At 68.8% G+C, this 55,904-nt stretch carries 57 protein-coding genes (1 of these 57 running past the window's edge); 17 read left to right on the forward strand and 40 right to left on the reverse strand.

The features are described 5' to 3' along the window. From ACWCPQ_RS23985 to pgsA, 4 genes are all read right to left on the reverse strand, one after another. Positions 1-367, reverse strand: the beginning of a protein-coding gene (locus tag ACWCPQ_RS23985; protein WP_449902548.1) for a PspA/IM30 family protein. The gene continues 467 nt to the left of window position 1, outside the view; the window shows 367 of its 834 coding nt (coding positions 1-367); it begins with the start codon at positions 365-367; the stop codon falls past the left edge of the window. A 224-nt stretch (positions 368-591) separates the two neighbouring features. Further along, a complete protein-coding gene (locus tag ACWCPQ_RS23990; RefSeq protein ID WP_449902550.1) occupies positions 592-1,035 on the reverse strand; it encodes a helix-turn-helix domain-containing protein in 444 nt (147 codons plus the stop codon). 126 nt (positions 1,036-1,161) lie between these two features. Beyond that, on the reverse strand, positions 1,162-1,677 hold the full coding sequence (locus tag ACWCPQ_RS23995) for a CinA family protein (RefSeq protein ID WP_449902552.1): 516 nt from the start codon (positions 1,675-1,677) through the stop codon (positions 1,162-1,164). Then, on the reverse strand, positions 1,674-2,306 hold the full coding sequence (gene pgsA / locus ACWCPQ_RS24000; protein ID WP_449902662.1) for a CDP-diacylglycerol--glycerol-3-phosphate 3-phosphatidyltransferase: 633 nt from the start codon (positions 2,304-2,306) through the stop codon (positions 1,674-1,676). The genes ACWCPQ_RS23995 and pgsA overlap by 4 nt, the downstream gene beginning before the upstream one ends. A 131-nt stretch (positions 2,307-2,437) precedes the next feature. Here pgsA and ACWCPQ_RS24005 point away from each other — a divergent pair, with 131 nt between their 5' ends. Both ACWCPQ_RS24005 and ACWCPQ_RS24010 read left to right on the forward strand, forming a co-directional pair. Further along, entirely contained in the window at positions 2,438-2,989 is a 552-nt protein-coding gene (locus ACWCPQ_RS24005; protein ID WP_449902555.1) for an amino-acid N-acetyltransferase, read from the forward strand. An 83-nt stretch (positions 2,990-3,072) separates the two neighbouring features. Beyond that, positions 3,073-3,357, forward strand: a complete 285-nt coding sequence (locus ACWCPQ_RS24010) for a YciI family protein (protein WP_449902557.1) — start codon at positions 3,073-3,075, stop codon at positions 3,355-3,357. Positions 3,358-3,407: 50 nt separating this feature from the next. Here ACWCPQ_RS24010 and ACWCPQ_RS24015 read toward each other — a convergent pair whose 3' ends face one another. The 3 genes from ACWCPQ_RS24015 to ACWCPQ_RS24025 form a co-directional block, all read right to left on the reverse strand. Continuing rightward, positions 3,408-4,412, reverse strand: a complete 1,005-nt coding sequence (locus ACWCPQ_RS24015; RefSeq protein WP_449902559.1) for a TerC family protein — start codon at positions 4,410-4,412, stop codon at positions 3,408-3,410. Between the two features lie 131 nt (positions 4,413-4,543). Then, complete coding sequence (locus ACWCPQ_RS24020; RefSeq protein WP_449902562.1) at positions 4,544-7,168, reverse strand: DNA translocase FtsK; 2,625 nt, start codon at positions 7,166-7,168, stop codon at positions 4,544-4,546. Positions 7,169-7,396: 228 nt separating this feature from the next. Beyond that, positions 7,397-8,020 carry a TIGR03085 family metal-binding protein gene (locus ACWCPQ_RS24025; RefSeq protein WP_449902564.1) on the reverse strand — a complete coding sequence of 208 codons (624 nt, stop codon included), beginning with the start codon at positions 8,018-8,020 and terminating at the stop codon, positions 7,397-7,399. A 124-nt stretch (positions 8,021-8,144) separates the two neighbouring features. Between ACWCPQ_RS24025 and ACWCPQ_RS24030 the strand changes: the two genes are divergently transcribed. After that, positions 8,145-8,540 (forward strand): DUF4189 domain-containing protein, encoded by a 396-nt coding sequence (locus tag ACWCPQ_RS24030; protein WP_449902566.1) that lies wholly within the window; start codon positions 8,145-8,147, stop codon positions 8,538-8,540. Positions 8,541-8,607: 67 nt separating this feature from the next. Beyond that, on the forward strand, positions 8,608-9,168 hold the full coding sequence (locus ACWCPQ_RS24035; RefSeq protein WP_449902568.1) for a hypothetical protein: 561 nt from the start codon (positions 8,608-8,610) through the stop codon (positions 9,166-9,168). A 97-nt stretch (positions 9,169-9,265) separates the two neighbouring features. On the opposite strand, the gene ACWCPQ_RS24040 is transcribed toward ACWCPQ_RS24035, so the two are convergent. Next, entirely contained in the window at positions 9,266-11,239 is a 1,974-nt protein-coding gene (locus tag ACWCPQ_RS24040; RefSeq protein WP_449902570.1) for a ribonuclease J, read from the reverse strand. Next, entirely contained in the window at positions 11,236-12,144 is a 909-nt protein-coding gene (dapA, locus tag ACWCPQ_RS24045) for a 4-hydroxy-tetrahydrodipicolinate synthase (RefSeq protein WP_449902572.1), read from the reverse strand. The genes ACWCPQ_RS24040 and dapA overlap by 4 nt, the downstream gene beginning before the upstream one ends. Before the next feature lie 149 nt (positions 12,145-12,293). Between dapA and ACWCPQ_RS24050 the strand changes: the two genes are divergently transcribed. Then, positions 12,294-12,746 carry a hypothetical protein gene (locus ACWCPQ_RS24050; RefSeq protein WP_449902574.1) on the forward strand — a complete coding sequence of 151 codons (453 nt, stop codon included), beginning with the start codon at positions 12,294-12,296 and terminating at the stop codon, positions 12,744-12,746. 24 nt (positions 12,747-12,770) lie between these two features. On the opposite strand, the gene ACWCPQ_RS24055 is transcribed toward ACWCPQ_RS24050, so the two are convergent. The 7 genes from ACWCPQ_RS24055 to ACWCPQ_RS24085 all read right to left on the reverse strand — a co-directional run bounded on the left by ACWCPQ_RS24055 (position 12,771) and on the right by ACWCPQ_RS24085 (position 19,184). Next, complete coding sequence (locus tag ACWCPQ_RS24055) at positions 12,771-13,790, reverse strand: hypothetical protein (protein WP_449902576.1); 1,020 nt, start codon at positions 13,788-13,790, stop codon at positions 12,771-12,773. Further along, the gene (locus ACWCPQ_RS24060) at positions 13,783-15,078 is read right to left on the reverse strand and encodes a sensor histidine kinase (protein ID WP_449902578.1); all 1,296 of its coding nucleotides are present in this window, start codon (positions 15,076-15,078) and stop codon (positions 13,783-13,785) included. Before ACWCPQ_RS24060 ends, ACWCPQ_RS24055 begins: the two co-directional genes overlap by 8 nt. After that, positions 15,078-15,773 carry a helix-turn-helix transcriptional regulator gene (locus ACWCPQ_RS24065; RefSeq protein WP_449902580.1) on the reverse strand — a complete coding sequence of 232 codons (696 nt, stop codon included), beginning with the start codon at positions 15,771-15,773 and terminating at the stop codon, positions 15,078-15,080. Before ACWCPQ_RS24065 ends, ACWCPQ_RS24060 begins: the two co-directional genes overlap by 1 nt. A gap of 109 nt (positions 15,774-15,882) precedes the next feature. After that, the gene (locus tag ACWCPQ_RS24070) at positions 15,883-16,335 is read right to left on the reverse strand and encodes a flavodoxin family protein (RefSeq protein ID WP_449902582.1); all 453 of its coding nucleotides are present in this window, start codon (positions 16,333-16,335) and stop codon (positions 15,883-15,885) included. A 20-nt stretch (positions 16,336-16,355) separates the two neighbouring features. After that, entirely contained in the window at positions 16,356-16,856 is a 501-nt protein-coding gene (locus ACWCPQ_RS24075) for a hypothetical protein (RefSeq protein ID WP_449902584.1), read from the reverse strand. Further along, positions 16,853-17,605: a 4-hydroxy-tetrahydrodipicolinate reductase gene (dapB, locus tag ACWCPQ_RS24080; RefSeq protein WP_449902586.1), complete on the reverse strand. Its 753-nt coding sequence runs from the start codon at positions 17,603-17,605 to the stop codon at positions 16,853-16,855. The genes ACWCPQ_RS24075 and dapB overlap by 4 nt, the downstream gene beginning before the upstream one ends. Before the next feature lie 478 nt (positions 17,606-18,083). Further along, positions 18,084-19,184: an alcohol dehydrogenase catalytic domain-containing protein gene (locus tag ACWCPQ_RS24085; RefSeq protein WP_449902589.1), complete on the reverse strand. Its 1,101-nt coding sequence runs from the start codon at positions 19,182-19,184 to the stop codon at positions 18,084-18,086. A 137-nt stretch (positions 19,185-19,321) separates the two neighbouring features. Here ACWCPQ_RS24085 and ACWCPQ_RS24090 point away from each other — a divergent pair, with 137 nt between their 5' ends. Next, positions 19,322-19,717 carry a VOC family protein gene (locus ACWCPQ_RS24090; protein ID WP_449902591.1) on the forward strand — a complete coding sequence of 132 codons (396 nt, stop codon included), beginning with the start codon at positions 19,322-19,324 and terminating at the stop codon, positions 19,715-19,717. 2 nt (positions 19,718-19,719) lie between these two features. On the opposite strand, the gene ACWCPQ_RS24095 is transcribed toward ACWCPQ_RS24090, so the two are convergent. Then, positions 19,720-20,919, reverse strand: coding sequence for an MFS transporter (locus tag ACWCPQ_RS24095; protein WP_449902592.1), 1,200 nt, complete (start codon positions 20,917-20,919; stop codon positions 19,720-19,722). A gap of 90 nt (positions 20,920-21,009) precedes the next feature. Here ACWCPQ_RS24095 and ACWCPQ_RS24100 point away from each other — a divergent pair, with 90 nt between their 5' ends. After that, positions 21,010-21,351, forward strand: coding sequence for an ArsR/SmtB family transcription factor (locus ACWCPQ_RS24100; protein ID WP_449902594.1), 342 nt, complete (start codon positions 21,010-21,012; stop codon positions 21,349-21,351). 108 nt (positions 21,352-21,459) lie between these two features. Here ACWCPQ_RS24100 and ACWCPQ_RS24105 read toward each other — a convergent pair whose 3' ends face one another. The 4 genes from ACWCPQ_RS24105 to ACWCPQ_RS24120 all read right to left on the reverse strand — a co-directional run bounded on the left by ACWCPQ_RS24105 (position 21,460) and on the right by ACWCPQ_RS24120 (position 26,968). Beyond that, positions 21,460-22,875, reverse strand: coding sequence for a M16 family metallopeptidase (locus ACWCPQ_RS24105; protein ID WP_449902595.1), 1,416 nt, complete (start codon positions 22,873-22,875; stop codon positions 21,460-21,462). Then, positions 22,850-25,147, reverse strand: a complete 2,298-nt coding sequence (locus tag ACWCPQ_RS24110) for a polyribonucleotide nucleotidyltransferase (protein ID WP_449902597.1) — start codon at positions 25,145-25,147, stop codon at positions 22,850-22,852. The genes ACWCPQ_RS24105 and ACWCPQ_RS24110 overlap by 26 nt, the downstream gene beginning before the upstream one ends. A 398-nt stretch (positions 25,148-25,545) precedes the next feature. Further along, a complete protein-coding gene (gene rpsO, locus ACWCPQ_RS24115; RefSeq protein ID WP_058854000.1) occupies positions 25,546-25,815 on the reverse strand; it encodes a 30S ribosomal protein S15 in 270 nt (89 codons plus the stop codon). A gap of 187 nt (positions 25,816-26,002) precedes the next feature. Further along, complete coding sequence (locus ACWCPQ_RS24120; protein ID WP_449902599.1) at positions 26,003-26,968, reverse strand: bifunctional riboflavin kinase/FAD synthetase; 966 nt, start codon at positions 26,966-26,968, stop codon at positions 26,003-26,005. 217 nt (positions 26,969-27,185) lie between these two features. On the opposite strand from ACWCPQ_RS24120, the gene ACWCPQ_RS24125 reads away from it, so the two are divergent. From ACWCPQ_RS24125 to ACWCPQ_RS24135, 3 genes are all read left to right on the forward strand, one after another. Then, positions 27,186-27,893 (forward strand): metal-dependent transcriptional regulator, encoded by a 708-nt coding sequence (locus ACWCPQ_RS24125; RefSeq protein WP_449902664.1) that lies wholly within the window; start codon positions 27,186-27,188, stop codon positions 27,891-27,893. Positions 27,894-28,160: 267 nt separating this feature from the next. Next, entirely contained in the window at positions 28,161-29,408 is a 1,248-nt protein-coding gene (locus ACWCPQ_RS24130) for an aspartate aminotransferase family protein (RefSeq protein WP_449902601.1), read from the forward strand. Beyond that, a complete protein-coding gene (locus tag ACWCPQ_RS24135; RefSeq protein WP_449902602.1) occupies positions 29,408-29,902 on the forward strand; it encodes a DUF3830 family protein in 495 nt (164 codons plus the stop codon). The genes ACWCPQ_RS24130 and ACWCPQ_RS24135 overlap by 1 nt, the downstream gene beginning before the upstream one ends. Before the next feature lie 49 nt (positions 29,903-29,951). Here ACWCPQ_RS24135 and ACWCPQ_RS24140 read toward each other — a convergent pair whose 3' ends face one another. The 3 genes from ACWCPQ_RS24140 to ACWCPQ_RS24150 form a co-directional block, all read right to left on the reverse strand. After that, the gene (locus ACWCPQ_RS24140) at positions 29,952-31,250 is read right to left on the reverse strand and encodes an APC family permease (RefSeq protein ID WP_449902666.1); all 1,299 of its coding nucleotides are present in this window, start codon (positions 31,248-31,250) and stop codon (positions 29,952-29,954) included. A 211-nt stretch (positions 31,251-31,461) separates the two neighbouring features. Then, the gene (locus ACWCPQ_RS24145; protein WP_449902603.1) at positions 31,462-32,865 is read right to left on the reverse strand and encodes an amidase; all 1,404 of its coding nucleotides are present in this window, start codon (positions 32,863-32,865) and stop codon (positions 31,462-31,464) included. Positions 32,866-32,879: 14 nt separating this feature from the next. Beyond that, entirely contained in the window at positions 32,880-33,845 is a 966-nt protein-coding gene (locus tag ACWCPQ_RS24150) for a D-2-hydroxyacid dehydrogenase (RefSeq protein WP_449902605.1), read from the reverse strand. A gap of 107 nt (positions 33,846-33,952) precedes the next feature. On the opposite strand from ACWCPQ_RS24150, the gene ACWCPQ_RS24155 reads away from it, so the two are divergent. Genes ACWCPQ_RS24155 through ACWCPQ_RS24165 form a run of 3 tightly spaced genes read left to right on the forward strand, consistent with a single transcriptional unit; the run spans position 33,953 to position 36,116 of the window. Then, entirely contained in the window at positions 33,953-34,672 is a 720-nt protein-coding gene (locus tag ACWCPQ_RS24155; RefSeq protein ID WP_449902667.1) for a maleate cis-trans isomerase family protein, read from the forward strand. A gap of 45 nt (positions 34,673-34,717) precedes the next feature. Beyond that, complete coding sequence (locus tag ACWCPQ_RS24160; protein ID WP_449902608.1) at positions 34,718-35,449, forward strand: maleate cis-trans isomerase family protein; 732 nt, start codon at positions 34,718-34,720, stop codon at positions 35,447-35,449. Continuing rightward, positions 35,436-36,116: a GntR family transcriptional regulator gene (locus ACWCPQ_RS24165; protein ID WP_449902610.1), complete on the forward strand. Its 681-nt coding sequence runs from the start codon at positions 35,436-35,438 to the stop codon at positions 36,114-36,116. The genes ACWCPQ_RS24160 and ACWCPQ_RS24165 overlap by 14 nt, the downstream gene beginning before the upstream one ends. 9 nt (positions 36,117-36,125) lie before the next feature. On the opposite strand, the gene truB is transcribed toward ACWCPQ_RS24165, so the two are convergent. The 11 genes from truB to rimP all read right to left on the reverse strand — a co-directional run bounded on the left by truB (position 36,126) and on the right by rimP (position 47,501). Then, complete coding sequence (truB, locus tag ACWCPQ_RS24170; protein WP_449902613.1) at positions 36,126-37,025, reverse strand: tRNA pseudouridine(55) synthase TruB; 900 nt, start codon at positions 37,023-37,025, stop codon at positions 36,126-36,128. Then, positions 37,025-37,693 (reverse strand): 4'-phosphopantetheinyl transferase Npt, encoded by a 669-nt coding sequence (gene npt / locus ACWCPQ_RS24175; RefSeq protein WP_449902615.1) that lies wholly within the window; start codon positions 37,691-37,693, stop codon positions 37,025-37,027. The genes truB and npt overlap by 1 nt, the downstream gene beginning before the upstream one ends. A 159-nt stretch (positions 37,694-37,852) precedes the next feature. Continuing rightward, positions 37,853-38,812 (reverse strand): metallophosphoesterase family protein, encoded by a 960-nt coding sequence (locus ACWCPQ_RS24180; protein ID WP_449902618.1) that lies wholly within the window; start codon positions 38,810-38,812, stop codon positions 37,853-37,855. 69 nt (positions 38,813-38,881) lie between these two features. Then, positions 38,882-40,219 (reverse strand): MATE family efflux transporter, encoded by a 1,338-nt coding sequence (locus ACWCPQ_RS24185; RefSeq protein WP_449902620.1) that lies wholly within the window; start codon positions 40,217-40,219, stop codon positions 38,882-38,884. Between the two features lie 99 nt (positions 40,220-40,318). Continuing rightward, on the reverse strand, positions 40,319-41,326 hold the full coding sequence (locus ACWCPQ_RS24190; RefSeq protein ID WP_449902623.1) for a DHH family phosphoesterase: 1,008 nt from the start codon (positions 41,324-41,326) through the stop codon (positions 40,319-40,321). Positions 41,327-41,337: 11 nt separating this feature from the next. Further along, a complete protein-coding gene (rbfA, locus tag ACWCPQ_RS24195; protein WP_449902625.1) occupies positions 41,338-41,778 on the reverse strand; it encodes a 30S ribosome-binding factor RbfA in 441 nt (146 codons plus the stop codon). A 94-nt stretch (positions 41,779-41,872) separates the two neighbouring features. After that, entirely contained in the window at positions 41,873-42,163 is a 291-nt protein-coding gene (locus ACWCPQ_RS24200) for a DUF503 domain-containing protein (RefSeq protein WP_030521718.1), read from the reverse strand. Positions 42,164-42,280: 117 nt separating this feature from the next. Then, positions 42,281-45,256, reverse strand: coding sequence for a translation initiation factor IF-2 (gene infB, locus ACWCPQ_RS24205; RefSeq protein ID WP_449902627.1), 2,976 nt, complete (start codon positions 45,254-45,256; stop codon positions 42,281-42,283). A gap of 108 nt (positions 45,257-45,364) precedes the next feature. Beyond that, entirely contained in the window at positions 45,365-45,835 is a 471-nt protein-coding gene (locus tag ACWCPQ_RS24210) for a YlxR family protein (RefSeq protein ID WP_449902670.1), read from the reverse strand. Between the two features lie 17 nt (positions 45,836-45,852). After that, positions 45,853-46,881 (reverse strand): transcription termination factor NusA, encoded by a 1,029-nt coding sequence (nusA, locus tag ACWCPQ_RS24215; RefSeq protein ID WP_449902629.1) that lies wholly within the window; start codon positions 46,879-46,881, stop codon positions 45,853-45,855. Further along, positions 46,878-47,501: a ribosome maturation factor RimP gene (gene rimP, locus ACWCPQ_RS24220; RefSeq protein ID WP_449902631.1), complete on the reverse strand. Its 624-nt coding sequence runs from the start codon at positions 47,499-47,501 to the stop codon at positions 46,878-46,880. The genes nusA and rimP overlap by 4 nt, the downstream gene beginning before the upstream one ends. A gap of 158 nt (positions 47,502-47,659) precedes the next feature. On the opposite strand from rimP, the gene ACWCPQ_RS24225 reads away from it, so the two are divergent. Further along, positions 47,660-48,223, forward strand: coding sequence for a hypothetical protein (locus ACWCPQ_RS24225; RefSeq protein ID WP_449902634.1), 564 nt, complete (start codon positions 47,660-47,662; stop codon positions 48,221-48,223). Further along, positions 48,220-48,654 carry a ferritin-like domain-containing protein gene (locus ACWCPQ_RS24230; protein WP_449902636.1) on the forward strand — a complete coding sequence of 145 codons (435 nt, stop codon included), beginning with the start codon at positions 48,220-48,222 and terminating at the stop codon, positions 48,652-48,654. Before ACWCPQ_RS24225 ends, ACWCPQ_RS24230 begins: the two co-directional genes overlap by 4 nt. A 13-nt stretch (positions 48,655-48,667) precedes the next feature. On the opposite strand, the gene ACWCPQ_RS24235 is transcribed toward ACWCPQ_RS24230, so the two are convergent. The 4 genes from ACWCPQ_RS24235 to ACWCPQ_RS24250 form a co-directional block, all read right to left on the reverse strand. Continuing rightward, entirely contained in the window at positions 48,668-49,579 is a 912-nt protein-coding gene (locus ACWCPQ_RS24235) for a hypothetical protein (RefSeq protein ID WP_449902638.1), read from the reverse strand. A 224-nt stretch (positions 49,580-49,803) separates the two neighbouring features. Then, complete coding sequence (locus ACWCPQ_RS24240; RefSeq protein WP_449902640.1) at positions 49,804-51,576, reverse strand: hypothetical protein; 1,773 nt, start codon at positions 51,574-51,576, stop codon at positions 49,804-49,806. A 202-nt stretch (positions 51,577-51,778) separates the two neighbouring features. Next, positions 51,779-51,967, reverse strand: coding sequence for a hypothetical protein (locus ACWCPQ_RS24245; RefSeq protein WP_449902641.1), 189 nt, complete (start codon positions 51,965-51,967; stop codon positions 51,779-51,781). 114 nt (positions 51,968-52,081) lie between these two features. Beyond that, positions 52,082-53,158 carry an NAD(P)H-dependent amine dehydrogenase family protein gene (locus ACWCPQ_RS24250; RefSeq protein WP_449902643.1) on the reverse strand — a complete coding sequence of 359 codons (1,077 nt, stop codon included), beginning with the start codon at positions 53,156-53,158 and terminating at the stop codon, positions 52,082-52,084. Positions 53,159-53,282: 124 nt separating this feature from the next. Between ACWCPQ_RS24250 and ACWCPQ_RS24255 the strand changes: the two genes are divergently transcribed. Further along, on the forward strand, positions 53,283-54,017 hold the full coding sequence (locus ACWCPQ_RS24255; protein WP_449902644.1) for a glucose 1-dehydrogenase: 735 nt from the start codon (positions 53,283-53,285) through the stop codon (positions 54,015-54,017). A 216-nt stretch (positions 54,018-54,233) separates the two neighbouring features. On the opposite strand, the gene ACWCPQ_RS24260 is transcribed toward ACWCPQ_RS24255, so the two are convergent. Beyond that, positions 54,234-54,866, reverse strand: a complete 633-nt coding sequence (locus ACWCPQ_RS24260) for a TetR/AcrR family transcriptional regulator (RefSeq protein WP_449902646.1) — start codon at positions 54,864-54,866, stop codon at positions 54,234-54,236. Positions 54,867-54,996: 130 nt separating this feature from the next. Between ACWCPQ_RS24260 and ACWCPQ_RS24265 the strand changes: the two genes are divergently transcribed. After that, positions 54,997-55,836, forward strand: coding sequence for an SDR family NAD(P)-dependent oxidoreductase (locus ACWCPQ_RS24265; RefSeq protein ID WP_449902648.1), 840 nt, complete (start codon positions 54,997-54,999; stop codon positions 55,834-55,836). Positions 55,837-55,904 lie beyond the last annotated feature (68 nt).

Genomic DNA, 55,904 nt, shown 5'->3' on the forward strand with positions numbered 1-55,904 from the left:
GCAGCACTTTCAGATCCTCGACCGACTGTTCGGCGGTGACCAGCTGCGCGGCGAACGCTTCGGCGGCGTTGGTGTACTGGATCGCCTTCTCGGCGTCGCCCGCGGCATTGGCCTGGTCGGCGAGGACGACGGCCTGGCGGGCGTTGGCGTTGAGCTTCTCGACCTCGTCGAGCTGCCGGTTCAGTTTCATCTCCAGCTGACGCTGGTTTCCGATCACCGAGGCGGCCTGCTGGGACAGGGCCTGGTGCTGGCGCTGAGCCTCTTCGATAGCCTGCTGAATCTGGACCTTCGGATCCGCGTGCTCTTCGATCTTGGAGTCGAAGAGGGCCATCAGATATTTCCAGGCCTTCGTGAACGGATTAGCCATCGGTTGATCCCGCCTCCATCTGCTGTGCCGCCTGGGCGACTCGGAGTGCGCGACCGTCACGCACTCGATACATGCCTATCCTCCACCATGCGGTGCCGGGTACCGGCCACCGAACGACGCCGCGTCTCGCCGAGAGCGGCCCGCGCCGACGCATACATACGAATCTATCCGCTACCGTGCGCCGCGCGCATTGTCACGATCGGGTATACCGCCGCTATAACCGGTCAGGCGGCTTCGACCAGCACCAGCGGACCGTTGCTGGGCGCGGGGATGACGATCCGGGTTTCGCCGTCCACCTGCGTCCGGGTGCCGGTGGCGGCGGACGCCGTCGCGACTCCGGCCGCCGCGGGGACGGATTCGGCGGGCGGCTCGGCGGATTCCGCAACGGCGGCGGTCTCGGCCGGTGCGGTGGCCGGGGTGGCGCCCACGGGCAGGTCCTCGCCGGCGATCGCCGTACTCACATCCCACAGCACCCGCGACAGCGGGACGTCGAGCGCCTCGCAGATGGCGGCCAGCAATTCGCTGGACGCCTCTTTACGGCCACGCTCGACCTCGGAGAGGTAGCCCAGGCTCACCCGCGCCGAGGTGGATACTTCGCGCAGGGTCCGGCTCTGGGCGAGGCGCGCACGCCGCAGACTGTCCCCGATCGCTTCTCGCAGCAGCGTCATCGAGTTCTCCTTCTCCCGGTAGGCACTTCGCCCTCATATGCCGCAGCCCACGGCATGCACGCGGTTCTCTCTTCGCACAACGTCGGAACCGGCCCCGGGGGTTCCCGGGCCCGGCCGCGGAACTGCTCACCGGGTGGGTGATCCGCCCCGCACACACCGCAGCAGTTCCTCGATCGCTTCCAGTGTCGCTGTGAACCTGATATTCCACCGGTCGCCGGAGAGTTTCAACCGCATCACCTCGGTATGCCCCGGTCCGGCCAGTCCGAGGAAGACGGTGCCGACCTCGATTCCGTCCTGCGGATCGGGCCCGGCCACGCCGGTGAGCCCGATTCCCCAGTCGGCGCCGCAGCGGATCCGGGCACCGACCGCGAGTTGCTGGGCGGTGCTCGCGGCCACCGGCCCCTCGGCGGTGAGCACCTGTTCGTCCACCCCGGCGAGGCTGTGTTTGAGGTCCGTCGCGTACACCACCAGCCCGCCGCGCAGTACCGCACTGGCACCCGGGACCCCGGCGATCGTGGCCGATACCAGGCCCGCGGTGAGCGATTCGGCGGTGGCCACGGTCTGTCCGGCGGCGCGCAGGGTGGTGACCAGTTCGGTGGCGGTGCTCCCGGCGGTCAGTGGCCCGGTGTGCTCGGCAGTCATCCGCGGGTTCGGTGCGGTCCGGCCAGCCACAGCCGCGCAGCCTGGCCGACATAGTCGAGCCCCGTCACCACTGTCAGCACCAACGCGATCCACATCAGTGTCATTCCCGCGGTCGCGAAACCGCCGGACAGCGGCAGCAGCAGCACTCCGATGGCCACCGACTGGACGAGGGTTTTGAGTTTTCCGCCGCGTCCCGCCGGGATGACACCCCGCCGTACCACCGCCAGCCGCAGCAGGGTGACTCCGATCTCGCGCACGCAGATGACGATCGTCATCCACCACGGCAGATCGCCCAGTATCGAGAGTCCGATGAGCGCCGACCCGATGAGCGCCTTGTCGGCGATGGGGTCGGCAAGTTTGCCGAAATCGGTGACGAGACCGTATTTGCGGGCCAGCTGGCCGTCGAACCGGTCGGTGACCGCGGCCAGGGCGAACAGCACGGTCGCGGTGATCCGCCATCCGGTCTGGTGCCCGCCCGCGGCGAACAACGCCAGCACGAACAGCGGTACCAGCGCGATCCTGATCATGGTGAGAATATTGGCGATATTCAGCAGCGGGACCGCCGATTCGGCGGGTGCCGGAACCAGCCCGCCGCGCGGTGGCCCGGGCACAGCGAGGGGCCGGTCCATCTCCTCGGGGTGCACGCTCATGGCCGCCCTTGTGCCGCGGCGCCGGGACAGGCGCGCAGGGGCGAGCGGAAGGGCGGAGTCTGCGGCACACACTCAGACTATCGGTAGCCCGGCCGACTACTGTGCACCCCATGACCTCACGGGGACCACTGAGTGGTTCGACCAGCGACGCGCCCGGTACGCAGACCGCCACCGTGCGGGTGCGTCGCGCCCGCACCTCCGATGTCCCGGCGATCAAATCACTCGTCGATGTGTACGCGGGTCGCATTCTGCTGGAGAAGAACCTCGTCAACCTGTACGAATCGGTGCAGGAGTTCTGGGTGGCCGAACTCGGCGAGCGAGTGGTGGGCTGCGGCGCGCTGCACGTGCTGTGGGCCGATCTCGGTGAGGTGCGCACAGTGGCGGTACACCCGGAGGTCAAGGGTCAGGGTGTGGGCAAACTCATCGTGGAGCAACTGGTGGACGTGGCCCGGGAACTGGAGTTACGGCGGCTGTTCGTACTCACCTTCGAGGTCGACTTCTTCGCCCGGCACGGTTTCGCGGAGATCGAGGGCACCCCGGTGACCGCGGAGGTCTACGCGGAGATGTGCCGGTCCTACGACACCGGTGTGGCGGAGTTCCTGGACCTCAGCTATGTGAAACCGAACACGCTCGGCAACACCCGGATGCTGCTCACGCTGTGAGGTCACCCCACCGCCACTGCGGGCCGGCCTTTCCGCGACGGTTCCGCCGGCCTGGTGCGCGGGCCGCGCACTAGAGTCGACCGGTGCCTCTTTTCGCTGTTCACTACACCTATTCCGAAGCCACCGCCGCCGCCCGGGACGCCCATCGCCCGCGGCATCGCTCCTGGCTGGCCGAACGACTCGACGCGGGCGCCCTCGTCACCAGTGGTCCGTACCCGGACGGGTCCGGCGCCCTGCTGCTGTTCCGCGCGGACGACGCCGCGGCCCTGGCGGATCTGCTGGCGCAGGACCCGTTCGCTCAGGAGAAGCTGATCGACGACGTCCGGGCGGTCGAATGGCAGCCGGTGCTCGGCGTACTCGCCGACTGACGGCATCGCCGGGCCCGGGAGACCGGGCCCGGACGGGGCGCGCCTCGGCACTACTCGCCGGGCTCCGATACCGATTTCGGTCGCGTCTGCCCGCGGGTGCGCAGCAGACTGGCCACGGTCGCGACTACCAGGATGCCGAGGATCACCGAGAGCGACAGCACGGTGGATATCTCCGGGACGCTCACATGTTCGCCGCCGTTGATGAACGGCAGATTGTTCTCGTGCAGCGCGTGCAGCACCAGCTTGACGCCGATGAAGGCCAGGATGGCCGCGAGACCGTAGGACAGGTACACCAACCGGTCCAGCAGGCCGCCGATCAGGAAGAAGAGCTGGCGTAGCCCCATCAGCGCGAACGCGTTCGCGGTGAACACGATGTAGGGCTCTTCGGTGAGGCCGTAGATGGCCGGAATCGAATCGAGCGCGAACAACAGATCCGCGAATCCGATGGCCACCAGCGCGAGCAGCATCGGGGTGAGCGTACGTCGGCCGTCGATCCGGGTGACCAGCTTGTCACCGTCGTAGGTCTCGGTGGTCGGCACGAACCGCTTGATGAGCGCGACGATCCGGCTGTCGCGTTTCTGTTCCTCTTCGACCTCGTGGCCGCTCTCCTTCACGAGCTTGACCGCGGTGTAGACCAGGAAGAATCCGAACAGGTAGAAAACCCAGCTGAAGGCGCTGATGGCGGCGGCGCCGACCGCGATGAAGACACCGCGCATCACCAGGGCCACCACGATGCCGATGAGCAGCACCTTCTGCTGGTAGATCCGGGGCACCGCGAAGGTGGACATGATGATCAGGAAGATGAACAGGTTGTCCACCGAGAGTGCTTTCTCGGTGACGAAACCGGCGTAGTACTCGCCGGCGAAGGTCCCGCCCCATTTCCAGGCGATCACCCCGCCGAAGGCCAGTGCCAGGCCGATGTAGACCGCGGACCAGAAGCCGGATTCACGGAAGGTCGGTTCGTGCGGGGTACGCACATGGGCGAAGAAGTCGAAGACGAACAACCCGAGGATCACCACGATCGTGATGCCCCAGACGAGAGCGGTTACCTGCATACGGCGATCCGTTCAGCGGTACGAGTCATGGCATCAATAATGCCCGATATGACCGTTTCGGCCGACTTGCGGGGGGGTGGCTGCCCGTCATCGTCGCATATCGGTGGTCCGGCCGACCGGCAGCACGCCGATCACTCGTCCGCCGACTCCGGCGCCTCCTCGTCGCCACCACCGCGGATCGACCAGAGCAGCCCGTCCAGCTCATCGGGCTTGATCAGCACATCACGGGCCTTGGAACCTTCGCTCGGCCCGACCACCCCCCGGGTCTCCATCAGGTCCATCAACCGGCCCGCCTTCGCGAACCCGACGCGCAACTTGCGCTGCAGCATCGACGTGGACCCGAACTGGGAGGTGACCACCAGTTCCACCGCCTGCAGGAAGACATCGAGATCGTCGCCGATATCCGGATCGACATCCTTCTTCTCGCCGGCCTTGGCCGCGGTGACGCCCTCGGTGTACTCCGGTTCGGCCTGGTTCTTCGTGTACTCGACGACCCCGTGGATCTCCTCGTCGCTGATGAAGGCGCCCTGCAACCGGGTCGGTTTACCGGCGCCCATCGGCAGGAACAGGCCGTCACCCATACCGATGAGCTTCTCGGCGCCGGGCTGGTCGAGGATAACGCGGGAATCGGTGAGCGAGGAGGTCGCGAACGCGAGCCGCGACGGCACATTGGTCTTGATCAGCCCGGTCACCACGTCCACCGACGGCCGCTGGGTGGCCAGCACCAGATGGATACCGGCGGCACGCGCCTTCTGCGTGATCCGGACGATCGCATCCTCGACATCGCGGGGTGCGGTCATCATCAGATCCGCGAGTTCGTCGACGATGGCCAGGATGTAGGGGTAGGGCCGGTACACCCGTTCGCTGCCCAGCGGTGTGGTGATGGCACCTGATTTCACCTTGCGGTTGAAATCGTCGATATGGCGGACCTTGCTGGCCTGCATATCCTGATACCGCTGTTCCATCTCCTCCACCAGCCAGGCCAGTGCCGCGGCGGCCTTCTTCGGCTGGGTGATGATGGGCGTGATCAGATGCGGGATCCCCTCATAGGGGGTCAGCTCCACCATCTTCGGATCGATCAAAATCATCCGGACCTCGTCCGGTGTGGCGCGCTGCAACAGTGACACCAGCATCGAGTTCACGAAACTCGACTTACCGGAACCGGTGGAACCCGCTACCAGCAGATGCGGCATCTTGGCCAGATTGGCCGATACGAATTCGCCCTCGATATTCTTGCCGAGGCCGATGACCAGCGGATGATGATCGTTGCGGGTAGCCGGTGCGGTGAGCACATCGGCGAGCCGGACCAGTTCCCGGTCGGCATTGGGCACCTCGATACCGACAGCGGACTTCCCGGGGATCGGCGCGAGCAGACGCACGTTCTCGGTGGCCACCGCATAGGCGATATTGCGGGTGAGCGCGGTGATCTTCTCGACCTTGACACCCGGCCCCAGCTCCACCTCGTAGCGGGTGACGGTAGGGCCACGGACGAACCCGGTCACCGCGGCGTCGATCTTGAACTGCACCAGCACCTCGGTGATCGCCTCGATCATCGATTCGTTGGCGGCGCTGCGCTTACGGGGTGGATCGCCCTCGACGAGCAGGTTCATCGGCGGGAGGCTGTAATCGCCCTCGGTGACCCGGTCGGCGACGAATTCCGGCTCCGGAAGCGGTGGCGGAGTCTGATCCACCACCGCCGGTGCGGCGGGTTTCCGTTTCTTCCGGGTAGCGGGTTGTTCCGCTTCCGGAGCCGTGATCGGCTTGGCGTCGCGCAGCGGCGGTTCGCCCGCCTCGGGGCCCACGAAATCGTCGGCCGGATAGTTCTCGACGGGGGTACGGCCGCGGCGGCGCGATCGAGCCGGCTGTTCCGCGGATTCGTACTCGTATTCGTCGACCGGGTCGTAACCGTCCCGGTAGTCCGCCTCGCCGCCGTAGCCGGGCGCACCGAAGAACTCACGCAGCCGCTGCGGGGCCTCCCGTACCGTCGTGCCGGTCACCAACAGCACGCCGAACACCATGGCCAGGAGCAGGATAGGTACCGACAACCAGGCCGTGAGGCCGTCGGTCACCGGTCCGCCGATGACGAAACCCACGAACCCGGCCGCGTCGGCACGGCCGGCGGCGTCGGCGGGGGCACCGTCGGCGATATGCCACAGCCCGAGGAGCGGCAATCCGATCAACAGTCCGCCCAGTACGAGCCGGGGCCTGATCTCCGGACGGGGCTCGGTCCGCATGAGCACCACCGCGATACCGGAGGCGACGAACGGCAGCAGCGCCGAGGCCGAACCGGTGACCGCGCGGATCACCGCGTCCACCGCCCGCCCGATGGGCCCGCCCGCGGACAACCAGACAGCCGCCGCGATCACCGCGCTGAGCGCGATCAATCCGAGGGCGGCTCCGTCACGGCGATGACCGTGCTCGATCTCCCCCGCCCGGCTGATCGCCCGGGTGGTGGCCCCCAGCCCACGGGCCGCCATGGTCCAGCCACCGCTCACCATCCGGCCGAACACCGCCAGCGGCGCTGTCTCGGATCGTCGCGCGGCGGCCGGCCGCCGGGCCGCGGTACGGCGGGGGCGGGGACCGGTTGCCGGGCGCGCGGCAGCTTTGCGAGTGGTTCTGCGAGCCGGCCCCTGGGCCCCGGCCGCGCCGGCCGCGGCGCGCGAATTGCCCGAACGAGAACGCGCAGCGGTGGTCCGCCCCCGAGCCGATCCCGCCCGCGTACCAGGTGTGGTCGTGCCGCGGGACTTACCTGCCATGGCCTCAGGCTAGCCGCAACGACCCCATCCGGACCATCCGCAACACTGGTAACCGCCGCCTCCACGGTGCGAAATACCGCCTCCGGGCCGACGGGCGCGCCGGTCGTCGCGATGTGGGCACGGTCGGCGATTCGCCCTCGACCACCACCGATATCCGATACGAGATGCGCGCAGCGCGCTCCGGTGCGCCGTATTTCCGCATTCGCGCCCGGTCTACGGCGGCAGTGTTCAGATGGAGCGGTCGAGTTCGAGCACCTGCCGGACCGCCTCGGGTTCGCCGGAAGTTTCGATCCGGACCTGATCCCGCCCGAACGCGTGCAACAACAGTTCCGCCGGCTCCCCGATCAGGGTCACCGCCGGACCGGTTCGGTCCACGATCCGCACCGGCTCCCCGCCGGGGGTCGAGATCTCCACCGGTACCGGCGATTTCCGATAGGCCATCTTCCCCATCTTGCGCAGTGCCGACCACAACCGCTGCTGATCCGCGGCGGACAGCTCCCGCGGTTCCCAGTCCGGCCCCGCCCGGCGGACGTCCTCGTGATGTACGAACATCTCGCTCAGATTGGCGATCGCGTCCACCGGCCGCAACGGCGACCACCAGGGCGGGCCGGTACGAACCTGCTCGAGCAGTACGTCGAATTCTCGAGTGGCCGCTTTGTCCTGCACCTTCTGCAGGTATCCGGCGAAGGGCCGCAACATGATCCCCGGCGCGGCGTCGGGACGCCGCTCCCGCACGACCAGGTGAGCCGCGAGGTCGCGCACGGTCCACGCACCGCATAAGGTGGGCGCGTCCGGGCCGGTGCCCTTCATCGTTTCGACCAATGCACGGCGTTCACGCTGAGCCATGTTCACACGATGAATCTAGCCGAGACCCAGCCATCGGGGAGGGAATGCGTTGCCGATCCGGTTGCTCCGCGGCAGAGATGCTCTGTACTTTGTCATTCGGTCCATAAGGGTCGTGGATCGAAACGCACAGATGGGAACACCTTTGAAGAAGTTTCTCACCGTTGCCGCCGTTCTGGTGGCGACCGTCGGTTCCATGCTCGTCGCTTCGGTGACTCCGGCGCACGCTCAATCCGGCAGCTACTACGGCGCCATCGCGGTATCGCTGTCCACCGGCAACTACGGCTGGTCCTACGACTACGACAGCTACGCCGAAGCCGAGCAGGCCGCCGAGAGCAGCTGCGGCGCCGCCGACTGCGTCTCCAAGATCTCTTGGCGCAACGGCTGTGGTGCGCTGGCGGTTTCGGACAACTGGCTGAGCTACGGTTCCGGGGCCACCCGGTCCGCGGCACGCTCCGAGGCACTGGCCAACAACCCGGGCAATGCCACTATCGAGCACTGGAACTGCACTTCCGGCTACGGCCTGTGAGTTCGTACCGTCCATCTTTTCCGGCCGGCGCCGAACTCGCCGACAACTTCGTAGGGGAATCAGAACTGTGAAAATTCGACCGATCCGGGTCGTGGCCGCCGTAGCGATGGCCGCCGCCGCCCTCACTTTCACCGCGTGCTCGTCCACCGAGGACTCGTCCACCGGCGCCGCGGCCACCAGCACCGAGGCCGCCGCCGCGTTCGAATCGGGCAAAACCCAGGACGGCCGCGAGGAGGGTAAGGCGCCGACCACCACACCCGCGCCGAACCTGCCGAAGCCGACGGCCGAGGAACTCAACGACAAGATCAACCGGGCGCTCGACGGTTCGGTCGGTGAAGACGAGAAGCTGGCCTGGATCGAAGACGCCGAACAGGATCCGCAGCTGGTCGACAAGCTGGTCGAGGCCGCCAAGAAGAACGAAGTCACGGTCAAGATCACCAATGTCGGCGAGCCCGCCGCCGGCAAGGTGACCGCCGATGCCGATGTCACCATCGGTGGCAGCCCGGTGGAGAACGCCACCGTGGACTTCGTGGCCGAAGGCGATCAGTGGAAGATCGCGCACGGGTTCGCCTGCAACATCGTCAAATCCGCACAGCTGGATTCCGCGGCCTGCCAGGAAGATTCCTGATCCGCGGATAGCTCCGTAGCGCGAACGTGAACCGCCGGAGGGCCGAGGCCCTCCGGCGGTTTCTTCTGTTCAGGAGTCGGACACCGGGGTTCGGAAGTCAGACACCGAGCACAGTGGGCACGATCATCGGGCGGCGCCGGTAGGTATCGGCGACCCAGCGGCCCACGATCCGCCGCACCGCCTGGGCGATGCGGTGGGTATCGGTGACACCCTCACCTGCCAGGCGCAGCAGTTCGGCCTCCACCAGTTCGGCCGCTTCGGCCAGGGCGGTGGGATCGTCGGAGAATCCGCGGCCGCTCACCTCCGGCGGGCTCACCGCCTTACCGGTCGTCTCGTCCACGGCCACCGTGATCGCGATGAATCCGCCCTCACCGAGAACGAGCCGGTCCGACAACGTGGATTCGCCGACATCACCGACCGACAGCCCGTCCACGTAGACGTGCCCGACCGGGACCCGGCCGACGATGGAGGCGATCCCGTCCACGAGATCGACCACCACGCCGTCCTCGGCGAGCACCACTCGCTCCTCGGGCACCCCGGTGGCGACCGCGAGCGCGGCGTTGGCACGAAGATGTCGCCATTCACCGTGCACGGGCATAGCGTTGGTCGGCCGGACCGCGTTGTACAGGTACAGCAGTTCACCGGCCGAGGCATGTCCGGAGACGTGCACCTTCGCGTTCTGCTGGGTGATCACCGTGGCGCCCAGTCGCGCCAACCCGTTGACGACCGTGAACACCGAGTTCTCGTTACCCGGGATCAGCGAGGAGGCCAGCACGACCAGATCGTCGGCCCGGATGTGGATCTGCCGGTGCTCACCGCGGGCCATCCGGGACAGCGCCGAGAGCGGTTCACCCTGGGATCCCGTGGAGATGAGGACGAGTTTGTCGCCGGGCAGGGTGGCGGCCTGATCGAGATCGACCACGAGCCCGTCGGGCACGGTGAGATAGCCCAGATCCTGGGCTATCTGCATATTGCGCACCATGGACCGGCCCACGAAGCACACCCGGCGCCCGAACTTCTGCGCGACGTCCACCACCTGCTGGATCCGGTGCACGTGGCTGGCGAAGGACGCCACGATCACCCGGTTGCGCGCTTTGCCGATCACTGTGTCGAGGACGCCACCGATCTCCCGTTCGGGTGTGACGAATCCGGGTACCTCGGCGTTGGTGGAGTCGACCAGGAAGAGATCGACGCCCTCGTCACCGAGGCGGGAGAACCCGGCCAGATCGGTGAGCCGGCCGTCCAGCGGCAACTGGTCGAGTTTGATATCGCCGGTGTGCAGGACGGTTCCGGCCGGGGTGCGGATGGCGACGGCCAGGGCATCGGGGATGGAATGGTTGACCGCGAAGTACTCGCATTCGAACGGGCCGTGCTCGGTGCGCTGCCCCTCGGTGACCTCGAGCAGTTTCGGATGCAACCGGTGTTCCCGGCATTTCGCCGCCACGAGCGCGAGCGTGAACTTCGAACCGATCACCGGGATGTCGGGACGCAGGCGCAGCAGGAACGGCACGGCGCCGATATGGTCCTCGTGCCCGTGGGTCAGCACGACGGCGACCACATCGTCGATACGGTCCTCGATCGGCCGGAAATCGGGCAGGATCAGGTCCACACCGGGTTGCTGATCTTCGGGGAACAGCACCCCGCAGTCGACGATCAGCAGTTTGCCGCCGTATTCGAAGACGGTCATATTGCGGCCGATCTCGCCGATCCCGCCGAGCGCGAAAACCCGCAGCCCTTGTTTCGGCAGCTTCGGGGGTGGCGCGAGCCGGTCCTGCGCGGCGGCGGCCGGCGCGACCGGGGGCGCGGAACGAGGAGTTTCGCTACGTCCACGACCCGACTGCTTACCGCGGCCACCGCGACGCGACCGTTGGCTGCGGGCCTCCGGAGCGGATTCGGCCGCGGACGCGGATTCGGTTGCCACGGTCTCGGTTTCCCTTTCGACAGTGGACCCAGCGGGTTCGGCGACCGGCGTGGCGGGCGCGGGCTCGGGCTGCGGTTCCGGTGTGGGAGCGGGCGCTCCCGCATCGCGCCGTGCGGTACGGCGAGGACGGCGGGCTGTGGGGTCGCTCATTCGAGCACCCCGGCAGCACGTAGGTCCGCGGCCAGATCCTCGAGCTGTTCCGGGCTGGGCATGATCTGCGGCAGCCGCGGTTCACCCGCGTCGACACCGAGCAACCGGAGCCCGCCCTTCGTCATCGCGACACCACCGAGCCGGGCCATCGCGGCATTGAGCCACAGCAGGCTGGTGTTGATATCGCGGGCACGCACCACATCACCGGCGGTGAACGCGTCCACCATTTCCCGCAATCGTTGCGGGACCAGATGTCCGATCACGCTGATGAAACCGACCGCGCCCATCGCCAGCCACGGCAGATTCAACATATCGTCGCCGGAATAGAAGGCCAGATCGGTTTCGGCGATGAGCGCGGCACCCGCGTTCAGATCGCCCTTGGCGTCTTTCACCGCGACGATTCGCGGATGTTCGGCGAGTCGGCGGATCGTATCGGAGGCGATCGGGACCACCGATCTCGGTGGAATGTCGTACAGGGTGACCGGCAGGTCGGTGGCGTCGGCGACCGCGGTGAAGTGCGCGTACAGCCCCTCCTGGGTGGGCCGCGAGTAGTACGGCGTCACCACCAGCAGGCCGTGCGCGCCGGCGCGCTGGGCATTACGTGCCAGCTCGATCGAATGCGCGGTGTCGTAGGTGCCGGCGCCGGCGATCACGGTGGCCCGGTTGCCGACCGCGTCGACCACCGCGCGCAGCAGATCGGCCTTCTCCGATTCGGTGGTCGTCGGCGATTCGCCGGTGGTTCCGGAGATCGCGAGCAGGTCGACGCCCCGATCGACCAGACGATGTGCCAGGGAGACGCCGGTGTCTATGTCGAGCTTGCCCTCGGCACTGAAGGGGGTCACCATCGCGACACCTACTGTGCCGGACGCGCTCAACACCGGGGGCGTCGATTCACCGTTCGTCATGGTCAGAAAGGCTACCCGGTCACCGGATATGCCTCGACACCCTCGTCTGTGTTCTCGGCCGCCGCCCCACCGAGGCGACTGCATGATACCGCCGATCTGCCGCCAATTCGCTCCTTGAACGACATCAGATATGGCGTCACACTGGTGTCATGGATCTGACCAGATACACCGCCCGCATCCGCGAGGACCTGGTGGCCGCCGCGGCCCTGGGCGACGAGAAAACGCAGGCCACAGCCGAGGCGCTGGCCACAGCCGTGGAGAATTCGGCCCGCTTGGCGCTCCTCTCGGCGCTCACCGAACTCGCCGATACCGTCACCACCGAACTGGGTGACCGCACCGTGCGTGTCTCCCTGCACGGCACCGAGGCGAACGTCGAAGTGCGGCGCGCTCCGGCCGGCGACAACCCCAGTTTCGAGGAGATGACCGGCGATATCAGCCGGGTGACCCTGCGTCTGGTGGAGCAGGTGAAGTCCCGCGCCGAGGAAGCGGCCGCGCAGAGCGGGCAATCCTTGAACTCCTGGATGTCCGGTGTCGTATCCGGAGCCCTGCGCGACCAGATGCGCGGCGGCTACGGCGGGCCCAAACGCGACGACCGGTCCTAGCCGGATCGCCCGGTCCGGGCGAACTCATTCGGAGACCGTGATTTCGCCGGACCTTCCTATATCGGTGCGCCGATCGCCATCCGGAACGCTGACCAGCACCGTTGCGATATTGCGGCGACCCGCGGGCAGTACCCGGACCGTCACGGCACCCGATTCGGCGGCGTCCAGGGCCCGGATCGCGAACTGGACGACCTGGTCGCGCAGCTCGGTGGCGACCCCGGTGAACCCGCCGTCGTCGAGCAGGAGCACTTCGACCCCGCGGGAGCGGGCCCCGCGGGCCGCGCCGGCGAGCCGGTCGGTCACCAGTTGCGGCGCCCGCAGGCCGTCACGCAGCTCGGCCTCCAGCAGTCGGCAGGTCTCGCGCTCGGCGGCGGACAGTTCGGTGCCCTGGGCGATCCGTTCGAGCATCGGCCGCGCGACCCGGTCCAGCCGGGCGAGCTGGCGGACGCGCTCGGCATGTTCCGCGGCCATCGTCGCTTCGGCGGCCGCCCGCATCGCGGCGTCCTCGTGCAGCAGTCGCAGCGATTGCTGCGTCGGGCGCAGGATCAGCACGCACACGGTGGCGCCGGCCAGGGTCGACAGCACGATGATCGGCGTGAGCAGCGAACCGTACTCGACACCGAGAACTCGATCGGCGGCCACGAACACCACCTCCACCGCCGCCGCGCCCACCCAGGCCGCGCCGATCCGGCTGCGCAGGACCAGCACGGCAAGGACGAACGAGAACGCGAAAGCCGTCCAGGGCTCGCGGATCGCGCCCGCATCGGAATTCACAGTGGTCGACACCACGGCCGACAGACCCGCCAGCAGTACGGCTACCGTGGCCGGCCACGGTAACGGATCACCGGCGGCCAAGAGTACGACGGCGGCGGCCCCCAGCATCGCGGCGAAGGCGAAAGCCGCCTGTGCCGGCGGGACGACCCCGAACGTCGGAATCAGGTACAAGGTGATGATCCCCGCGAGCCCGGCCAGGAAGAACCACCCGCCCGGGCCGCGCATACCGAGCAGCGCTCGCAACTCGGTATCGCTGTGCGGCTCAGTCATCACCACCGCCACCAGGGCTCCCCCAGACGAGTGTCACGGCGGTCCCTTCCCCGGGCTGCGATTCCACGAAACCGGCGCCGCCGGGTAGTTGCCGCATCCGGCCCAGAATGCTCACCGAGATACCGAGCCGGTCCGCCGGTACGGTCGCCCGGTCGAAACCCGCACCGTCGTCGCGCACGACCACTCGCAACCCGCCCGCGCCGACGGTGACGGTGACGGCACACCGGACGGTGCGGCCGGGCACAGCCGCGTGGCGCAGGCTGTTGCGGGTCGCCTCCGACAGTGCCGCCGCCAGGCTCCCCGCCACATCCACCGGCATTCGCAGCGGTGCCCCGCTGTCGTCCTGCCGTGCCGTGAAACCGACGCCGCGATTCACCTCCTGCACCGCCGAACGCAGGAATCCGATCACCGTATCGGCATCCAGCGCGTCCGGATCGGACTCGGCGATCCGGGTCTCGTCGAGTTGCGCGAGCGTGCGCCGGGCCTGTTCGCGCAGCACCGGTGAGGTGCCGCGATCGCGGGAGGCGTCCAGCAGCGTGGACAGCACCGCGTCGTGGATCAGGGCGGCGAACCGCGCACGTTCGCGTGCCCGGGCGGCGGTACCCGCGACCACCGCCGCCTGCTCGCTCACCCGCACCGTCTCCCGGTCCACTCGTACACCGGCGCTGCGCGCGTAGGCCACGCACCACAGCAGCAGCAGGCACATACCGATCTGGCGCGCGAACACGACGAGGATGTCCGACCACGAGGTGTCGTCGAGCCGGAAGTAGGCGACGGTACCGGGTAGCACCGCGGCCGCCACGAGATAGACGACCGCGAACGACAGGGGCCAGGCCAGCGCCGCGGTCAACATCCCGATCGTCACCAGCCGGTACACCCAGACCGGTCCCGGCGCCGCCTCGACCTCCGGGAAACAGGCCAGGACGAGAACCATGGTGGTGAGGTAGCCGAGCGCGGCAGCCCCCGCGACGGGACGGATCAGCCACGCCCGCGCCATCAGCGACACCACCGCGAGCACCGGTTGCAGACCGAACGCGAGCGATACGGTGACCAGGGTCCAGACCAGCGGAACCCCACGATGCTGCACGATGATCTCCGGCAGTTCGAGTAGTCCGGCGATCGTCCCGAAAAGCCCGATCACCAGCCCGAAACCGCGCAGCACCCGATCGGCGGCCGATTCCGGGCCGGTCGCATCGCCGCGCACCGGTAGCGCGCGGCCCGACCACCCGGTGCCGCCGTGCCGCTCCTGGACAGCTCCGGCCACGGGCGTAGCGGCGGATGCACCCATCAACGGCGACGTTCCGGTACCGGCAGCCAGCCGTCCTCCACTGCCCGCTTGTAGAGATCGGTCTTGGTGGGAGCGGGGCGGCCCGCAACGGCGTACTTCTGCCGGATCCGGCCCAGATAGTCGTTGACGGTCTGCTCCGACAATCCCGTCAGCCGCGCCACCCGAGAAGCTTTCTCCCCGGACGCGTACAGCGTGAGCACCTCTTCCTGCCGGGGGCTCAACCCGACAGTGGACAGCTGCGGATCACCGTCGATGGCGGCAGCCCAGTCGGTCGTCACCACCTGCTCCCCGGAGGCCGCCCGCCGGACCGCGGCGACGACCGCGGCCACATCCTCGGATTTGCGGAGCACCCCGAGCACCCCTGCCCGCGCGGCCGAGCGCACCAGATAGGAGTTGTCCGCGCCGGTGAACACCAGCACCTCGACCCCGTTCTCGCGCAGCGTCCGCACATTGTCCTCGGGCACGGAATCGTCGGCGAGCCGTAGATCGAGCACCACCAGATCCAGCGACCACCGTTCGCCGAGCAGGCATTCCGGATCTTCCAGCAAACCGGCGACAGTCCCGGCCGTCGCGACCAGTGCCAGATCCGGTTGCGGACCGAGCATCGCCGCCAATCCGATCGCCACCGATTCGTGGTCCTCCACCAGGCCGATCCGTCGGGGCACCGCCTCCACCCCCGCGACACTGTTCGTCACTTCGAGCTCCCGTCACACGATCGAACCACCCTGCTCAGCAGTATGGCCGTCCGCGCGTTCCGGAGGCAGCCCCCGATTCCGGGGGGCCGTGCGGTGTGGCCGGCGCCGATCAGCCCATCAACCGGGCGGCCACCGTCGCACCCAGTTCCCAGCACCGCTCGAGGTCGTCCTTCGCCGGTTTGCCCATCGACACCACCGAATTCGCGGCCTTGACCCAGCCCAGGCCGGTGGTCACCGATTCCACACTCCGTTCGGCGCCCTCGGTGCCCTCGTTCCCGTGGACGTACAGCCCGTACGGCCGGCCCCGGGTGCTGTCCAAGCAGGGGTAGTAGCAGGTGTCGAACGCATGCTTCAACGCACCGGACATATAGCCCAGGTTGGCCGGGGTCCCCAGCAGATAGCCGTCGGCGGCCAGCATCTCGTCCGGAGTGAGTGCCAGCGCCGCCCGCCGAACCACTTCCACACCTTCGATCTCGGGGTCGGTCGCACCCGACAGCACCGCTTCGAACATCGCCTGCATATGCGGCGACGGAGTGTGGTGGACGATCAGCAACCTCGGCACATCGCCGAGCCTAACGGCTGTCAGGCCCCGGCTTCACGCTCCCGCTTCTCCAGTTCCACTGCCCGGCGCATGGTGTCCCGGGCGCGGGAACGGTCACCGGCGCAGTCGTAGGCGCGAGCCAGCCGGTAGGACACCCGCCAATTGTCCGGGTCGGCCTCCCATTCCTTCTGCACCGAACGGAACAGGTCGTCGGCGGCGTCGCGTTCGATGCGACCGGACGGGCGACGCGGCAGATCCGCGGTATCCAGTTCCAGTCCCTCGTCGTGGATACGGCGGGCCAGCCGCTGATGATCCAGTGCGGCCCGGATCGTGGACACGACCATCCACACCCCCAGCAGCGGCAGGATCATCACGCCGATACCGAGCGCCGTGGCCGCGACCTCACCCGAGGTCAGCAGGGCCACCGCGATCCGGCCGAGCCACAGAAAATAGAAGATCAATGCCAGAACCAGCGCCGCCAGCAACGCGACGATCTTGAGGACCTCGCGGTCCCGGCCCGGCTCCTCGGCGGATTCGCTCACAGGTCGAGGAACGGGTCGAGCCCGACGGTCAGCCCTGGCCGCAGACCGATCTGGCGCACACCCAGCAGCACCCCGGGCGCGAACGAGGACCGATCGATCGAATCGTGCCGAATGGTCAGCGTCTCCCCCTGGGTGCCGAACAGCACCTCCTGATGGGCGACCAGTCCCGCCAACCGCACCGAATGCACCCGCACCCCGCCGACCTCGGCGCCGCGTGCCCCGTCGAGTTCGGTGGTGGTGGCGTCGGGGATCGGGCCGGCACCGGCCTTCTCCCGGGCCTCGGCGATGATCCCGGCCGTCCGATAGGCAGTGCCCGACGGTGCGTCGGCCTTGTTCGGATGATGCAGTTCGATCACCTCGACCGATTCGAAGAACCGGGCGGCCTGTTCGGCGAACCGCATGGACAGTACGGCCCCGATCGCGAAATTCGGGGCGATCAGCACCCCGACCTCGGCCCGGTCGGCCAGCCAGCCGCGCACCCGGTCCAACCGGGCATCGTCGAACCCGGTCGTTCCGACGACCGCGTGGATACCGTTCGCCACCAGGAACTCGAGATTGCCCATCACCACATCCGGATGGGTGAAGTCGACGACCACCTGGGCGCCCGATTCGACGAACCGGTCCAGCGGATCGTCCTTGTCGACCGCGGCGACCAGTTCGAGGTCGGCGGCGGCGTCGACCGCCACACAGATGGCCTGCCCGACCTTGCCCCGCGCTCCCAGCACGCCAACCCGAATCGGTTCGGTCACCTCGCCACTCCCTACTGTCGTCGGACTGCGCACGAGCCTACTGTGTTCGTTCCACGCGCAACTCCGGCCCATGCCGGCCTGCTCGGGACCCGAACCTGCCCCGGTATCGAGAAAGCGCAACGTCCGAGCCCGCGCGGCCGCCCGCGGAAGAGCGACGTCACGCATATGGCCCAGCGGCGTGCCGAGCCGGGCCGACACACGCCTTTCCCAGATCTTCGATCCACGCCGCCCATCTCAATGGCCCGGAGCCCCGGAGTGACGAAGCGATGAGCGCAGCGACCGATCGCAGAAGTGAGAACCGGGTCACGACAGCCCCGACCGGCGACGCCGTAGGCGGAGCGCACCACAAAGGCGGAGCCCGCCCCGGTTCTGGAGCGACAGAGCGAAGGAGCGCAGCGACCGATCACCGGAGTGAAGAACCGGGGTCACGAGGGCCCCGCCCGCCCCGCCGAAAGCGGAGCAAAAAACACAACCCACCTCAGAAGATGATCACCTGACGCAGTGCGTGGCCGGCCGCGAGTTCGTCCATGGCTGCGTTGATGTCCGCCAGTCCGATTCGGGCAGAGATCAGTTTCTCGACCGGCAGCCGGCCCGTCCGCCACATCCGGACGTATTCCGGGATGTCGCGGGCGGGAACCGCCGAGCCGAGGTAGCTGCCGATGATGGAGCGCCCCTGTGCCACGAGGCCCAGTGGTGAGATGCTGGCGCGGGCGTCGGGGGCGGGCAGGCCTACTGTCACGGTGACGCCGCCGGGCGCGGTGGCCGCGACCGCGCTTTCGAAGGCGCGCGCGGAACCCACTGCCTCGACCACGATTTCGGCCTGGATGCCCCGGTCGGTGAGTTCGGCGGGTGTGAAGGCGTTGTCGGCCCCGAGTTCCCGGGCCAGCGCCAGTTTGTCCGGCACCGTATCGACGGCGATGACCTCCCGGACGCCCAGCGATACCGCGACCAGGACCGCCGCCATTCCGACACCGCCGAGGCCGACCACCATGACCCGGTCGGTGGGGGCGGGTTTCGCCGAGTTCAGCAGTGCGCCACCACCGGTCAGTACCGCGCAGCCGAGTACGGCGGCGATCTCCGGTGGTACGTCGTCGTCCACCGGCACCACCGAACGCCGGTCCACCACCGCATGCGTGGCGAAACCGGATACGCCGAGGTGGTGGTGTACTTCGGCGCCCTCGCGGTGTAGTCGCCGGCCGCCGCCGAGCAGTTCGCCGGCATTGTTGGACGCGCTGCCCGGGATGCACGGGGTGCGGCCTCCGGAGGCGCAGCCGGCGCAGTCGCCACAGCGTGGCAGGAAGGTCATCACGACGCGCTGTCCGACAGGGAGGTCGGTGCCCGGGCCCGCCTGGACGATCCGGCCGGCGGCTTCGTGGCCGAGCAGCATCGGTACCGGTCGTACCCGGTTGCCGTCGACGACCGACAGGTCGGAGTGGCAGAGTCCCGCGGCTTCTATCCGGACCAGGAGTTCGCCGGGGCCGGGGTCGGCGAGATCGACTTCGCTGATGGTGATCGGTGCCGATTCGGCGTACGGCACGGATGCGCCGATCCGTTCCAGGACTGCCCCACGAATTCTCATGGTCACCACGGTAGGCCGCGCCGCGGATTTGCTCGTGATCCGGTTAGGACTATTCTCGGGTGCCGTGATGGTGCTCCCGTTGGCCGCCTTGTACCGAGCCCGGGGTCGGGACCATCACGACTCGAGGAGATATTCCTTTGTCCGTTCAGTTCAACCACACCATTGTCGGATGCCGTGACAACCGGGCGTCGGCCGAATTCTGGGCCGATATCCTGGGGCTGGAACCGGGTGCCCCATGGGGCCCGTTCATTCCGCTGGTCACCGGTAACGGGGTCACATTCGATTTCGCGAACGTCCCCGGTCATATCACCGAGATCCAGGGTCAGCACTACGCGTTCCTGATCTCGGAGCCGGAATTCGACGCCGCCTACGCCAAGATCCAGCGTTACGGTCTCGAGCACTGGGCCGATCCGCAGCAACGGACCCCGGGCGAGATCAACCGCAACGACGGCGGGCGCGGCGTGTACTTCCTGGATCCCAGTGGTCATTACATGGAGTTGATCACGGTCCCCTACGGGGGATGGCCGGCGTAGCCCTATCGGTCGCCGCGGCGCAATCCCAGCGTCGCGGCGCCCAGGCAGGCCAGGGCCACGATACCGGCGAACCACGGGAACACGGTGTGCAGGCCCCAGGTGGTGGCGGCCCAGCCCGCGAGTACGGTCGGCAGGGCCATGGAGGTGTAGGCCAGCAGGTAGTAGGCGGACATGGTCTCGCCACGCCGATGTTCGGGCACCACATGGGAGAGGTGGCGCAGGGATCCGCCGAAGCCGAGGCCGAAGGTGGATCCCAGTAGGACTCCGGCGATCAGTACGGCCACCCAGTTGTGGGTTCCGAGCGCGGGCACGGTCAGGACCAGTGCCGCCGCCATACCGATATCGCCCGCGACGGCAGCGCGCCGGGCCGGGATCGCGGTGGCGAACAGTTGGACGACAGCGGCCGAGGTGGCTGTCGCGGCCACCACGACACCACCGAAGACGAGGTTGTGGATACCGGTCTGTTGTGCGGCGAGGGACGGGTACAGCGACAGCAGGACGCCGAGTACCGACCAGGCGGCCATGACTCCCATGGCCGCGAACCAGAAGTCGGCGCGGATCTCGCGGGGTACGCCCGGGCGGGCGATCCGGATGCGGCCTGATACCCGTGCGGCGTGTGGTTCCCGGAGCGCCAGCACTCCGGCGGTGACGAGCAGGCAGATGACGCTGATCACCACGTACGGTGTGCGCAAGGGATGGGGCGCGTACTGGGCGAGCAGCGCCGAGCCCATGATCGCCACTGCCATACCCACGTTGAACGCGACACCGGTGAGTTGGCCGGACCGCGCGCCGTGCTGCGGTCGCAGGTCGAGCAGGGCCGCTGCGCCCGCGACCACGGTCGCGCCGACCGCCATTCCGTGCAGGGCCCGGGCGAGCAACAGCATGGGTACGGTGTCGGCGAGTACGAACACCACCAGACCGGCGATCATCACCGCGAACGCCCCGAGCAGTACCGGTTTGCGGCCGACGACGTCGGAGATCCGGCCGGAGACCAGCACGGCGGCCAGCGCCGCGAGCGCGTACACCGCGAACACCACGGTGGTGGTGAGCGGCGACAGGTGCCACTGCTGTTCGTAGAGGCCGTAGAGCGGTGCCGGGACCCCGGATACGCCGAGGGCCACCCCGGTCGCGCCCAGGACCAGTCCGTAGGCCCAGGGTTGAATTGTTCTGTCGTCGGTGCGTACCGCCGCTGTCGCTGCCATGAGAACCCCGAAACAGGTAAGTTTGACGTTGATCGAACTGCATCGAGCCTATCCGAGGTTCGATGATCATCAAACCCAAGCGAGTGGATCATGACGCAGACCACACCGACCACGGACTCTTCGAACCTGCCGGTGGCACCACTACCCGTGGTCCTGGCGGCGCTCCAGGATCCGGTGCGCCTCGAAATGGTCCGACGCCTGCACAATGCCGACGACAGTGTGCGCTGCGCAGCGCTCTACGAGGTCATCAACAAATCCACCGCCACACACCATTTCAAGGTGCTGCGCGACGCGGGCGTGATCGAGCGGCTGGTGATCGACGGACAGACCCATCAGCGGCTGCGCACCGCCGATCTGAACCGGGCTCTGCCCGGCCTGCTGGATTCGGTGGTCGATGCCGCCAACCGCGCCGTCCCGGAACCGAACGACTGAACGACCGACCGCACCACCGGCCGTCCGAGACAACGCCTCCGGACCGCGCCCGCGCCGAACCCGCGCGCCCGCGTCGTGTGCGAGCCGGGCACCGCCGCGTCCGGCCGATCAGCTCGCGGCGAGCCGCCGCACCGGAGCCGGTAGGTCCCGCACCCGTCGATACGGCCCCGCGACCGAGGCCGCGAACGGCCGGGACAGCAGCGCCGCCGCGATCTCACCGACCTCCTCGGTGGTCACGGCATCGATCCGGGCCAGGGTCTCGGAAACGCTGCGATGGTTGCCGTAGCTCAGTTCGCTGCGCCCGATCCGGTTCATCCGGGACGCCGAATCCTCCAGCCCCAGCACCAGCCCGCCCCGCAGCGAACCCTTGGCCCGGGCGCATTCGGCATCGGTGATGCCGTCGGCGGCGACCTCCTCGAGCACTCCGCGAGCCAGCGTCGCCACCTCGCCGAGGTTCTCCGGCTGACAGCCCAGATACACCGAGAACGCGCCGGTGTCGGCGAAGGTGTCCACACTCGAGTACACCGAATAGGCGAGCCCGCGCTCCTCCCGGATGCGCTGGAACAGACGGGAACTCAGGCCACCACCGACCACCGTGTTGAGCACCGACAGCGGCCAGCGCAGCTGCCCTTCGTGACGACCGTAGGCCCGCACCCCGAACACCAGATGCGCCTGCTCGCTGTCCCGGTTGGACCAGGTCAGCCGCGGCTCTTCCCGGGTGCGGAAGCGGCCTTCGCGCCGCGGGGCGGGCAGTGCGCCCGGATCGAGTCGAGCGGCGACCGCGCGGTGCACCAGTTCCACCGTGTGCTCGTGCTCGATATTGCCCGCCACCGCGACGACCATCCGGTCGGGCGTGTATCGACGCTGATGGAAGGAGCGCAACTGACTCGCCCGCATCCCTTCGATGGATTCCACCGAGCCGATGATCGGCCGGCCGATGGGATGGTCGCCGAACAACGCGGTCAAGAAGGCGTCACCGACGAGATCCTCCGGATCGTCGTCACGCATCGCGATCTCTTCCAGCACGACCTGGCGCTCCACATCGACATCCGCTGCCCGGCACAATCCGTTGAGCACGACATCGGTGACCAGGTCCACCGCCAGCGGCAGATCCTCGTCCACCACATGGGCGTAGTAGCAGGTCTGTTCCTTGGCGGTGAAGGCGTTCAGTTCGCCGCCGACCGCGTCCATGGCCTCGGCGATATCCAGCGCCGAACGGGTCGGCGTCGCCTTGAACAGCAGATGCTCCAGGAAATGCGCGGCACCGGCGACGGTGGGACCCTCATCGCGCGAACCGACCCCCACCCAGACCCCGACAGAGGCCGAACGGACACCGGGCACCTGCTCGGTCACCACCCGCAGTCCACCCGGCAGGACGGTACGCCGCACTCCGTTGTCGATATCGACCGTTTCGCCGATCCGCCACGCCGATGACGAACCCCCCTGCCCACTGGGGCGCAGGGGGGCCGTCGTTTTCTGCTCCGTCACACGACCAGTACTACTCGGTCGCTGCCGCGTCCGCATCGGCGGGCGCCTCGTCGGCACTCTCGTCGACGGGGACCAGCGAGATCTTGCCGCGGTTGTCGATATCGGCGATCTCCACGCGCAGCTTGTCGCCGACGTTCACCACGTCCTCGACCTTGGCCACGCGCTTGCCGTTGCCCAGCTTGGAGATGTGCACCAGACCGTCGCGGCCGGGCAGCAGCGAGACGAACGCGCCGAACGCGGTGGTCTTGACGACCGTGCCGAGGAACCGCTCGCCGACCTTGGGCAGCTGCGGGTTGGCGATCGCGTTGATCGCGTCGATCGCCGCCTGCGCCGACGGGCCGTCGGTGGCCCCGACGAACACGGTGCCGTCGTCCTCGATGGAGATATTGGCGCCGGTGTCCTCGGTGATCTGGTTGATCATCTTGCCCTTGGGCCCGATGACCTCGCCGATCTTGTCGACCGGGATCTTGATCGCGGTGACGCGCGGCGCGTACGGGCTCATCTCGTCCGGGGTGGCGATGGCCTCGGCCATCACGTCCAGGATGGTGGTGCGGGCGTCGTGCGCCTGGCTCAGCGCACCGGCGAGCACCTGCGAGGGGATCCCGTCGAGCTTGGTGTCGAGCTGCAGGGCGGTGACGAAGCCTCGGGTACCGGCGACTTTGAAGTCCATATCGCCGAAGGCGTCCTCGGCGCCGAGGATATCGGTCAGCGCGACATAACGGACTTCCTGCGCACCGGCCTCATTGGTGACGGTGTCCGACACCAGGCCCATGGCAATACCCGCGACCGGCGCCTTCAGCGGCACACCGGCGTTGAGCAGCGACAGGGTCGACGCGCACACCGAGCCCATGGAGGTGGAGCCGTTGGAGCTCAGCGCCTCCGACACCTGCCGGATCGCGTAGGGGAACTCCTCCTGACTCGGCAGCACCGGCATCAGCGCCCGCTCGGCCAGCGCGCCGTGGCCGATCTCGCGACGCTTCGGCGAACCGACGCGACCGGTCTCACCGGTCGAGTACGGCGGGAAGTTGTAGTGATGCATATAGCGCTTGGAGGTTTCCGGGCCGAGCGAATCGACCTGCTGCGCCATCTTCACCATATCGAGGGTGGTGACACCCATGATCTGGGTTTCGCCACGCTCGAACAGCGCCGAACCGTGTGCCCGCGGCACCACGGCGACCTCGGCCGACAGCGCACGGATATCGGCCAGACCACGGCCGTCGATCCGGAATCCGTCGGTGAGGATGCGCTGGCGCACCAGCTTCTTGGTCACCGAGCGGAACGCGGCGCCGAGTTCTTTCTCCCGGCCCTCGAACTGCTCGCCCAGCCGGGACAGCACCTCGAGTTTGATCTCGTCGATCTTCTCGTCGCGCTCCTGCTTACCGGCGATGCTCAGCGCCTCCGACAGCGGCGCCTTCGCGGCCTCTTCGACCGCGGCGTACGCGTCGTCGGCGTACGGCGGGAACAGCGGGAATTCCTCGGTGGGCTTGGCCGCGAGTTCGGCCAGATCCTGCTGCGCCCGGCACAGCCGCGCGATGAACGGCTTGGCGGCCTCGAGGCCCTCGGCGACCACGGCTTCGGTCGGCGCCTGCGCGCCGCCGTCGATCAGCTCGATCACGTTATCGGTGGCCTCGGCCTCGACCATCATGATCGCGACATCGCCGGTTTCGGTGACCCGGCCGGCCACGACCATATCGAAAACAGCCTTCTCCAGCTGCTCGACGGTCGGGAAGGCGACCCACTGGCCGCCCGCGGCGGTACCCACCGCCGGATCGTTGATCAGGGCGACCCGCACGCCGCCGACCGGGCCGGAGAACGGCAGGCCCGAGATCTGGGTGGACGCCGAGGCCGCGTTGATGGCGACCACGTCGTAGAGATCCTTGGGATCCAGGCTCAGGACGGTCACCACGACCTGGATCTCGTTGCGCAGGCCGTCGACGAACGACGGGCGCAGCGGCCGGTCGATCAGGCGGCAGGTGAGGATCGCGTCGGTGGAGGGACGGCCCTCGCGGCGGAAGAACGACCCGGGGATCCGGCCCGCCGCGTACATCCGCTCCTCGACATCGACGGTCAGCGGGAAGAAATCGAACTGGTCCTTGGGGTGCTTACCGGCGGTGGTCGCCGACAGCAGCATGGTCTCGTCGTCCAGGTAGGCGGCGACCGATCCGGCGGCTTGTTTCGCGAGCCGGCCCGTTTCGAAGCGAACGGTGCGGGTGCCGAACGCGCCGTTGTCGATCAGCGCGACGGATTCGAAAACACCCGGTTCGACCTCGATGGCCGAGCTCTTCGAGCGTTCAATCGTTTCTGGCATTTCTCTGTTCTCAACCTCTCGTCTCGCCGGATACAGCGCCCGGTGGCGCGATCCGGCTGTGTCAGCCGTACCAGGTTCGAACGCGGCGCGTCGGCGGAACCGCGGTGACCGTCGGGGTCAGCGGTAGCCGTATTCGTGCTGCGGCGCGTACACCCGGCCGGGCTCCCCTTGGAGCCGGCGACGCGGAGGCGGTCATCGATCGAAGCTCTCCGGCGTTCACGACCGGGCCGAAAAGCCACTACCGAAGACCGACGCCACGAGCGCGGGTGTGCACGGCTGGTTCTGTCGTTTCGCATCCGGGAGACCCCCGGTACACGAAAATGCCGACGAGGCGATTGTATGCGCCCCGTCGGCATACGTACCGCCCGGCTCATGGAACCGGGCGTGTTCAAGATCGATCAGCGCCGCAGGCCGAGGCGTTCGATCAGGCTGCGGTACCGGTTGATGTCGTTGTTCGCCAGGTACTTCGACAGCCGCTTGCGACGACCGATCAGCGCCATCAGCCCGTGGCGGGTGTGGTGATCGTGCTTGTGCACCTTCAGGTGCTCGGTGATATCGGAGATACGCTTGGTCAGCAGCGCGATCTGGGCCTCCGGCGAACCGGTGTCCGTCTCGTGCAGACCGTACTCCGCGAGAATGGTCTTCTTCTGCTCGGTGGTCAACGCCATGGGGCATCCACTCCTGTTTCTCAGTTCCGCGCGCGAGGGCCCGGTGACCACAGCACCCGATATCGGCGAAGGCGAATATCGTGATGATCCGGCCGGAGTTCCGGGATGGGCGCCGCCGCGGACCGCAGCAGACCCGACGAGAAACCCTACAGGAACGGGCACCCGATACCCGCATCGGGCCGCGGGCTCAGCTCCCGGAACCGAGGATCTTGCGGGTCGTCTCCACATCCCGGCCCATGACCGCGACCAGTTCGTCGACCGAATCGAATTTCCGCATACCCCGCAGATGGTCCACGAAATCCACCGCCACGTGCTGGCCGTAGAGGTCGGCCTCCCGGTCCAGGACATAGGCCTCGACGGTGCGGGCCCGCCCGGAGAAGGTGGGGTTGGTGCCGACCGAGATCGCGGCCATCACCGGCTCGCCGGGAGTCACCGTTCCGATGGTGGGACCGGGCCCCAGTACGGTGAACCAGCCCGCGTAGACCCCGTCCGCCGGAATGGCGGCATGCATCGGCGGTGCGACATTGGCCGTCGGGAAGCCCAGGGTCCGGCCGCGACCGTCGCCGCGGACGACCACCCCTTCGACCCGGTGCGGGCGGCCCAGCGCATCGGCGGCGGCGGCCATGTCCCCGGCGTCCACACAGGCCCTGATATAGGTGGAGGAGAAGGTGACGGCATGCTCGCCCAGCAGCGTCACCGCGTCGACCTCGAAACCGAACCGCCCGCCGAGTTCGCGCATGGTGGCGACAGTGCCCGCGGCCTTCTTACCGAAGGTGAAATTGTCGCCGACCACCACCTCGCTGACATGTAACCGCTCCACCAGCAGATCGTGCACGTACTCACCCGGGGTGAGCTTCATGAAGTCGTGAGTGAACGGCATGACGCAGAAGACGTCCACACCCAGTTCCTCGGCCAGTTCGGCACGGCGGGTGAGCGTGGTGAGCTGCGCGGGGTGGGACCCGGGCCGGATCACCTCCATCGGATGTGGATCGAAAGTCATCAGGACCGCCGGGACATCACGCGCGGCAGCGGACTTCACCGCCCGGCTGATCAACTGCGCGTGCCCGCGATGAACACCGTCGAATACGCCGATCGTGAGAACGCACCGCCCCCAGTCCGCGGGTACGTCGTCGAGACTTCGCCACCTCTGCACAGACGCCAAGCCTACGCAAACATGCGCCCGTACCGTATTCGGGTGCGGCGGGTGTTCGACTGCGCAACGCGCGGGAGAACACCGGGTTTCCCGGAGGAGACGTCATCGATGCGCCTTCGTATCCGCTCCGGCCGGGCGCGGGCGGTGCCCGGCTGCGCCGTCTAGGTGGATCGGCGCGGGAGTGCCTAAGCTCGTGATCGTGCCCGGAAAACGAGATATCGCCACCCGACGGGACCTCGCCGACGCCGGGGAATCGGTCGCTCCGGGACTGTCGTCGGTGGCGCAGGACTATCTGAAAGTCATCTGGACGGCCCAGGAGTGGTCGCAGGAGCGGGTGAGCACCAAACTGCTCGCCGAACGTATCGGCGTCTCCGCCTCCACGGTGTCGGAGGCCGTGCGCAAATTATCGGACCAGGGCTTGGTGGAGCACGCCCGCTACGGCTCCATCACGCTGACCGAGGAGGGCCGCCGGGCCGCCATCGCGATGGTGCGCAGGCATCGCCTGATCGAGACATTCCTGGTGAGCGAGCTGGGTTACGGCTGGGACGAGGTGCACGACGAGGCGGAGATCCTGGAGCACGCGGTCTCGGACCTGCTGATGGCGCGGATCGACGCGAAACTCGGGTTCCCGGACCGCGATCCACACGGGGATCCGATTCCGTCCGTGGATGGCGCCGTACCGACACCGCCGGCCCGCCGGTTGATCGATTTCGAGGCCGGAGATACGGGCCGGGTGGCCCGTATCTCCGATTCCGATCCGGAGATGCTGCGGTATTTCGACTCGGTGGGCATCGCCCTGGACACGGTGATCGTGGTGGTGGAGCGCCGCGATTTCGCGGGGACCATCGCGGTGCGGATCGGGCGCGAGGAGACCCTCACCGATCTCGGTAGCATCGCGGCCGAGGCGATCTGGCTCCGGGACTGACCGGTACCGCGCGCGCCCGCGGCCGGTGCGACGGCCCGACCGCGGTCCGTCCGCCACACGCCTGATCGACTCACCACGCGCCCGGGGCGACGAGGCCGGAACCCGCCGCGGACCCCTGCGCCCGTATCCCGTGGGCATTGCCGAGAAGGGGGCCGACGTGCTATTCATATTGTCAACAATCCGACAATTTCCGAGTGGACCTCACTCGGCCTCGCACACCCGTCGGTCCGGCCCGCCGTACCGACCGTCCCGGGAGGCGGAACAACCATGGCCGAACTTTCCCCGATCCTGAAGCAGGCCACCCCGGTCACCGTGGATCACGGTGCCGGCTGCTACCTCTACGACGTCGACGGCCGCCGGTTTCTCGATTTCACCGCCGGTATCGGGGTCACCAGTACCGGCCACTGCCATCCCCGGGTGGTCGCCGCGGCACAGGAACAGGTCGGCAAGCTGATCCACGGCCAGTACACGACCGTGATGCACCGGCCGATGCTGGAACTCACCGAGCGGCTGGGCACCGTGCTGCCCGACGGGCTGGATTCGGTGTTCTACGCCAATTCCGGTAGCGAGGCCGTCGAAGCGTCCTTGCGGCTGGCCCGGCAGGCCACCGGCCGCCCCAATGTGATCGTCTTCCACGGCGGCTTCCATGGTCGCACCGTCGCCGCCGCGACCATGACCACCTCCGGAACCCGCTTCTCCGCCGGTTTCAGCCCGCTGATGTCCGGCGTACACGTGGCCCCCTTCCCCACCGCCTACCGGTACGGCTGGACCGAGGCCGAGGCCACTGCTTTCGCATTGCGCGAACTCGACTACATCTTCGCCACCCTCACCTCACCCGCTGAGACGGCCGCCTTCGTCGTGGAACCGGTCCTCGGCGAGGGCGGTTACATTCCCGGCAACCGGGAGTTCTTCCAGGGGCTGCGCGAACGCGCCGACCGGTACGGCATCCTGTTGATCTTCGACGAGATCCAGACCGGTTTCGGCCGCACCGGAAAGTTCTTCGGCCACCAGCATTTCGACGTCCGGCCCGATGTGATCACCATGGCGAAAGGGCTGGCCAGCGGCTTCCCCATCTCCGGTATCGCCGCCTCGGCGGAACTCATGGGGCGCGCCTGGCCCGGGTCACAGGGCGGCACCTACGGCGGTAATGCCGTGGCCTGCGCCGCCGCGCTGGCCACTCTCGACGTGATCGAATCGGAGGGCCTGGTCCAGAACGCGGCAGTCCGCGGTGATCAGCTCCTGGCCGGCGTGCGGGCCACGGAATCCAAGGCGATCGGTGATGTCCGGGGCCTGGGCCTGCTGGTGGGCGCGGAATTCACCACTCCCGACGGCACACCCGACCGGGAAACGGCCACCGCCGCACAGCAACTCGCTGCCGAGAAGGGGCTGCTGCTGCTGACCTGCGGTGCCCATATGAACGTGGTGCGGATGATCCCGCCGCTCATCGTCTCCGAGGAGCAGATCACCGACGCCCTGGCCATCTGGTCCGACGTGCTCGGCGGGCTGGGTCTCTGATGGCGCGCTACATCACGATCACCCTCACCAAGGCCGGAATCACCTGCCGGGCCCGGCTTCTCGACGACGCGGCACCGCGCACCTGCGCCGCGGTATGGGAGGCTCTCCCTCAGGAAGGGGACGCCTTCCACGCCAAGTACGCCCGCAACGAGGTGTACACCCTGGTGCCCCGGATTCCCGGCGCCCCACATCGGGAGAACCCCACGGTCACCCCGATTCCGGGCGATATCTGCCTGTTCGATTTCGAGCCGTGGGAAATAGGCAATCCGGCCTACGGGTACGAGCCTGGATCGACCGCCCATCACGATCAGGGCGCCACCGATCTCGCACTCTTCTACGGCCGGAACAACCTGCTCATCAACGGTGATCTCGGCTGGGTCCCGGGCAATGTCTTCGCGACCATCGAGGAGGGGCTGCCGGAACTCGCCACCGCCTGCAACGCATTGTGGCTGCACGGTGTAGCGGGCGAATCCCTCGCCTTCGCCCGCGCCTGACCGCCGGGCCCCGGGCACCTGCACAGCCGGGCGGGCGGTCGGTCGGCCGTTACCGTCCGGCCGCCCGGCCGTGGGCAACGAGACGGCGCGAACCGTAGCTCAGTGCTCCCATCCCGATCACCACGGCGCCGGCGACCACCGCCGATACCGGCAGGGTGACCGCGAGGACGAGGCAGCCGGCGAACCCGAGCGCGGCGACCGGCCGCAACCGGCGGCGGTCCGCGCGCCCCAGTGTCCAGGCCGCCGCGTTGGCGACAGCGTAATAGAGCAGCACGCCGAACGAGGAGAACCCGATCGCCGCGCGCATATCGGCGGTCGCCGCGAGCGCGGCGGCGGCGATGCCGACCGCGAGTTCGGCACGACGGGGTACCGCGAATCGCGGGTGCACTGCCGCCAGCACCGCGGGCAGGTGCCGGTCACGCGCCATCGCGAGGGTGGTTCGTGACACTCCGAGCAGCAGGGCCAGCAGCGCACCGAGCGCCGCCACGGCCGCTCCGGCACGAACCACCGGCTCCAGCCATCGGACACCCGCGACCTGCACCATCTCCGCCAGCGGCGCCGCCGACCCGGCCAGCCGTCCCGGTCCGAGCACCAGCAGCGCCGACACCGCGACCAGCGCGTACATACCCAGCGCGAGGGCCAGGGAGATCGGTACGGCCCGGGGGACGGTGTGGGCCGGATCGCGGACCTCTTCGCCGAGCGTTGCGATCCGCGCGTACCCGGCGAAGGCGAAGAACAACAGGCCCGCCGCCTGGAGCACCCCGGCCACGGTGGTATCCGGCCCGAGTTCGAGCCGGGCGAAGTCGGCAGAGCCCGAACCGAGACCCGCGACCACGACGCCGATCAGCACGACCGATACGAACACCACGACGACCCGGGTCGCCCATACCGATTTCTGCACCCCGAACCAGTTGATCGCGGTCACTCCCACCACCACCGCCACCGCCACCGCGTGCGCCCGGTCCGGCCGGATGTAGATCCCCACCGTGAGCGCCATAGCCGCGCAGGAAGCGGTCTTGCCGACCACGAAGGTCCACCCGGCCAGAAAACCCCAGAACGGACCCAGCCGTTCGCGTCCGTACACGTACGCCCCACCCGACGACGGGTAGCGTGCCGCCGGCCGGGCCGAGGACATGGCGTCGCAGTAGGCGACCACCGCCGCTACCGCCGGCCCGATCAGCAGACCGGACCCGGCCGCTCGTGCGGCCGGCGCGATCGCGGTGAAGACACCGGCACCGAACATCGCACCGAGCCCGACGACCACGGCATCGCCCACCCCCAGACGGCGGCGTAGCGTCCCCGCCTCTCGCGGGCGCGCGGCACCGACCGGCTCGTCGTGGGACACGATCCTCCTGTCCTCGTTTCGAAGCCGAGGATAGAGCCCCTGGTCGGGGTCCGTGCGACGCGCCGATATGCCGCGCTACCGGTCGCCGGTACCCGGTTGCGATCCGGCCGGCCGATCAGGACCGGCACAGGCCGATCCGGGGCGCACCGGACGCCGGCGGCCGCGGAACGACCGTGACGGGTGAACGCGCGCACCGGCCGGCCGTAGTACGCGGTCAACGCCCGGTGAGGACCGCTTCCGCGTAGCGTCCCACCGCGAGCACCAGATCGTCGGAGTGCCGGGGGCCCACGATCTGCAGCCCGACCGGTAGTCCCTCGCTCGTCCGTCCGGCCGGGATACTCAGTGCCGGCTGTTGGGTGAGGTTGAACGGATAGGTGTAGGGCGTCCAATCCGGCCAGTCCGACATTCCGCTGCCGGGCGGCACATCGTGCCCCGCCGCGAACGCGGTGATCGGGACGGTGGGGGTGATGAGTATGTCGTAGGCGGTATGGAAGGTCCCCATGGTGATCGCCACCTGGGCAGCAACCGCGCGGGCATCGAGATAGTCGGTGGCGGACAGGGTTTCACCGTGTTCCCACACCCGGCGCAGGCCGGGGTCGGCATTTTCGCGGGCACCTTCCGGGAACGTCGCGAGCATAGCCGCGGCGCCCGCGGCCCACATGATGTCGAAGGCGTCCCGCGGATCGGCGAACCCCGGGTCCGCGGCCGAGACACGGAGCCCGGCGGCCTCGAGTTCGGCCACGGCTGCGGAGACGATCGCCTCGACCTCCGGATCCGGCCGCACATAGCCGAGTGTCGGTGAATAGGCAGCGGTCACACCGCGGACATCGCGCTGGATCTGACCCCGGAACGTGGTCAATGTGGGCGCGAGCGCGGTGGGATCGCGTGGATCCGGCAGCGCGAGGATATCGAGCAACAGCGCGGCGTCCTCGACTGTCCGGGTGAGCGGCCCGGCATGGGCCAGCGGACCGAACGGACTGGCCGGATACAGCGGGATACGCCCGTGGGTGGGTTTGAATCCCACGATGCCGCAGAACGACCCCGGAATCCGGACGCTGCCGCCGCCGTCGGTGCCGACCGATACCGGTCCCATACCGGCCGCCACCGCCGCCGCGCTGCCGCCGGAGGACCCACCGGCGGTGCGGGCGGGATCGACCGGATTGCGGGTGATCCCGGTGAGCGGGCTGTCCGTCACACCTTTCCAGGCGATCTCCGGGGTGGTGGTCTTACCGACCATCACCATCCCGTCCTCTCGGACCCGCGCCGCCACGGGGCTGTCCACCGGCCAGGGCCCTTCCGGGCCGATGCTCAGCGAACCACGGCGGGTCGGCCAGTCCTCGGTGAGGAAGATGTCCTTGATGGAGATCGGCACACCGTCGAGCAGGCCGCGGACGTGTCCGGATTGCCAGCGGGCCTCGGATTCCTTGGCCTGCACCAGTGCCCGGTCGGGGTCGACCAGGCAGAAGGCGTTGATATCGGCATCGCGCGCGGTGATGGCGGCGAGAACGGCGTCGGTGGCCTCGACCGGGGACAGTGTCCCGGCGGCATAGGCCGAGACCAGTTCCACCGCGGTCATCTCGGCGGGGTCGGTCGGTCGGGGGGTCTCGGGGTGGCTCATTCTGGGGCCCTCCTTCAGCCGGGCACGTACCCCAGCGTTTTGTCGACGACATTGTCCAGCGGACGGCCGGCCGACCAACGGTCGAAATTGGCGGCGAACGCGGCGACCATCTCAGCGCGCCAGCCGACGAAATCGCCGGAATTGTGCGGCGTGACGCGCGCCGTGGGCAGTGTCCACAGTGGATGGCCGGACGGTAGCGGCTCCGGGTCCACCACGTCCAGTGCGGCGCCGGCGATTCCACCGGCGCGCAGCGCGTCGACGAGATCGTCGGTCACGACCAGTTCGCCGCGTCCCACATTGATGAAGCGGGCATGCGGTTTCATGGCGCCGAACGCACGGGCATCGAACATATGCCGGGTGCGGTCGGTGAGTGGGGCGATGGCGACGACGTAATCGGCGCAGGGAAGTTCGGCGTACAGATCGGTGGTCACCACCCCGAAATCGGGATCATCGTTGCGGGCGCGGCGGCCGACGGCGCGGACCCGCATTCCGGCGGCCCGCAGCAGTCCGGCGATGGCGCGGCCGATCGCCCCGGTGCCGACGACGAGCGCGGTGGACCCCGCGATACGCTCGGATTCCCGATGCTGCCAGATCTGTTGCTGCTGCAACCGATTGGAGCCGGCGAGATCCTTGGCGAAATCGAGGATCTGGCCGAGCACGTATTCGGCTATCGCGGTATCGAATACACCTCGGGTGTTGGTGACGACGACATCGCCGGCGCGCAGTTCGGGGAAGAGCACGGTATCGACACCGGTCGCGGCGACGTGCACCCAGCGCAGCCGGTCGGCCGCGTGCCAGGCATCCGGCAGCGCCGGGGTCTGGAAGTCGTAGACGAACAGTACCTGCGCGCCGGGCAGCGCGTCCGCCAGTCCGGCGGAGTCGGTGTACCGCACCGTGGCCCGCGCACTCACCGGCGCCATGAGGGCCGGATCGGGCGGTCGGCCACTGTGCACAACGGTGACAATCGGGCCCGATTCCATATTGACACGGTATGGTCACATCGTATGATTGTCAACAATCCGATCGTTCTCGGAGGTCTACCCGGCTGAGCGCGAGAGGGGCCGCAGTGGAGTTCGATTTTCCCGATATGGAGGGCCCGGTCGCGCAGCGGGGCATCGGTGTCATCGCACCGTTCGACCTGGCGCTGGAGCGCGAACTCTGGCGTTGGGTACCGCTGGAGGTGAGCCTGCACCTGGCACGCACCCCGTACGAACCGGTACCGGTATCGCTGGCCATGGCCGAACTGGTCTCCGATGCCGTACATCTCACCGCGGCGACCCGCAATGTGCTGCACGTCGAGCCCGAGGTCGTCGCTTATCTGTGCAACTCCGGCAGTTTCATCAAAGGGATCGAATACGAACGGTCCCTGTGCGACACGATCTGCCGGGCCGGCGCCGCGAATGCGGTGACCACCTCCGGCGCCCTGCTCGAAGCCGTACGGCATCTCAATATCGGGCAGATCTCCGTGATGACCCCGTACGACGAGCTCCTCACCGGCAAGTTACGCGATTTCCTCGACGAAGCCGGCTGTTCGGTGGTCCGCTCCGAGCATCTGGGCCTGGGCGGCGGTATCTGGAAGGTCAACTACCGCACCATCGCCGAGCGCATCATCGGCGCCGACGACCCCAAGGCCGAGGCGATTTTCGTCAGCTGCACCAATCTTCCCACCTACGACATCATCGAACCGCTGGAGAAGATGCTGGGCAAACCGATCCTCACCGCGAACCAACTCACCATGTGGGCCTGCCTGGGGCGAATGAAACTGCCCATGATGGGCCCCGGCCGCTGGCTGCTGGAGGTGTTCTGACCCATGCCTTCGCCCGACGGCACCCCGACCAGGAACGGAGCCATCATGCCGGTACCGACGATCGGTTTCATCTACCCCGACCACGCCGCCGAGGACGACTACCCGCGCGCGGAATCGATCCTGGGCGCGCGCCTGCCGGTCGCCCATATCTACGGCACCGATCTGCACGCGGTGCCCGAACTGCTGGATCTCGGCAGCCCGGACAAGCTCCGCGACGGTGCCGCGCAGTTGTCCGCGCACCGGCCCGACGCGGTCGTCTGGGCTTGCACCTCGGGCAGTTTCGTCTACGGCCCGGACGGGGCCGAACAGCAGGTGCGCGGCCTGGCCGAGGCCGCCGGAGTCCCCGCTTCCAGCACCAGTTTCGCCTTCGTGGCGGCGGCCCGGGAGCTCGGTATCCGGCGGGTGGCGGTGGCCGCGAGCTATCCCGACGACGTCGCGCGGTTGTTCGCCGACTTCCTGGCCGATGCCGGGATCACCATCGTCGCGTTCCGCAGCGCGGGGATCGAAACCGCGGCGGAGGTCGGCACCCTCACCAACGACCAGGTGCTCGAACTCGCCCTCGCCAACGATCATCCCGACGCCGAAGCGCTGCTGATCCCCGATACCGCCATGCATACGCTCGAGGTCCTGCCGCGGCTGGAAGCCGCATTGGGCAAACCGGTACTCACCGCCAACCAGGTCACCATCTGGGAAGGATTGCGGCTCGCCGGTGCCACCCCGATATCGTCATCGCTGGGGGCGTTGTTCGCGGAAAGGTCTACCCATGTCGGTGGTTGATTTCGAACCGGTCAATCAGCGGTCCACCGCCGAGATGATCGCGGACAAACTGCGCGAGGCGATCGTGCGCGGTGGGCTGGAGCCGGGCGCCCAGCTGGGCGAGGCCGATCTGGCCGCACAGTTCGGGGTCTCCCGGGGACCGGTGCGGGAGGCGATGCAGCGGCTGGTGTCGGAGGGCCTGCTGCACAGCATCCGCAACCGCGGGATCTTCGTCATCGAACTGACGCTCGCCGATGTCGTCGATATCTATCGATCCCGTACCGCCATCGAGGGCGGTGCGCTCACGCTCATTCTCGACGACCGCCGCGAGGTCGCCTACGAAGCGTTGGCGCCGAGCGTCGCGGCCATGCTGGATCGCGCCGAGGCGGGTGATCCGGCGGGCGTCTCCGACGCCGACCGGCAGTTCCACGAGGCACTGGTGGCAGCGGCCGGGAGCCCGCGGCTGGTGCGCGCGGCCCGGACCCTGCTGATCGAGACCAGGATGTGCCTGGGCGCATTGCAGACCACCTACCCGGACCTGCGGGAACAGGCCCAGGAACATGTGGCGTTGCGCGAAGCGATCGGCGCCGCCGCGCCGCCCCGGGTCCATCAGCTGCTGCGCGACCATATGGACGACGCGGTCCAGCGGCTGCGCGTCCGATACGCCGCGGAGCCGATTCCCGGCTGACCGGGTCGGTCAGTCGATCAGCCCACGCGGGCGCACCACCAGCACCGGCGACGCCCGATTGCCCTTTTCCTGGAGCAGCGCGATCACCTTCTCGTCCGCGGTGAGCGCGGCATAGACGCCCGCCTGCCCGACCGGATCGAGCCAGCGTCCGTCGCGCAGTTTCTCCGCCTCCGCGGCACGGATGGTCCGCTGGGGGAAGGACAGCCGGACAGCGGCGTCGATATCCAGGCTGGGCGCCGGGTTCTCGGCCAGTTCCTCCAGCGTGCGTGCGTGGTCCAGCGTGAACGGTCCTACCCGGGTGCGTCGCAATGCGGTCAGATGGCCGCCCACCCCGAGGGCCGCGCCGAGATCGCGTGCCAGCGCGCGAATATAGGTTCCCGAAGAACAATCGACCGCCACATCGAGATCGACCCAGCCTTGCGCCGCGATATCGCGGCGCGCGAGCACATCGAACCGGGAGACGGTGACCGGCCGCGCCGGGATTTCCACTTCCTCGCCGGCCCGATGCCGGGCATAGGCCCGTTCCCCGGCGATCTTGATCGCGCTCACGGTCGCCGGGACCTGCTGGATATCCCCGGTGAGCGTGGCGACGACCCGCGCGATCTCGGCATCGGTGACCCCGTCGGCCACTGCCGTGGTCAGTACCTCGCCCTCCGCGTCGTCGGTGGTGGTGGACCGGCCCAGCCGGACGGTCGCGGTGTAGCTCTTGGTGGTCAGGGTGAGCAGACCCAGCAGCTTGGTGGCTCGCTCCACACCGAGTACCAGCACTCCGGTGGCCATCGGATCGAGCGTGCCCGCGTGCCCGACCTTCTTGGTGTGCAGCAATTTCCGGGTTTTGGCGACGATATCGTGGCTGGTGGGACCCCCCGGCTTGTCGACGATCAGCAGACCGCCCAGCAGATCGGCCATCAGCTGTGCACGATCGCGGTCAGGATGAAACCGTCGGTTATCCGCCAGCGTCCGTCGAAGGAGGTCAGCGGTACTCCCCCGTCACCGGTCTGCCCGGGGACCAGCAGCTGCGAGCGGAAGGTGCCCGCGCCGGTGGTATCCGTGGCCTCGGCCACCGTGAAGGTGATGTGTGCATCCTCGAAACCGAGCCAGCGGGTGGTCAGCGGGAACCACGCCTTGTAGGTGGCCTCTTTCGCGCAGAAGAGCAGGCGGTCCAGGTGCAGGGCGGAATCGCTGGTGCGCAACCATTCCCGCTCGGCGGGCAGGCTCACCGAATCCAGCACCCCCTCCGGGAGGGTGTCGTGCGGTTCGGCGTCGATCCCGATCGAGCGGTAGCGCATCTTGTGGGCCAGTGCCGCGCCGCGGAAACCGTCGCAGTGGGTGAGGCTGCCGACGATGCCGCGCGGCCATACCGGCGCACCCCGCTCACCCTTGCCGATCGCCACCGCGGGCTCACCCAGCTGCGCCAGCGCCTGACGGGCGCAGTGCCGCGCGCCGATGAAGTCACGCCGCCGCTTGTCCACCGATTTCGCGATCAGGTGCTCCTCGGCGGGATGCGGCAACAGATCCTCCGGATAGTCGAGCAGCTCGGCGGAGGCGACATCGGCGGGCAAAATTGTCTCGATCATCGTGGCTGAGCCTACTGGGTACGGGCCGCGCGATACCGGGCGCTCTGCCCAGCAGCCACCACCGGTACCCGGCAGCGGGCGCGACCCGGCGCCGCGCCGGTCATCGTGGTCCCCGCGAGCGCTCGCGCACGGCCTCTCCCGATATCGCGGCCGCCCCTGTCAGTCCAGGCCGCGGCGGCGCTGCGCCTTGGCGCGCATCTCGGCCGCGGCCGCCGCCATTTCGGGTGTCACCCGGAAATGACCGCCCCATTCGTTCAGCTCGCCGGGGGCGTACTCGGGGTCGGGCAGGATCTGGCGCAGCAGTTTGTCGGGCATACCGCGTTTCTGCCACTCCCGGGGATAACCCAGCGAGACCTCTTCGAACCGGACACCGTCGTGGAATGTGGTCCGCGGAATGTGCAGATGCCCGTAGACGGCACACAGCACGTTGTAGCGGGTATGCCAGTCGGCGGTGTGCTCGGTACCGCACCACAGGGCGAACTCGGGGTACCAGAGCATATCCGTCTGCTCACGCAGCAACGGGAAATGGTTGATCAGGACCAGCGGGGTGCCCTCGGGCAGGTTGTCGAGTTTGCGCCGGGTGGCACGCAGCCGGGCATCGCACCAGGCGTCCCGAGTGAGGTACGGATCGGGCGAGAGCAGGAATTCGTCGGTGGCCACGACATTGCGTTCCCGGGCGATGGCCAGGCCCTCGGCCTTGGTGCGCGCCCCCGCGGGCAGGAACGAATAGTCGTAGAGCAGGAACAGCGGCGCGATGGTCACCGCGCCACCGTGGGCCTCCGCGCCTGCCCCGGTCCACACGGGGAACGGATCCTCCGGAGTGAGCACATCCAGATCCCGGCACAGCGAGACCAGATAGTCGTAGCGCGCCGCACCGTGCATCTGCACCGGATCCTTGGCGGTGGTCCACAGTTCATGGTTGCCGGGCACCCAGATCACGGTGGCGAACCGTTCCCGCAGCAGTTTCAGCGCCCAGCGGATATCGTCGCTGCGTTCGGCGACATCGCCGGCGACGATCAGCCAGTCCTCCGGCGAATCGGGACGAATATCTTCGACCACCGGTTTGTTGCCCTGGTGACCGACATGAATATCGCTCACAGCCATCAACTTGGGTATCACCACACCCACCTTCGCATATCGCCTTTTACGTCCGGTACCTCCGTACCGGACCACCTGCTGCGCCCCCGGTCACGACGGGATTTCGGCACCGACCCGGATCCAGCGCCCCGACAGCGTCCGTCCGCTCACCGCCGCGAGCCGCAACAGCATGAACGCGATCAGACCGCACCAGATTCCACCGATACCCCAGTCGAAGGCCAGCGACAGCCAGATCGCCGGCAGGAAACCGATCAACGCCGCCCCGAGCGTGGTGGTGCGCAGATAGGCCGCATCCCCGGCACCCAGCAGCACCCCGTCCAACGCGAACACGACCCCGGCCACCGGAATCATCGCCACGAAATACCACCACACCACCCCGGTGCGATCGAGGACCGCGGGATCATCGGTGAACAGCGGCGGGATCAGCGCCGCCCCGGCCGCGAACAACCCGGCCAGCCCCAGCGCGAACACCTCCGACCAGCCGGTGACCCGGCGCGCCACCGCCCGCGCACCGGCCGCGTCGCGCGCGCCCAGCGCCGACCCGACCAGCGTCTGCGCCGCGATGGCCAGCGAGTCCAGGGTGAGTGCGAGAAAGTTCCACAGTTGCAGGACGAGTTGATGCGCCGCCACCGACGCCGCCCCGAACCGGGCGGCCACCGCAGCGGCCGAGACGAAACAGGCCTGGAAGGCAAGACTGCGGGCGATCAGATCACGACCCAGGATCAACTGCGCCTTCATCACCGACGGATGTGGCGCGAGTGGTACCCGGGCCCGCAGGAGCGCGATCAGGAACAGCCCGCCGGTCACCGCCTGGCCCACCACATTCGCCACCGCCGACCCGGGCAGGCCCAATCGCGGCATCCCGGCGAGACCGTGTACCAGCAGCGGGCACAACACCGCCGACAGGCCCAGACCCAGGATCACATAGGTCAACGGACGCCGCGTCTGCTGTACGCCGCGCATCCATCCGTTCCCGGCCATCGACAGCAGAATCAGCGGCACCCCGAACAACGCGATCCGCAACCAGGCCAGCGCTTCGGCCGCGATCTCCGCGTCCCCGGCGACGGCATCGGTGATCGGCACCGCGGCCACCTGCACCACCAGTACGATCACCATTCCGATCGCACCCGCCAGCCAGCTCGCCTGCACACCCTCGCCCACCGCGCCGGGCTCGTCGCCCGCGCCGTGCCGGCGCGCCGATCGGGCGGTCGTACCGTAGGCGAGGAAGGTCAGCTGTGAACTGACCTGCGCGAGAACCAGTCCGCCGACGGCCAGCCCCGCGAGGGCCAGCGCACCCAGGCGGCCGACCACCGCGAGATCGAACAGCAGATAGATCGGTTCGGCCACCAGCACACCGAGCGTGGGCAGGGCCAGTCCCAGGATCCGTCGCGGTCCGGCCGCCACTGCCGGGGCCGCTGACCCGGTCACCTCCGTGTGCATCGATCGCTTTCTCTCCGTACCCGCCGCACGCGTGCCGCGCACCGCGATCGAGCGCAGCGACCGCGCCCACGGTCGCCGACTCGAATATCAGCCCAACGCCGCGCGCAGCTGCGCCAGAATCTCCGCCGGCTCGCCGTAGGTGGTGTACCCCGCCGCATAGCGGTGACCGCCGCCACCCAGATCCGTGGCGATCGCGGCGACATCGGCGCCGGCGCCGCCGGCGGGACCGCTGTCCTTGGACCGCAGCGATACCGTCCAGCGTCGCCGTTCGCCGGTGGGCCCGGCCTCCTTGAACACCGCCGCGATCCCGGCCTCCGCGGTCGCACGCACGATATCGACCACGCTCTCGGCCTCCTCCTGGCGCACCTCCGCGAGATCGGCGGCCGTCACGAACGCCGCGACCAGACCGGTTCCACCGTGGGCCGAGCTGTCGAGGCGGGCGGAGGCGAGCACAGTGGACAACATCTGCAACCACGCGAAGGGATGGGTGTCCATCAGAGTGCGCGTGATGGCGGCACCGTCGATACCGGTGGCGAGCAGACGTTCGGCCAAGGCATGCGTACCGGGGGTCACCCAGCGGAAGGACCCGCTGTCGGTGGCCAGCCCGGCGAACAGGCAATGAGCGATATCGGCGTCGATCGGCTCGCCCCACGCGTCCAGCAACGCCGTGATGACGCTGGCGGTGGATACCGCATCGGGATCGATCAGGTTGATCTCCCCGAACAGGGTGTTGGACCGATGATGGTCGATCACCAGAGTCCTTGCCGCCCCGGGCAACCGGTCGGCAAGGGCGCCGAGCCGGCCCGCGCTGCCGCAGTCCACTGTGACCAGCAGATCGACCTCGTCGGGCACCTCGGCGGGCGCCACCAGGAACCGCGACCCCGGCAGCGTGCGCAACCCCGCGGCCGGTTCCGCCGGCTCGGCGAAAGACACCCGCACCGGTACGCCCCGGCGGTCCAGTACCGCCGCCAGCGCCAGACCGCTGCCCAGCGTATCGGCGTCGGGCTGGACATGGCACAGGACGGTCACCGAACGCGCGCTCTCCAGCGCCCCGACAGCCGCTGTGTAATCGACAGCGGCACCGGATGTGGTCATATCGCCGCGACTCAGTCGTCGTCGCGTGGTGTCTTGTACGGATCGGCGTCGCCCGCGGGTGTCGCCTCCGCGGCCACTCGCGCGACTTCGTCGTCGGCGGCCCGGGCCCGGGCCAGCAGATCCTCCATCTGCCGCGCCGCGTCGGGCACGGTATCGAGGACGAAGCTCAAGGTGGGGGTGAATTTCACCCCGGTACCCGCGCCCACTTTGGAACGCAGTACCCCTTTTGCTTTTTCCAGACCGGCGGCCGCGGCCGAGTAGTCGGGTTCGGCGTCGACGGTTTCACCCATCACCGTGTAGAAGATGGTCGCATCGTGCAGATCTCCGGTCACCCGCGCATCGGTGACAGTGACGAAACGCAAACGCGGATCCTTGATCTCGTATTCGATTGCCGTGGCCACGATCGCGGAGATCCGCTTGGCGAGCCGGCGTGCCCTGGCTTGATCCACCATGGCCGCTCCTTTCCTTTTCAGCGACGGTGGGACGGTCCGTGTGACAACGACTGCGGCACGGACCGCGGCCACCGCTGATATCACTCGCGGCCGGTCAGTCCTCGGGTCCGAAGACGCGCCGGCGTACTGCCAGCAACTGTAACTCCGGACGTGCCGCGACATGCCGCTCGCATCGATCGAGCACAGCCGTCAGATGGTCCATTCCGGCCGATACCATCGCCACCCCGAGCAGGGTCCGGCGGTATCGGTCGTGTTCTCCCGCCTCGGCGGTGCTCACCCCGAAGCGCTGGAGTTCGGCCAGAATCGGCCGGATCACCGAACGCTTCTCCTTCAACGAGTGCACATCACCCAGCAGGATGTCGAATTCGAGTGCACCCAGGTACACGCGACCTCCCGGTTGTAGCGACAAGTCGGCCCCGGCGATCCCCACCGGGTGGGTATCGCCGATGACGGCCTATATCGATGGCCGGGCCGGACGGTCGATCCGCCCGGCCCTTCCACGTCAGTCGCGCGGCTTCTCGCGCAACTCGTAGGCCTCGATGATGTCGCCTTCCTTGATATCGGAGTAGGTCAGTGTCATACCGCATTCGAAGCCCTCGCGGACCTCGGGGGCATCGTCCTTCTCCCGACGCAGCGAGCTGATCGTCGTGGATTCGGCGATCACCACGTTATCGCGGAGCAGACGGGCCTTGGCATTGCGTTTGACGCTGCCCGAGGTGACCATGCAACCGGCGATGAGACCGATCTTCGAGGAGCGGAAGATGGCGCGGATCTCGGCCCGGCCCAGTTCCACCTCTTCGTAGATGGGCTTGAGCATGCCCTTGAGCGCGCTCTCGATCTCGTCGATGGCCTGGTAGATCACCGAGTAGTACCGGATGTCCACGCCTTCGCGGTTGGCGAGTTCGGTCGCCTTGCCCTCGGCCCGGACATTGAACCCGATGATGATCGCGTTCGACGCCGATGCCAGGTTGACGTTGGTCTCGGTGACACCACCGACACCGCGGTCGATGACCCGCAGCCGGACCTCGTCGTCGATCTGGATTCCGAGCAGGGCCTCTTCGAGGGCCTCGACGGTACCGGAGTTGTCACCCTTGAGGATGAGGTTCAACTCGCTGGTTTCCTTCAGCGCGGCATCCAGGTCTTCCAGGCTGATCCGCTTGCGGCTGCGCGCGGCCAGGGCATTGCGCTTCCGGGCGTTGCGCCGGTCGGCGATCTGGCGGGCGATCCGGTCCTCGTCGACGACGAGCAGGTTGTCGCCGGCGCCGGGTACCGAGGTGAAACCGATGACCTGCACCGGACGCGACGGCAGGGCCGCCTCGACATCCACGCCGTGCTCGTCCACCATCCGGCGGACACGACCGTAGGCGTCGCCCGCCACGATCGAATCGCCGACCCGCAGCGTGCCGCGCTGGATGAGCACCGTGGCGACCGGGCCGCGACCGCGGTCCAGATGCGCTTCGATGGCCACACCCTGTGCATCCTGCTCCGGATTGGCCCGCAGATCGAGGGCGGCGTCCGCGGTGAGCAGCACGGCCTCCAGCAGGGCTTCGATATTGGTGCCCTGTTTGGCGGAGATGTCGACGAACATGGTGTCGCCACCGTATTCCTCGGCCACCAGGTTGTATTCGGTCAGCTGCTGCCGGATCTTCTCCGGGTTCGCGCCTTCCTTGTCGATCTTGTTCACCGCCACGACGATCGGCACCTCGGCCGCCTGCGCGTGGTTGATGGCCTCCACCGTCTGCGGCATCACACCGTCGTCGGCGGCGACCACCAGGATCGCGATATCGGTGGCCTTCGCACCACGGGCACGCATGGCGGTGAACGCCTCGTGACCCGGGGTGTCGATGAAGGTGATGAGGCGTTCGTCGTCACCGAGGTGGGTCGGCACCTGGTAGGCACCGATGTGCTGGGTGATACCGCCGGCCTCGCCCTCCCGGACGTTGGCCTTACGGATGGTGTCCAGCAGTCGGGTTTTACCGTGGTCGACGTGACCCATGACGGTCACCACCGGCGGACGCTGCTCGAGCTCGTCCTCGCCGCCCTCGTCCTCGCCGTAGGTCAGATCGAACGATTCCAGCAGCTCGCGGTCCTCGTCCTCGGGGCTGACCACGTGCACGACGTAGTTCATCTCGCCGCCGAGCAGCTCGAGGGTCTCGTCGTTCACCGACTGGGTAGCGGTGACCATTTCGCCCAGGTTGAACAGGGCCTGCACCAAGGCTGCCGGGTTCGCGTCGATCTTCTCCGCGAAATCGGACAGGGACGCGCCGCGGGCGAGGCGGATGACCTCGCCGTTGCCACGGGGCAACCGCACGCCACCGACCGACGGGGCCTGCATCGAATCGTATTCCTGGCGCTTCTGCCGCTTCGACTTGCGACCGCGCCGGGGCGCGCCACCGGGACGACCGAACGCACCGGCCGCACCACCACGACCACCGGGACCACCCGGACGGCCGCCGCCGCCACCGGGACGGCCGCGGAAACCGCCGCCACCGGCGGGAGCGCCGGTACCGGCGGGGGCGCCGCCGCCACCGCGGTAACCGCCGCCGCCACCACCGGGACGGCCACCGCCGCCACCGGGGCCGCCACCCGGGCGTCCGGGACGACCACCGGCAGCGGGACCCGGACGGGCCGAACGCTGCGGCATCGCACCGGGAGTCGGGCGCGGCGGCATGGAGTTGGGGCTGGGACGCGGACCACCGGGGCGGGGACCGCCCTGCGCAGCCGCCGGACGCGGGCCACCGGGGCCGGGACGCGGGGCGTTCTGGCCGGGACGGGGACCGCCCTGCGGGCGCGGACCACCCTGCGCCGGACCCGGCCGCGGGCCGCCCTGGCCCGGAGCCGGGCGCGGGCCCGGCTGCGGACGCGGAGCCGGACGCTCACGCTCGGGAGCCGACGAGAACGGGTTGTTACCGACGCGCGGGGTCTTGGGGCCGGGTTTGGGCCCCGGCCGGGCCGGGCTCTGGCCGGGGGCGGCCGGACGCGGCTGACCTGGACGCGGCGCGTCGGCGGCCGGGCGCTGACCGGGGGCGGCGGGCCGGGCCGCGGGGGCCTGGGCCTGCGGCTGGACCGGTTCCCGAGCCGGAGCGGCCGGGCCCGGTTTCACCGCCGGACCGGGGCGCGGGCCCGCGGGTTTCGCGGCGTTACCGGCGACCGGAGCCGCAGCGGACTCGGCGGTCGGCGCGGTATCGGCCGGGCTCGGGGCCGCGGGGGTCCGTGGACCGGGCCGGGGGCCGGGCGCCGCGGGCTTCGCCGAGGTCGCCGGACCCGGACGCGCGGAGGTCTTGGATCCGTTGGATCCGGATTTCGCCGGCGCTGATTTCGCGGCGAACGATTCACGGAGCCGACGCGCGACGGGTGCTTCCACCGTCGACGAAGCCGACTTCACGAACTCGCCCTGCTCCTTGAGCTTCGCGAGTAGTTCCTTGCTCGTGACACCGAGTTCTTTGGCCAACTCGTGCACGCGGGCCTTGCCTGCCACTGCTCTCCTCACTGAGAGGTCGAGCAGTGCCTCCCGCCTGCTGGCGGGGACCCGCACGACCTCGGGTTAACTCCGATGGACGTTCATCGTTGGGACTTCACGGTGTGCTCATGAGTGCTCGTGCCTGTTCTCGAGGTGGTGCTCAACGGCTGAGATATCCAGATGTCCGGACACTCGTAGTGCTCTGCCGATCGCTCGGCGCCGTACCGCTGTGCTCAGACAAGCCGAAAGGGGGTGCAGCCACGCACCCCGTCCGGAAAGTCTGCGCCGTGGATCGGGGACGATCGTGACAACATCCGTACCGTCGCCGGTCGAACGCCCACACGCCACGATCCGCAGCAGTTCGGGGGCCGGTTCGCGTTTTCGGCAACCGACACACGTTCGCACGGGAGCCGCCGGGCGCCGTAGCGCCGCCGACTCGTCATCACGTTCGTGGGCGGTAACCGAAGACTCGGACCGAACCTCGTACCACTCTACCGCTGACCGATCGATGCCTTCCAACCCCGCCCCCGATGACGTCGCGCAGGGCGAGTCGGTACGGCGTGTTCGCTGGTCGTGCGAGGGCGAGCGCCCGGGCATCGATTCGGGTTCGGGCGTCACCGGCGATGCGCCTCCGTCCGCACCGTTCCCCCCGCGTCAGGGGCCGCGTCGCTGCGGATATCGATACGCCAGCCGGTCAGCCGGGCCGCGAGACGGGCGTTCTGCCCCTCTTTACCGATGGCCAGCGAGAGCTGGAAATCCGGGACGACGACCCGGGCGGCCCGGGCATCCGGGTCCACAACTGTGACGGAAACCACTTTCGACGGTGAGAGTGCGTTGCCTACGAAAGTCGCCGGATCGTCGGCGTAATCGATGATGTCGATCTTCTCGCCGGCCAGCTCGCTCATCACATTGCGCACCCGCTGCCCCATCGGGCCGATACAGGCGCCCTTGGCGTTCACGCCGGAGACAGTGGAGCGGACCGCGATCTTGGAGCGGTGCCCCGCCTCCCGGGCGACCGCCACGATCTCCACCGATCCGTCCGCGATCTCCGGTACCTCCAGCGCGAACAGGCGCCGGACCAGATTGGGGTGCGTCCGGGAGAGCGTGATCTGCGGACCACGAGGCCCACGCGATACCCCCACGACGTAACACTTGATCCGATCGCCGTGCTCGTAGCTCTCCCCGGGCACCTGCTCGGCCGACGGGATCAGACCCTCGGCGCCGTGCAGTTCGCTGCCGATCCGCACCACCACGGTGCCCCGCGCATTGGCACGCGCGTCGCGCTGCACCACACCGCCGACGATATCGCCCTCGTGGGTCGAGAACTCGCCGAAGGATTTCTCGTTCTCGGCGTCGCGCAGACGCTGCAGTACGACCTGCCGCGCGGTCGTCGCGGCGATCCGGCCGAATCCCTCGGGGGTGTCGTCCCATTCGGAGATCACATTGCCGTCGGCGTCGAGCTCGGTGGCCAGCACCCGCACGACGCCGGTGCGCTGATTGATCTCGACGCGGGCGTTGGCCTGATGACCCTCGGTGTGCTTGTAGGCGGTGAGCAGAGCGGACTCGATCGCGGAGATCACGGTCTCGATCGAGATCCCCTTATCCGCGACGATCGCGCGCAGGGCTTCGATTTCGATGTTCATTCCATGGTCCCTTCGGTCGAATCGGACGCGGCGATAGCAGTTCCGGTGAGCTCCGCGGCGTCCGCTCCCGCGGGTGGGCGTCCGGCGGCAACACCGCCGGCGAGTTCGAGTTCACGCGCGTTCGGCGGGGAGAACTCCACCTCCACCACAGCGCGGTCGATATCGTCCAGGCCGACGCTCACCAGGCGCGGTCCGGGTCTACCGCTCAACACCAGCGCGATCCGGTCGTCGTCCAGAGCACCGATCCGCGCGGTGAATCGTGGCGGCAGCGCGGGCTCGGGTGGCGCGACCCCCGGTTTCAAGGCGATCTCGACCTTGCGGCCGCGGGCCCGGCGCCAGTGCCGGGGGGCGGTGAGCGGACGGTCGATACCGGGGGTGGTGACTTCGAGCAGATAGCGAGCGACCTCGAATTCGTCGTCCGCTTCGTCCAGACAAGCCGACACCTGCGCGCTCAGCTCGGCGATCGTGTCCAGGTCGGCGCTGCGGTCACTGTCCACCACGACCCGCACCCGGGTCTGCCCCGCCGCGGTCGAAACCTCGACACCCTCGAGATCGAATCCTCGACCGGCGACGAGTCCGGCGACGAGCCGGCTCACCCTCTCCTCGGTCGGCATGGGCATATGGGCAGCTCCTGGTTCAGTTGTCACGCGGACGGAATATTCTGTGCCGGTGACCTAGCGTAACGCGCCCCGAGAAGGTAAAGGACCAGCGGTCGGCGGTAAGTCCGCCCGACGGTGCCCGTACCGAGTTGCGGGCACCGGTCTGGCACGATGGTCCGGTGACCGAGCGCGTTACCGACCGGCCCGCGGCCGGGTGTCCCCGCGGCCCCTCCTCCGACCGGTACGGCGGCTCCCGCCGGGTGAATCGCCGTACAGCGCTACGGGTCGCGGGCGGCGGCACGGTCGGATTGTTCGCCGCCGGAGCAGTCGCCGGGTGCGCGGAGGACCCGATCACCGAACCGGATGTCCTGGTCGCCCAGGAATTCTCGGCCCGCACCGACGCCGCCGCGGCCACCGCCGCCATCGCGCTCGACCCACAGCGCACCGACGCACTGAGCACGGTCGCCGCCGAACGCACCGCGCACGCGCAGGCCCTGCGCACCGAGATCGATCGCGCGATCGGCGTCTACGGCGACGGTTCGACCCCCGCCGTCCGGACCCCGGCGCCCAGTACGACGCCGGGCCCCGGCACACCGCCCGATATCGCGACCCTGCGCGATCAGCTGCTCGCCTCGCAACGGGCCGCGACCGAGCTGGCCGTCACTCAGTCCGGCTACCGGGCCGGGCTGCTCGCCTCGATCAGCGCCTCCTGCGCGGTTCAGGTGGGGGTGCTGCTGGTATGAGCGGTGCCGAACAGCAGGCGCTGCGCGATGCGCTCGACGCCGAATACGCGGCGGTATACGCCTACGGCCTGATCGCGGCCCATACCAGCCCGGAACAGCGGCGCACGGTCAACGAGCACACGGCCGGGCACCGCGCCCGCCGCGATGCCACCGCCGATCTGCTCACCGCCGGCGGCGGCGACGCGCCACCGGCGGACCCCGCCTACACCGTCCCGGTCGAAGTGACCGATCCCGCGTCGGCAGCGCAGCTGGCCGTCCTGGTGGAGACCGATACCGCGGTCGCCTGGCGTGCGGTGGTGGAGCGCGCGACGACCGCGAACACCCGCCGCACCGCAGTGGAGGCGCTGACCGAATCCGCCGGGCGGCGGGCGGTCTGGCAGGCGGCCACCGGTATCGCGCCGGCGACCGTGGCATTCCCCGGCCGGCCCTGATCCGGCGCCGGAGTCACGGCGCCCATTCGGTGCGATTGGTGGAGTTCTGGCGGTCGGGCCGGGGCCGGGGGAATACGGTCTCCTCGTTGTTCCCGCGACGTGACCAGGGCACGCTCCCCCGCGGTGGTCGTTCCTGCGGAGTCAGCGAGCTCAGTCCGCCCCCCGGCATACCCGGCATGTAGGGCATCGACGAGCCGCCGCCAGAATTCCACGGCGTCGATCCACCTGGATGGCCGCTGGCCTGTTCCGCGCCGGTGCTCATCGTCCACGGGGTGTGCCCGGCCTGCGCGGCGACCGGGTCCGCCGGTGACGGCGTATCCGTGGCGGGGGCAGGCGCCGCCGGCTGCTGCTGCGCGGGCTCCGGTGGCGCCGCTGCCCCGGGCGGTATCGGCGCGGGCGGGGTGTCCGGGACCGGGTGAGCCTCGGCATCCGGGGCGGGGTGAGCCTCCGGGGCGGGGTGAGCCTCCGGGGCGGGGTGAGCCTCCGGGGCGGGGTGAGCCTCCGGGGCGGGGTGAGCCTCGGCTGCCGCGTGCGGCACCGCGGCAGCCGGATCGGGATCCGGCCGGTCCGGCTGCGGATCGGATGCGCCCGCGGGCGGATCCGGAGTCCCGCCGGAATCCCGGGGCGACGGCGACGGCGGCCGATCATCGGAGCCGCGGTGATCATCGGGCGTACCGGTCCCGGCCGCACGATCCGCCGGGACGTGGTGCTCGGGCTGTCCGGGAGGCGCCGGGTCGGTGCTGTCGGCAGGTTCGACATGCCGTGCGCCCGCGGCGTCGGCCCGCGCCAGCGTGGCGATCGTCTGCGCGCCGCCGGCCGCGTCGCGAACGCTGCGCCGCACCGCTTCACCCGCCACACCACCGACCGCCCCCAGTCTGGTGGTGAGCTCCCCGGTGACGGAGTCCACGGATGCGCCCTCGGTCATCATCACCGCCTCGCTTCACACTCGGCCACGGCCGTCACGACCCGGCAGTCGGACTGTGCACGAAACCTGCCGCCGGCGGCGCCGGGCGAACCCGGCCCCGCGCAGGTGCGCCAGGGCACTGTGCGGCACTTGACACGTAACCACCGTTACAGTTGTTCGATACCACCGGGAGTGGGAAGTCTCGCTCGGGGAAGGGAACTCGGCGCAACACCGCAGCCCGGACCCTACGGATACGACGCGACCCCGACCGGGCCCGTGGCCAGGCACACCGCCGATTCCGGCGTCCGGTTCCGGACGATCAGGGCCGATCCGCTACCGGTGACCCGCACGAAAACCGTATTCAGACCGGGCCGTACCGGTACTTCCGCCCGGCTGCCGCGTTCCAGCCCCACCGTGAGCGTCGCGTCCCGGTCGGCGAAATAGTTGAGCTGGGCCGTCCATTCGTGCGCGATCATGGGCCCGTCGAGAGGAACGCGGACCGAGCTGTCCCCGCCGATCCGATACCCGCAGCCGGGTTCGGGCCCCGGCAGTATTCCGCGGTTCCACCAGACCCGGGCATCGACGAACTGCCCGGAGTCGGTGATCATGCGCAGATGATCGGTGGCCGCGGCGAAGGCGCCGGGCGGAGCGATCGAGGACAGCACCCGGCCCGCCTCGTTCTCCGGGTAGGCCGTCGGATTCAGCACGTTCCACGGCACCTCCTGCGCGAGCAGCGGCGACCCGTCCCAGTGCTCGAATTCCGATTGCACAGTGGTCACATAGTCTTTCGTCGGCCCCTCGGACCAGCTGCGGGAAAAGGTCCAGGTCGACCAGAGGCTGCTCAGCACGAACACCGCGACCGCCAGGACCGCCGGCACAGGTCCGCGCAGGCGGGGTCGGCGGTCACCGGCTGCCGCGCGCTCGGCGGCGGCCGTCCGTGGACGCGCGAAGGCCCGCAGGATCAGCGCACCGGCGGCGGTGAGGACCACGGCGGTATCGGCCAGGTAGCGCAGCGACATCATGAGTTCGTCGACGGTGTTCGGGCCGGCCCGCATCAGCACGACAGGGATCTGCACGGCCGGTACGTACACCACCGCCGCGACCCAGACCGGCCACACCACCCGCCGGGCCCGGATCGTCAACAGGACCCCGGCGGCCAGCAGCAGCCACGCCACCCACACCGCCCAGTCCGGCGCGACCGCCCACGGCGCGGAGGGCACCCAGCGTTCCCAGCCCCAGGGTCCGCCCAGCAGCGCGGTCACCAGACCGGCCCAGGCAGCGCGCGGCAGCATATGGGCCAGATCGCCCGAACCGCCCGAACCGCTCGATATCCCGGCCGCCGCCAGATAGAACACCGCCCACAGCACGAGTACCGCCGCGGCCCCGGCCCAGAGACCCGCGCCGCGTCGCAGCACCGCCCGGAGGCCGGGGCGCCGGCCGTCTACGTAGCGCCGCAACAGGACCACGGCCAGTGCCACGAACGGAACGATCACCGCCTTCTCGAAGAACAGCAGTCCCACGGCTGTCACCACCACGCCGGAGATCGCGTACCGGCGGCGCGCGGTGCGGTCCAGCAGTACCGCGTCGGCCGCCACCCAGGCGAGCGCGAACTGCAGTGGCAGGGCGTTGAGTGCGGCCGACCACCACGCGAAAGCGGGGAGCGTCAGCGGACAGAACAGGTAGAACGCCAGCGGGACCAGCAGCGCCCGGCGCCGGCCCAGCAGCACCAGCAGCATGCGCAGGACAGCCAGCGAGGCCGCCAGCTGGCCGGCGAGCAGAACAAACGCGGCCGCTCCCCAGTCGAGCGGTGCCACTGCCGTGGTCAGCCAGGAGACCGCGAAGGCCAACGGCATGAAATGCCCGTCGTGATCGTGCAGCAGGAGATCGCCGGACAGCAGCGGCAGGGTCCCGGCCCGGCCGGCCAGGATCAGATCATCCCAGTAGAAGTAGCCGTTCGCGGTCACCAGGGCGCGGATGCCGAGTTGGAGCGCGATGAGCGCGGCCGCCGCCCACAGCACCGCACTTCCCGGGGGACGTAGCCGGCTCCACAGCGCGGCGCCGGCTCGTGCGGACGGAGGGACCCGGTTCGGGATAGAGGTTCGCTCCGGTGTGACAGCCGGAGCGGTTCCCATATCGCCCCACCCTACAAGCGACCCGGCCGGAGTACCGGTGGATCGGTACTCCGGCCGGGTCGCCGCGGGGCCCGAGCGGGCCGGTTCGCTATTTGTCGGCGTCGCCGCCCGGCTCGGTGTCCACGCCGAGGTCGTATTCGCTCAGGTCCACGGCATCGGTGCGTTCGTCCCCGATATCCAGCAGTTGCGCGACGGCGTCGGAATCGCCGTGCGCGGCCCGTTCGCGCAGTTCGGTCAGGTTCGGCTCCCGCGGACCGGACCGTTCGGGCTCATACATACAAGCGCACCTTCCCTGGGGGTTCGGCGCCGAGCCAACGGCTCGTACGCTCCGGCATCCGAGCTTAGGTGCGTTGCCGGATCGCCGCCGAATCCGTCGGCCGGATTCCACTGGTCAGGCGGGAGCCGCCAGCCCGGGGCCGGTGTACAACGGCAGGTCACCGGTGGTTCGGATGCCCGGTTCGGCGGCCACGACGGCAGGTATGGCGTTGACCACCCGGCCGACACCGGCCAGGATCGCGGCGTAGTTGTGGTCACCGTGACGACTGGAGGGGCAGATGTCCACCGCATACGAGGGTTCCCCGGTGATCTCCACCCGGTAGGACCCGCCGGGTTGTGCGGGTCGCGCCCAGTCGGGACGCAGATCGTCGCGCAGCCGGGTGATGTGTTCGACCACGATCGCCGGGCGCCCGTCCACATGGCCGGTGATCTCGAACCGCAGTGCCGCCTGGGTGCCCTTCGCGACCTCACCCACCGCGACCTCGAAGCTCTCGGGTGCGGGCTCACGTTCGTAGGTCTCGGTGATCTCGTCGACACGCACACCCAGTCCGGCGGCCAGGGCCCGTATCCCCGCACCCCAGGCGATACCCAGCACCCCTGGTTGCAGCAGCATGGGGGTCTGATCGAGCGGGGTCCCGAATCCCATCACGTCGAACATGACGGTCGATCCGTCGTAGGTCGCGTAGTCCGCCAGTTCCAGACAGCGCACCTGTTCGATCTGCCGGCAGGTGGAGGCCAGTGCGAACGGGATCAGATCGTTGACGAAACCGGGGTCCACCCCGTTGACGAACAGACTCGACTTCCCGGCCGCGGCCGCCGCTTCCACCTCGGCGAAGACCTTCGGCGGCAGTGTCCCCCACGGATACATCAGCAGGCCCGGCGCGGTACCGACCACATTCACCCCGGCGGCGAGGAATCGCCGCACATCGGCCATCGCCTCGACCAGCCGGGTATCCCCCATCGCGCAGTACACGGCGCAGTCGGGCCGCGTGGCCAGCAGCTCGTCCAGGTCGCCGACCGCTCTGATCCCGGTGTCGATGCCCAGCCCGGCCAGTTCGCCCGCATCGACCCCGATCTTGTCCGGGCTGGATACCCATACACCGACGAGTTCGAAGCGATCGTCGGTGATGAGCTGCGTCAGGGCGATCCGGCCGGCATTGCCGGTGCCGACGAGGACGACGCGTTGGGCCATTGATTCTCCTAGCTACAGGGGATCGCGGCGGCGAAAATATTGCTCCACCGCCACCTTCCAGCTCTGGGCACGGTTCCGGACCAGTGTCTAGAACGTGTTCCAGTTTCATGGTAGCGTCACCGCCATGGGACGTGTAGACGGCAAAGTTGCCCTGATCAGTGGGGGCGCGCGGGGGATGGGCGCCGCCCACGCGAAACTGCTCGTGGCCGAGGGCGCGCAGGTTGTCATCGGCGATGTTCTGCACGACGAGGGCAAGGCTCTGGCCGACGAGATCGGCACCGCCGCGCGCTACGTGCCGCTGGACGTCACCGAACCCGAACACTGGGATACCGCCGTCGCCACTGCCGTCACCGAGTTCGGCAAGCTGGACGTGCTGGTGAACAATGCCGGAATCGTCAACGGCGCCCCGCTGCAGAAGCTCTCCCTGGAGAAGTTCCGCGCGGTCCTCGACGTGAACCTCGTCGGCACTTTTCTGGGCATGCGCGCCGCCGTCGAACCCATGATCGCCGCGGGCGGCGGCTCGATCATCAATGTCTCGTCCGTCGAAGGCCTGCGCGGCGCCCCGTTCGCGCACGGTTACGTGGCATCCAAATGGGGCGTCCGGGGCCTGGCCAAATCCGCGGCATTGGAATTGGCCCCGCACGGTATCCGGGTGAACTCTGTACACCCGGGCCTCATTCGCACCCCGATGACCGAGGGGATCCCCGACGATCTGGTGACCATCCCCCTCGGCCGGCCGGCCGAATCCGCGGAGGTCGCCACCTTCATCCTCTTCCTGGCCAGCGACGAATCCTCCTACGCCACCGGTAGCGAGTTCGTGGTGGACGGCGGCCTGGTCACCGGGGTCCCGCACAAATAGCACCGCGGCACATTCGGGGATGCGCACTGCCCCTCGGCATCCGGGTTCTTCCATCCCGGATAACCGAGGGGCAATGCGCATCCGCTCGACGTTCCCCGACTGAATTCTCGTGACGTTTTCGTCGGCGGCGACAGAACCGAGACCGGGCACCGGGAAACACCACCCAGGGCGCTGCGATCCGTCGGGGATGCCGGCGAATTCCGCATTTCGCGAGATTCAGGGCCCGAAAGCGGCCAGGAAGGTCGAGACCGCCGCGGCGGTCACCGCGTCGAGTTCGGATTCGGGCGGCGAGTCGACGCCGAATTGATAGCGGGCTCGGAGCGGGCCCGTGAGCAGGGCCGCCCATTGCGCGGCGGCCAGATCCGGGTCGTCGATCCGCAGCGCACCGGACAACGCGAGGCGGGCGAGGCGATCGGCGAGGGCCCGACCGGCCCGGGCGGCCACCTCGTCGACGATTTCGATCAGGTCGGGGAACTGCCCGGCCTCGGCGCAGACGAGCCGGCGCAGCGCCCGCGATTCCGGCGAGCAGTAGCACCGGACGAGATCCCCGCCCACGGCCCGCAGCGTCGTCGCGAGATCCTCGGTCGGCCGGGCCAATTCCTCGATCACCGCGAGATTTGCCGCCGAGGCGGTCTCCGACAGTGCCCGCACCGCCGCGCGGAACACCTGTTCCTTGTCACCGAAATGGCTGTACACGGTGGCTTTGGCCACCCCCGCTTCGGCCGCGATCTGGTCCATCCGGGCCTGCGTATAGCCGGTCAGAGTGAAAACCGCGAAGGCGGCGGCGAGGATCGCCTGCTGCTTGTCGATACGGCCACGGGGGCGGGCGGAGGTTCGGGCCGTGGTCACCTGCTCATCCTAGACCCAGCGGGTGAGATATCCGGACTCACCGATTTCGAAACTTCCAGCTCGAGCTAGACTCATCAGTCTAAAAATAAAGTCCGGATAGTCTGCATCGAACACCTGGATCGGAGTACTCATGAAAACCGTGGTGATCACGGGCGGCACCGACGGCATCGGCAGAGCCCTGGCGCTGACCCACCTCGAGCGCGGCGACCGGGTCGTGGCACTCGGCCGGAACGCCGGCAAAGCCGCCGACCTCACCCACGCGGCAACCCGGCTCGGCGCGGCCGATCGCCTCGAATTCCTCCGCGCCGATCTGAGCCTGGTCGCCGAGAATCATCGAGTGATCCACCGGCTGACCACCGCTCACCCGGTCGTGGACACCCTGATCCTCGGAGCGCGTTACTACCGGTCGACACGGGCGGTGACCGCAGAGGGGTTCGAGGCCTCGTTCGCGCTCTTCTATCTGAGTCGCTATCTACTGACTCACGGCTTGGCCGGACAACTGGGCCGGGCCACCACACCTGTCGTCCTGGACCTGTCCGGCCCCGGCGGCGATCTCACCCGAATCGACTGGGACGACCTGCAGTCCGAACGCTCCTACCATCCCGACGCGGTCATGCACCAGTGCGGCAAACTCAGCGATCTGCTCGCGGTCGCGTTCACCCGAGCCCACTCGGACAGCCGCATTCGCTATCTGCTGCTACACCCCGGACTGACCGCTACCGGATTCACCGGCTCGTATTCCACGACGGACGCGGCGATCGTCGCGGATATGCGGCGCCGCGGACAGCCCGTCGCGGCCGCCGTCGCCCGGATCATGCGATATCTCGACCCCCCTCCCGAAGTGCCACTTTCGGCATACATGCAGGACACTCCGGTCCGGATCGAAGGAGCCCCGTTCGATCCCGGCGCGGCCGAGCGACTCGCCGCGTATACGCGGAACCCACTAGAGAGTGTCCTCAAAGCCAGATGAGCAGGGTGGCCAGGTCGAGCATCCCGCGGTAGGACGTGGCGGTCTTGTCGTAACGGGTGGCGATCGCT

It is taken from the genome of Nocardia sp. NPDC001965, assembly GCF_053594175.1.

Bases quoted from the DNA above. Each gene is read 5' to 3' on its own strand.
- ACWCPQ_RS24055 (WP_449902576.1), bottom strand. From the start codon at position 13,790: ATGACTGAGCCGCACAGCGATACCGAGTTGCGAGCGCTGCTCGGTATG.
- ACWCPQ_RS24030 (WP_449902566.1), top strand. From the start codon at position 8,145: ATGGGAACACCTTTGAAGAAGTTTCTCACCGTTGCCGCCGTTCTGGTG.
- ACWCPQ_RS24040 (WP_449902570.1), bottom strand. From the start codon at position 11,239: ATGAGCGACCCCACAGCCCGCCGTCCTCGCCGTACCGCACGGCGCGAT.
- ACWCPQ_RS24210 (WP_449902670.1), bottom strand. From the start codon at position 45,835: ATGCCCGGGCGCTCGCCCTCGCACGACCAGCGAACACGCCGTACCGAC.
- ACWCPQ_RS24015 (WP_449902559.1), bottom strand. From the start codon at position 4,412: ATGCAGGTAACCGCTCTCGTCTGGGGCATCACGATCGTGGTGATCCTC.
- ACWCPQ_RS24160 (WP_449902608.1), top strand. From the start codon at position 34,718: ATGCCGGTACCGACGATCGGTTTCATCTACCCCGACCACGCCGCCGAG.
- ACWCPQ_RS24155 (WP_449902667.1), top strand. From the start codon at position 33,953: ATGGAGGGCCCGGTCGCGCAGCGGGGCATCGGTGTCATCGCACCGTTC.
- rbfA (WP_449902625.1), bottom strand. From the start codon at position 41,778: ATGGTGGATCAAGCCAGGGCACGCCGGCTCGCCAAGCGGATCTCCGCG.
- ACWCPQ_RS24095 (WP_449902592.1), bottom strand. From the start codon at position 20,919: ATGGCAGCGACAGCGGCGGTACGCACCGACGACAGAACAATTCAACCC.
- rimP (WP_449902631.1), bottom strand. From the start codon at position 47,501: ATGCCCATGCCGACCGAGGAGAGGGTGAGCCGGCTCGTCGCCGGACTC.
- ACWCPQ_RS24265 (WP_449902648.1), top strand. From the start codon at position 54,997: ATGAAAACCGTGGTGATCACGGGCGGCACCGACGGCATCGGCAGAGCC.
- ACWCPQ_RS24050 (WP_449902574.1), top strand. From the start codon at position 12,294: ATGGATCTGACCAGATACACCGCCCGCATCCGCGAGGACCTGGTGGCC.
- ACWCPQ_RS24150 (WP_449902605.1), bottom strand. From the start codon at position 33,845: ATGGAATCGGGCCCGATTGTCACCGTTGTGCACAGTGGCCGACCGCCC.
- rpsO (WP_058854000.1), bottom strand. From the start codon at position 25,815: ATGGCGTTGACCACCGAGCAGAAGAAGACCATTCTCGCGGAGTACGGT.
- ACWCPQ_RS24230 (WP_449902636.1), top strand. From the start codon at position 48,220: ATGAGCGGTGCCGAACAGCAGGCGCTGCGCGATGCGCTCGACGCCGAA.
- ACWCPQ_RS24060 (WP_449902578.1), bottom strand. From the start codon at position 15,078: ATGGGTGCATCCGCCGCTACGCCCGTGGCCGGAGCTGTCCAGGAGCGG.
- nusA (WP_449902629.1), bottom strand. From the start codon at position 46,881: ATGAACATCGAAATCGAAGCCCTGCGCGCGATCGTCGCGGATAAGGGG.
- npt (WP_449902615.1), bottom strand. From the start codon at position 37,693: ATGATCGAGACAATTTTGCCCGCCGATGTCGCCTCCGCCGAGCTGCTC.
- ACWCPQ_RS24245 (WP_449902641.1), bottom strand. From the start codon at position 51,967: ATGTATGAGCCCGAACGGTCCGGTCCGCGGGAGCCGAACCTGACCGAA.
- ACWCPQ_RS24005 (WP_449902555.1), top strand. From the start codon at position 2,438: ATGACCTCACGGGGACCACTGAGTGGTTCGACCAGCGACGCGCCCGGT.
- ACWCPQ_RS24085 (WP_449902589.1), bottom strand. From the start codon at position 19,184: ATGAGAATTCGTGGGGCAGTCCTGGAACGGATCGGCGCATCCGTGCCG.
- ACWCPQ_RS23990 (WP_449902550.1), bottom strand. From the start codon at position 1,035: ATGACGCTGCTGCGAGAAGCGATCGGGGACAGTCTGCGGCGTGCGCGC.
- ACWCPQ_RS24105 (WP_449902595.1), bottom strand. From the start codon at position 22,875: ATGCGGACGCGGCAGCGACCGAGTAGTACTGGTCGTGTGACGGAGCAG.
- ACWCPQ_RS23995 (WP_449902552.1), bottom strand. From the start codon at position 1,677: ATGACTGCCGAGCACACCGGGCCACTGACCGCCGGGAGCACCGCCACC.
- ACWCPQ_RS24235 (WP_449902638.1), bottom strand. From the start codon at position 49,579: ATGACCGAGGGCGCATCCGTGGACTCCGTCACCGGGGAGCTCACCACC.
- ACWCPQ_RS24190 (WP_449902623.1), bottom strand. From the start codon at position 41,326: ATGACCACATCCGGTGCCGCTGTCGATTACACAGCGGCTGTCGGGGCG.
- pgsA (WP_449902662.1), bottom strand. From the start codon at position 2,306: ATGGACCGGCCCCTCGCTGTGCCCGGGCCACCGCGCGGCGGGCTGGTT.
- ACWCPQ_RS24020 (WP_449902562.1), bottom strand. From the start codon at position 7,168: ATGGCAGGTAAGTCCCGCGGCACGACCACACCTGGTACGCGGGCGGGA.
- ACWCPQ_RS24100 (WP_449902594.1), top strand. From the start codon at position 21,010: ATGACGCAGACCACACCGACCACGGACTCTTCGAACCTGCCGGTGGCA.
- ACWCPQ_RS24145 (WP_449902603.1), bottom strand. From the start codon at position 32,865: ATGAGCCACCCCGAGACCCCCCGACCGACCGACCCCGCCGAGATGACC.
- ACWCPQ_RS24110 (WP_449902597.1), bottom strand. From the start codon at position 25,147: ATGCCAGAAACGATTGAACGCTCGAAGAGCTCGGCCATCGAGGTCGAA.
- ACWCPQ_RS24165 (WP_449902610.1), top strand. From the start codon at position 35,436: ATGTCGGTGGTTGATTTCGAACCGGTCAATCAGCGGTCCACCGCCGAG.
- truB (WP_449902613.1), bottom strand. From the start codon at position 37,025: ATGGCCGATCTGCTGGGCGGTCTGCTGATCGTCGACAAGCCGGGGGGT.
- ACWCPQ_RS24130 (WP_449902601.1), top strand. From the start codon at position 28,161: ATGGCCGAACTTTCCCCGATCCTGAAGCAGGCCACCCCGGTCACCGTG.
- ACWCPQ_RS24255 (WP_449902644.1), top strand. From the start codon at position 53,283: ATGGGACGTGTAGACGGCAAAGTTGCCCTGATCAGTGGGGGCGCGCGG.
- ACWCPQ_RS24250 (WP_449902643.1), bottom strand. From the start codon at position 53,158: ATGGCCCAACGCGTCGTCCTCGTCGGCACCGGCAATGCCGGCCGGATC.
- dapA (WP_449902572.1), bottom strand. From the start codon at position 12,144: ATGACGAACGGTGAATCGACGCCCCCGGTGTTGAGCGCGTCCGGCACA.
- ACWCPQ_RS24135 (WP_449902602.1), top strand. From the start codon at position 29,408: ATGGCGCGCTACATCACGATCACCCTCACCAAGGCCGGAATCACCTGC.